This is a genomic window from Streptomyces sp. NPDC059718, from assembly GCF_042733315.1.
Lineage (GTDB): Bacteria > Actinomycetota > Actinomycetes > Streptomycetales > Streptomycetaceae > Actinacidiphila.
This window is the reverse complement of sequence record NZ_JBHWGA010000058.1, coordinates 1-57481: the sequence shown is the minus strand read 5'-3', so window position 1 is coordinate 57481 and position 57481 is coordinate 1. Positions and strand designations below refer to the sequence as shown.

Genomic DNA, 57481 nt, shown 5'->3' with positions numbered 1-57481 from the left:
CATGGCCCGCTCGCACTCGGTCTTGGGCACCGGCAGCTTCTTGCCGCTCGCGTCGGTGATCGACTCGATGGCGACCGGGGTGCAGTACTCGCCCTTGTTGGCGAAGGTCGCGTAGGCGGCGGCCATCTTCAGCGGCGACATCTCGTTGACGCCGAGGGTGAAGGAGGCGCCGAGGCCCAGCTTGGTCCCGCCGGCGCGCTTGGTGATGCCGAGGGAGTTGACCATCCGGGTCACGTCGCACAGGCCGGCGTCGGCCTCCAGGGAGACGAAGTAGGTGTTGATCGACTTCGCCAGCGCCTCCCGCATCCCGTACGGGCCGACCTCGGACTTGCTCTCGTTGGGCACCTTGTCGCTGCTGGTGTAGCGGTTGCCGTCGCAGTCGGTCACGTCCGGGTACGGCATCTCGTACGGCGAGGGGTAGGACTGCGCCGTCGACATGCCCTTCTCCAGGGCGGCCGCGGCGGTGAAGGGCTTGAACGTCGAACCCGGCTGGTAGCCCGCGCCGCCGCCCATGTTCCGGTCGACGGAGTAGTTGATCTGGGTCTGGTTCTTCTTGAAGCCGTACGGGCGGGACTGGCCCATCCCGACGATCTTGCCCGTGCCGGGCTGGACCAGGGTCACGGCGGTGGCGACGTCGTCGCTCTTGTACACGTGCTGGCTGATCGAGTCCTGGACCGCCCGCTGCGCCTTCGGGTCGAGGGTGGTGCGGACGGTGAGGCCGCCCTGGTCCCAGCGCTTGGTGCGCTCGGCCTTGGTCTTGCCGAAGGCCTTGTCGCTGAGGAAGACCTGGCGGACGTAGTCGCAGAAGAACCCGGCGCCGTTGACGGCGGTGATGCAGCCGTTCTTGGGCTGGCTGATCTTGAGGCCGAGCGGCTTCTTCTTCGCGGCGTCGGCCTCGGCCTGCGTGACGTCCTTCAGGTCGGCCATGCGCTGCAGCACCACGTCGCGGCGCTTCTTGGCCTCCTCCGGGTCGTTCACGGGGTCGTAGCGGCTCGGCGACTGGACGAGGCCGGCCAGCAGCGCGGACTCGGTGAGCGACAGGTCCTTGGCGGACTTGCTGAAGTAGCGCCGGGAGGCGGCCTCGACCCCGTAGGCCTGCTCGCCGAAGAAGGTGATGTTGAGGTAGTTCTCGAGGATCTTCTGCTTCCCCAGCTCCTGCTCGAGCTGGATGGCGTACTTCATCTCTTTGATCTTGCGACCGATGGTCTGCTGGGTGGCCTGCTGGACCTTGGTGGGGTCGTCGCCGGCCTCCTCGATGAAGACGTTCTTCACGTACTGCTGCGTCAGGGTGGACGCGCCCTCGGAGACACCGCCCTCCTGGGCGTTCTTGTTGAGCGCGCGCAGGATGCCCTTGACGTCGATCGCGCCGTGCTCGTAGAAGCGGGCGTCCTCGATGGCGACGATGGCCTGCTGCATCGGCTTGCTGATCTTGTCGAGCCCCACGACCGTGCGGTCGCGCGAGTAGACGTTCGCGATCAGGTCGCCCTTGACGTCCAGGATCCGGGTGCTCTGCGAGAGCGGCGGGCGCTTCAGCTCGCCCGGCAGGGAGTCGAAGCCGGCCGCGGTGCCCTTGGCGCTCAGTCCGAGCGCCCCCGCCGCGGGGAGCGCGATGCCGGCCAGCACGACGCCGGCGAGGACGCTGACACCCAGGAACTTGGCGGCCTGCTGAGCGGTACTGGTGCCGCCGCTGCTGGTGGGGCGCGATCGCTTGTGACCCATGGGGTGCAGCTTACGTTGCCATTCTTAAGACGTGGGCATGCTTGTTCGCCTACTCTGTAACAGACAGGCGCGAACACTGCGCACACGTCTGTCTTCCATCCTCACTCTTGTGGGTGATGAGAACTGCCCGAATTCCTGTCATATGCCAGCCATATGACCTGGATCTCAGGCCCCGGAAGTGGCGAGCTGACCGTTTTGCGGCAATTCGCCCGTTCTGCCGTCGGCTCACTCCGTCGGGTGATCTGCCGCGTACCCATAGTCCGTTCGGGCCATTCAAGATTGGGCCTGAAAGGGCTGTTGCGTCGTGCCCACCTTCCGTAACGTCCTCAACTGGCAACGGTGAATATGCCGCTTGCCGCCGTGGGGGAGCCTCGATTCGGGAGAGGACGGCGCCAGCATGAGCAGCTGGGTTACGGACTGGAGTACGCAGGCCGCGTGCCGCACGACGGATCCGGATGAACTTTTCGTCCAGGGAGCGGCCCAGAACAGGGCCAAGGCGGTGTGCACCGGCTGCCCGGTACGCACCGAGTGCCTGGCCGACGCCCTGGACAACCGTGTGGAATTCGGCGTCTGGGGCGGGATGACCGAGCGGGAGCGCAGGGCGCTGCTGCGCCGGCGTCCCACGGTCACCTCGTGGCGCAGGCTCCTGGAGACGGCGCGCACGGAGTACGAGCGCAGCACGGGTGTGCTCCCGCTCGACGACGAGGGCTACGACGGGGACTACGACGACTACGCCGCCGTCGGCTGACCCTGCGCGAGACGTTCGCCGATCGCGCGCAGGCCCTCGAGGTCGTGCACGTCGCCGGGCAGGGCCGCGACGTCCACCATGGGCACGTCCGGGTGCACCGAGACGAAACGCTCACGGGTGCGCCGCTCGCGCGCGACCAGCTGCATCCGTTCGGCGTGCAGGCGCAGCAGGCCGGCGGTGAGGCGGTCGGCGTCCAGCGGGTCCGTGGACCGGCCCGCGGCGGGGTCCTGCGCGGGCACGGAAACGGTCGGGGAGCCGGTGGGCGATTCGGGAGAGCTGGTGTCCGCACTGTCCGTACTGGGGGTCCCTTCGCCGCCGTCGGCCGTACGGAGTCCAGCTTTCCCGCCGGGCTGATCCACAATGCCGACGCTTTGAAGATTTTCTGCGGATTCGTCAAACTCCCCGGTCAGCCGGGGAGTTGACGGATATCCGGCGACGGGGTCGGCGTCGGAGGCGTCAGCGGCATCCAGGTCGGCCAGGTCGTCCAGGTCGTCCAGTGCTTCCGCCGCCGCCAGCGCCCGCTCCGCCGTGAGCTGCGCCGCCCCGCTGCCGTGCACACGGTTCAGCACCAGCCCGGCGAGCGGCATGTCCTCCGCCGCCAGCCGCTCCACGAAGTACGAGGCCTCCCGCAGCGCGTCCCGCTCCGGCGCGGCCACGACCAGGAACGCCGTCCCGTTCGCCTGGAGCAGCTTGTAGGTGGCGTCCGCACGGGAGCGGAAGCCGCCGAACATCGAGTCCATCGCCGCCACGAAGGTCTGCACGTCGCGCAGCAGGTGCGCGCCCATGACCTTGCTGAGCGTGCCGGTCATCATCGACATCCCGACGTTGAGGAACTTCACGCCGGCTCGCCCCCCGACCTTCGCGGGGGCCATCAGCAGCCGGATGAAGCGCCCGTCCAGGAAGGATCCCAGCCGCTTGGGGGCGTCCAGGAAGTCCAGCGCCGACCGGCTCGGCGGGGTGTCGACGATGATCAGGTCCCACGCGTCGAGCGCGCGCAGCTGGCCCAGCTTCTCCATGGCCATGTACTCCTGCGTGCCGGCGAAGCCCGCGGAGAGCGACTGGTAGAAGGGGTTGTCCAGGATCGCCCGGGCCCGTTCCCGGTCCGTGTGCTGGAGCACGACCTCGTCGAAGGTCCGCTTCATGTCGAGCATCATCGCGTGCAGCTCACCGCCCGCGGACTCGTCGATCCCGGCCACCTTGCGCGGGGTGTTGTCGAGTTCCGTGAGGCCCATGGACTGCGCCAGCCGACGCGCCGGGTCGATGGTCAGTACGACGGCCTTGCGGCCGCGTTCGGCGGCACGGACGCCCAGCGCCGCGGCGGTGGTGGTCTTGCCGACCCCGCCCGAGCCGCAGCAGACGACGATCCGGGTCCTCGGATCGTCGATCAGCGGGTCGATGTCCAATACCGGACTCTCCAGGCTCATGCGACCCCCAGCCCCTGCTTCCGCAGATTTTCAGCCAATCTGTACAACCCGCCGAGATCGACCCCGTCGCCCATCAGTTCCAGCTCGTACGCGGGCAGCCCCAGCGCGGCCAGTTCCTCGCGCTGGGACCGTTCCAGGGCCACGCGCTCGGCGTGCTCGTGCGCCTGCGCCAGCAGCGGGTCGACGAGCCGCTCCGCGAGGCCGCCGCGCCGCGCGCCGCCCAGCCCGGCCTGGGAGAGCGCCTTGGCGATCGCCGTGCGCTGCCCGTCGCGCGCCGAGGCCACGGCCGCGCCGTCCATCACCACCGGGCGCACCATGTTGATGACCACGGCCCCGGTCGGCAGCCCGGCCTCGCGCAGCTCGGTCACGCCGTCCACGGTCTCCTGGACCGGCATCTCCTCCAGGAGGGTGACCAGGTGCACCGCCGTCTCCGGGGACTTCATCACCCGCATCACGGCCTGCGCCTGATTGTGTATCGGGCCGAACCGGGCCAGCCCGGCGACCTCGTCGTTGACGTTGAGGAAGCGCGTGATCCGCCCGGTCGGCGGCGCGTCCAGCACCACCGCGTCGTACGACCGCCAGCCCGCCCGGTCCTTGCGGCGCACGGCCTCGCAGACCTTGCCGGTCAGCAGGACGTCGCGCAGTCCCGGCGCCACGGTGGTGGCGAAGTCGATCGCGCCCAGCTTCTTCAGGGCCCGGCCGGCCCGGCCGAGCTTGTAGAACATGTCGAGGTAGTCCAGCAGCGCCTGTTCGGCGTCGATGGCCAGGGCGTACACCTCGCCGCCGCCCGGGGCCACGGCGATCTTGCGCTCCTCGTAGGGGAGGGCCTCGGTCTCGAAGAGCTGTGCGATGCCCTGCCGTCCCTCCACCTCCGTCAGCAGTGTCCGTCGACCCTCGGCGGCGAGGGCGAGTGCCAGCGCGGCGGCGACCGTCGTCTTGCCGGTACCGCCCTTGCCCGTCACGATGTGGAGCCTCACACCTGCGAGCCTAACCAGTCGAGGGCGGGGCTACTCGGGGGCGGGGCTGTGCCAGGCATTACAGTCCCCTCATGACGAAGTGGGAATACGCGACCGTGCCGCTGCTGGTGCACGCGACGAAGCAGATCCTGGACACCTGGGGCGAGGACGGCTGGGAGCTCGTCCAGGTCGTGCCGGGCCCGAACAACCCCGAGCAGCTGGTGGCGTACTTCAAGCGGGAGAAGAACGCGTGAGCGCGGTCGAGCAGCGGCTGGCGGAACTGGGGCTGGAGCTCCCAGCGGTGGCCGCCCCGCTCGCCGCGTACGTCCCGGCCGTCCGGTCCGGTGCGTACGTCTTCACCGCGGGCCAGCTGCCGCTCGTCGAGGGCAAGCTGACCTGCACCGGCAAGGTCGGCGCCGAGGTCACCGCGGACGAGGCCAAGCAACTCGCCCGCACCTGCGCGCTCAACGCCCTGGCCGCGGTCCGCTCCGTCGTGGGTGACCTCGACCGCGTCAAGCGCGTCGTGAAGGTCGTCGGCTTCGTCGCCTCCGCCCCCGACTTCACCGGGCAGCCGGCCGTCGTCAACGGCGCGAGCGAGCTGCTCGGCGAGGTCCTCGGCGAGAAGGGCGTGCACGCCCGCAGCGCCGTCGGCGTGGCCGTCCTGCCGCTCGACGCGCCGGTCGAGGTCGAGATCCAGGTCGAGGTCGAGGACTGACGTCCCGCACCCCTCCGGCGGAGCCGTGCCCCGGCCACCGGAGGGGTACCCCGGGCCCGCCCGGCCCGGGCCCTATCGAACATCCCCGCGGAAGCGCATAGCATCCGCCACATGACCACCACGAACGGCCAGTGGTTCCCGGCGAGCTGGCCCGAGCGCATCCGCGCCCTCACCGCGGGCACCCTGGAGCCCGTCGTGCCGCGCCGTGCGGCGACCGTCCTGCTGCTGCGGGACGCCGACGGCGGCCCCGCCGTGCACATGCTGCGGCGCCGGGCCTCGATGGCCTTCGCCGCGGGCGCGTACGCCTATCCCGGTGGCGGTGTGGACCCGCGCGACGAGCGTCCGGTGGCCTGGGCGGGACCCCCGCCGCCGACCTGGGCCGCCCGGCTGGGCGAGGGCCTGGACCCCGCCGCCGCGCAGGCGATCGTGTGCGCGGCCGTGCGCGAGACCTTCGAGGAGTCAGGCGTGCTGCTGGCCGGGCCCGACGAGGAGTCCGTCGTCGCGGACACCACCGGCGAGGACTGGGAGGCCGACCGGCGCGCCCTGGTCTCGCGGGAGCTGTCCTTCGCCGACTTCCTCGCCCGCCGTTCCCTGGTGCTCCGCTCCGACCTGCTCGGCCCGTGGGCCCGCTGGATCACCCCGGAGTTCGAGGAGCGCCGGTACGACACCTGGTTCTTCGTGACCGCGCTCCCGCCCGGCCAGCGCACCCGCGACGTGTCGGGCGAGGCGGACCGCACGGTGTGGCTGCGGCCCGCCGAGGCCGTGGCCGGTTACGACCGCGGCGAGATGACCATGCTGCCGCCGACGATCGCGACGCTGCGGGAGCTGCTGCCGTACGACTCGGCGTCAGCGGCCCTGGCGGGCGCCGCGGACGGGCGCGACCTCACCCCGGTGCTGGCACGGGCCACGCTGGTGGGCGAGGAGATCGTGCTGACCTGGCCCGGCCACGAGGAGTTCACCAAGCGCATGGGAGCCGCCGAATGACCTCGGCCCTTCAGCCCGGCAAGCCCCGCGCGGAGGTCGGGGGCCGGGCGACCGCCCGCGCGGTGTGCGTGCTCGCGCCGAACCCCTCGCCGATGACGCTGGACGGCACGAACACCTGGCTCGTCTCCGAGCCGGACTCCGAGCTCGCCGTCGTCATCGACCCGGGGCCGCTCGACGAGGGCCACCTGAACAACGTGGTCTCCACCGCGCACTCCCTCGGCAAGCGGATCGCCCTCACCCTGCTCACCCACGGCCACCCCGACCACGCCGAGGGCGCGGGCCGCTTCGCCGAGCTGACGGGGACGGCGGTGCGCGCCCTCGACCCGGCGCTGCGCCTGGGCGACGAGGGCCTGTCCGCGGGCGACGTCGTCACCACCGGCGGCCTGGAGCTGCGCGTCGTGCCCACCCCCGGGCACACCGCGGACTCGCTCTCCTTCCACCTGCCCGCCGACCGGGCCGTGCTCACCGGCGACACCGTCCTCGGCCGTGGCACCACGGTCGTCGCCCACCCCGACGGGCGGCTGGGTGACTACCTGGACTCCCTGCGCCGGCTGCAGGCGCTCACGATGCACGACGGCGTCGCCACCGTCCTGCCCGGCCACGGCCCGGTCCTGGCCGACGCCCGGGGCGCGGTCGAGTTCTACCTCGCCCACCGCGCCCACCGCCTCGCCCAGGTCGAGACGGCCGTCGAGCAGGGCCTCGCGACCCCCTCCGAGGTCGTCGCGCACGTCTACGCGGACGTCGACCGCGCCCTGTGGCCGGCCGCCGAGCTGTCGGTGCGGGCGCAGCTGGACTACCTGCTGGAGCACGGGCTGATCTGACGTCCGGTGTGCCCGCCCGGCGCCCCGCGCCCCGCGGACGCCGCAGGAGACGCCGAAGGGGCGCCCACCTCCGGGTGGGCGCCCCTTCGTACGCGTACGGGCGTCAGCGCGAGCGCTTCGCCAGCCGCTCGACGTCCAGCAAGATGACCGCCCGCGCCTCCAGGCGCAGCCAGCCGCGGCCCGCGAAGTCGGCGAGGGCCTTGTTGACGGTCTCGCGGGAGGCGCCCACCAGCTGGGCGAGCTCCTCCTGCGTGAGGTCGTGGACGACGTGGATGCCCTCCTCGGACTGCACGCCGAAGCGGCGCGACAGGTCCAGCAGCGCCTTGGCGACGCGGCCCGGGACGTCGGAGAAGACCAGGTCGGACATGACGTCGTTGGTGCGGCGCAGGCGCCGGGCGACGGCGCGCAGCAGCGCGGTGGAGACCTCGGGGCGGGCGTTGAGCCACGGCTGCAGGTCGCCGTGGCCGAGGCCGAGCAGCTTGACCTCGGTCAGTGCGGTGGCGGTGGCGGTGCGCGGGCCGGGGTCGAAGAGCGACAGCTCACCGATCAGCTCGCCGGGGCCGACGACGGCGAGCATGTTCTCGCGGCCGTCGGGGGAGGTGCGGTGCAGCTTCACCTTGCCCTCGGTGACGACGTACAGCCGGTCCCCGGGTTCCCCCTCGTGGAACAGCGAGTCGCCACGCGCGAGCGTGACCTCCGTCATGGAGGCGCGCAGTTCAGCGGCCTGCTCATCGTCGAGCGCCGCGAATAGCGGTGCGCGCCGCAGAACGTCGTCCACGAGCTCTCTCCTTGTCGACATCGCTGGGTCGGTCCCCATCATGCCCGACAGCAAAACAGTGCGATCAATCACAAGTCTGTCTTATGTGCTCGTGTGATTGTGCTCCGGGGGTCCGTTTGGGGGCCGGATCACGGCTCTCCAGGGCGATTGTCGGTGGTGAGGCTTAGGCTGGCCGGGTGTCCGATACGCCAAGTGCGCAGAAGAAACGGCAGGGTGGCGGGGCCAGGAGGGCGACCGCCGCCGCGGATTCCGCTGTGAGCGAACAGCCCGCCCGGGCGACCCCCGCAGGCCGCGCGCGGGCGTCCGGCAAGCCCGAGTCGCGGCTCGCGATGGTCCGCAGGGCCCGGCGGATCAACCGCGAGCTCGCCGAGGTGTATCCGTACGCCCACCCCGAGCTCGACTTCGAGAACCCCTTCCAGTTGCTCGTCGCCACGGTGCTCTCGGCCCAGACGACCGACCTGAGGGTCAACCAGACCACCCCCGCGCTGTTCGCGAAGTACCCGACGCCGGAGGACCTTGCGGCCGCCGACCCGGAGGAGCTCGAGCAGATCCTCCGTCCCACCGGCTTCTTCCGCGCCAAGGCGCGGGCGCTGCTCGGCCTGTCGGCGGCGCTCCGTGACACCTTCGGCGGCGAGGTGCCCGGCCGGCTGGAGGACCTGGTCACGCTGCCCGGCGTGGGCCGCAAGACGGCCAACGTGGTGCTCGGCAACGCCTTCGGCGTCCCCGGCCTCACCGTGGACACCCACTTCCAGCGGCTGGTCCACCGTTTCGGCTGGACCGGCGCGAAGGAGCCGGAGAAGATCGAGCAGGACATCATGGCGATCTTCCCGAAGAGCGAGTGGACGATGCTCTCGCACCGTCTGATCTTCCACGGCCGCCGGATGTGCCACGCCCGCCGCCCCGCCTGCGGCGTCTGCCCGATCGCGCCGCTGTGCCCGTCGTACGGCGAGGGCGAGACGGATCCGGAGAAGGCGAAGAAGCTGCTGAAGTACGAGATGGGCGGTGGCCCGGGGCAGCGGCTCAAGCCGCCGCCGGGATTCCCGGGCACGGCGGCGCCGCCGCTGGAGGTGGAGTGACGCAGGCACGACCCGACATCGAGGACGTCACGGTCGACCGCGAGGGGCTGCCGTCCTGGCTCGGCCCGGTGGTCCGCGCGGTCGACGGCGTACGGCCCGAGCAGCTCAGCCGCTTCCTGCCGCCGCCGAGCGGCGGCCGTCCCTCCGCGGTCCTCATCCTCCTCGGCGCGGGGGCCGAGGGGCCCGAGCTGCTCCTGATGGAGCGGGCGGCCTCCCTGCGCTCGCACGCGGGGCAGCCCTCCTTCCCGGGCGGCGCGCTCGACCCGGAGGACGGCGACCCGGAGGGCGAGGGGCCGCTGCGGGCGGCGCTGCGCGAGGCCTGGGAGGAGACCGGCCTCGACCCGTCGGGGGTGCAGGTCTTCGGGGTGCTCCCGCGGCTCTACATCCCGGTGAGCGATTTCGTCGTGACGCCGGTCCTCGGCTGGTGGCGTACGCCGTCCCCGGTGGGAGCGGTCGACCTGGCCGAGACCGCACGGGTGTTCACCGTCCCCGTGGCGGATCTCACCGATCCCGCCAACCGGGCCATGGTGACGCATCCCAGCGGCTTCCAGGGGCCCGCGTTCCTGGTGCAGGACGCCCTGGTGTGGGGTTTCACCGCGGGCCTGATCGACCGGATCCTCCACCACGCGGGCTGGGAACGACCCTGGGATCGTGCAAAGACGGTCCCGCTGGGTTGATCCTCCATGAGACGGTGTCCCGGTGAATGTGCTGGACATCGTGCTGCTGCTGGCCGCCGTGTGGTTCGCGATCGTGGGCTACCGCCAGGGATTCATCGTCGGCGTGATGTCGGTGGTCGGATTCCTCGGCGGTGGTCTCGTCGCGGTCTACGTGCTGCCCGCGATCTGGAACGCGGTCACCGACAACGCGCAGCCCGGCACGGTGGCGGTCGTCGCGGCGGTGGTCCTGATCATCGTGTGCGCGTCGGTGGGCCAGGCCTTCACCACGCACCTCGGCAACAAGGTCCGTACGCACGTCAGCTGGTCACCGGCGCGGGCGATCGACGCCATCGGCGGCGCCCTGGTGAACGTCCTGGCGATGCTGCTGGTCGCCTGGCTCATCGGCTCCGCGCTCGCCACCACGACCACGCTGCCCAGCCTCGGCCGCGAGGTCCGCTCCTCCCGGGTGCTGCTGGGGGTGGCGCAGGTCGTGCCGCGCGAGGCCGACAACTGGTTCGCCGACTTCAGTTCGGTGCTCGCGCAGAACGGACTGCCGCAGGTCTTCTCGCCGTTCGGCAACGAGCCGATCACCGCCGTCCCCGCTCCCGACCCGGCGCTCGCCGACAGCGCGGTCGTCGGCCGCGCGCGGCGCAGCATCGTCAAGGTCGTCGGCACCGCACCGAGCTGCGGCAAGGTGCTGGAGGGCACCGGCTTCGTCTTCGCGCCCCACCGGGTGATGACCAACGCCCACGTCGTCGGCGGCGTCGACAACCCGACCGTGCAGATCGGCGGCGAGGGCCGGGTGTACGACGGCAAGGTCGTGCTCTACGACTGGCAGCGCGACATCGCCGTGATCGACGTACCGTCCCTGGACGCGCCCGCGTTGTCCTTCAGCACCACCGACGCCGGGTCACGGGACGACGCCATCGTCGCCGGCTTCCCGGAGAACGGCGGCTTCGACGTGCGTGCCGCCCGGGTACGCGGCCGCATCCCCGCCTCGGGCCCGGACATCTACCACCAGGGCACCGTCGAGCGCGACGTCTACTCGCTGTACACGCTCGTCCGCCAGGGCAACTCCGGCGGACCGCTGCTCACCCCCGAGGGGCGGGTCTACGGCGTGGTGTTCGCCAAGTCCCTCGACGACGCGGACACCGGCTACGCCCTGACGGCCGACGAGGTCCAGCCGGACGTCCAGGCCGGGCGTACGGCGAACCGGCAGGTCGACACCCAGGGGTGCGCCCTGTAGGGCCTCCGGGGGGAGCGGGCCGGTCGGCGAGGGGCCGGGCGGTCAGTCGCTGCGGGTATGCCTCAGCCGGGCGCCCACCCAGCGGGCGCGGCGCCTGAGGATGTGGGGAATGCCGAGGCGGGAGCCTCCGGACCGATGGTCCGGGGCCTGCGTCCCGGTGGTGACCCGCGCTCCGTTGGCGCGGCGGTCGCGTGACACGTCACGGTAGTCGTGCGTCCAGCCCATACCGAGCTGTCTGCCCGGGGTCCATGGTCGGTAACCGCCTGGCGCTCCATCAGTTGGCCTATGCGCCCGGCATTTGGCCGATCGTCATACTGGATTAACGGTCCGGTTCCGGGTCCTTGAGCCAGTTGACCAGCTCGGCCGAGAACACCGCCGGATCCTCCTCGTGGGGGAAGTGCCCCAGCCCCTCGAAGAGCCGCCAGCGGTACGGCGCCTCCACGTACTCCCCGCTGCCCGCGGCGTGCCGGGACCGCATCGCCGGGTCGAGCGAGCCGTGCAGGTGCAGCGTGGGCACGCGCACCGGACGCTTCATGCGGCGGTTGAACTGGAAGCCGTCCACCCGGGCCAGCGAGCGCACCATCCAGCGGTACGGCTCGATCGAGCAGTGCGCCGTCGACGGGATGAGCATCGCCCGGCGGTAGGCGTCGACCGTCCCGTCCTCCGGCAGCCGGGGCCCCGACCAGTCCCGCAGCAGCCGTCCCACCAGCGCCGCGTCGTCCGCGACCAGCTGCCGCTCCGGGACGAACGGGCGCTGGAACCCCCACACGTAGCCGCCGGCCGCGCTGTGCCGCAGGTCCGTCAGCATCGCCGAGCGCCAGCGCCGCGGGTGCGGCATGGAGCACACCGCGAGCCGCCGGACGAGCTTGGGCCGCATCGCGGCCGCCGTCCAGGCCAGGTATCCGCCGAGGTCGTGCCCGACCAGCGCGGCGTCCGGCTCGCCGAGCGAGCGGATCACGCCGGTGACGTCGAGCGCCAGGTTCGCGGGGTCGTAGCCGCGCGGTGTGCGGTCGCTGCCGCCCACCCCGCGCAGGTCCATCGCGACCGCGCGGAAGCCCGCGTCGGCCAGCGCGGTCAGCTGGTGCCGCCAGGTCCACCAGAACTGCGGGAAGCCGTGCAGCAGCAGCACCAGGGGGCCGTCGCCGAGCTCGGCGATGTGGAAGCGGGCACCGTTCGCGGCGACGTCCCGGTGGGTCCAGGGCCCGTCGATGCGCACCACCGGGGAACTATCAGCGACCGTCATGCCCCGAGCGTGTCACACCTTGGCCTCCACCGTGGCCTCCGTCGTGCCGGAGGGGGCGCTCCGGGGGTGCGGCTTGACGCCCTGCAGCACCGCCGCGGTCTCCTTCGCCGAGGCGATGCTGCGCTCCGGCTTCTTGATCTTCTTGAACTTCGAGCGCGCCATCAGGCCCAGCAGACCGGCCAGCACCAGGTACGCCGCGCCGACGATGAGGAACGACCAGGCGAGGCCGAGCCCCAGGTTGTGGATGCCGTACGCCGCCGCGAAGCTGAGCACCGGCAGCGAGAAGAGGGCCAGGATGCCGGCCGCGCCCACCGCGCCGCCGCCGATGCCGGCGCGCTTCACGTCCTGCCGCAGCTCGGCCTTGGCGAGGGCGATCTCCTCGTGGACCAGCTCGGACAGGTCCGCCGTCGCCGAGGCGAAGAGATGGCCGAGGCTCCGGCTTCCGTTCGGGCTCACGGTCACCCCCACGTTCACGGGCTCGTCCGCTGGGCTCATCGGGTCCTCCGTCGTCGTCATGGTGCGTCAGTCGTCATACGGGGCATTCGGGTTACCCCCCGATCATGCCGGACTCATCCTCGCCGGTGTCCCCGGAGCGCGCCACTTCCGCGAGCCTGCGGTGCTCGGCGGCCTTCGCCTCGTGGATCGCGGCCATGCGCAGGTGGAACTCGGGGTCCGCCCACTCGTAGACGTCCGGTACGCCGTCCCGGTCCTCGTCGCGCTCCTCGTCCTGGCAGATGCGGCGGTACTTGTCGTTGCGGAGCTTGAGCAGCACCGCGGCGAGCACCGCCGAGGTGAACGAGCCGATCAGGACGGCCGCCTTGACCTCCTCGGTCAGCACCTGGTCGCCCTCGAAGGCCAGCTCGCCGATGAGCAGGGAGACCGTGAAGCCGATCCCGGCGAGCGTGGCGACGGCCAGGACGTCGGCCCAGGCCAGGTCGGGGTTGAGCTCCGCGCGGGTGAAGCGCGCCGCCAGCCATGTGCCGCCGAACACCCCGACCGCCTTGCCGACGACCAGTCCCAGCACCACGCCCAGCGTCTCGGGGCGGCCGAACACCTCGGCGAGCGTGCCGCCGGCGATCGGCACCCCGGCGGAGAAGAGCGCGAAGAGCGGCACCGCGATCCCGGCCGAGAGCGGCCGTACGAGGTGCTCGATCCGCTCTCCTGGGGACTGCTCCTCGCCCTCGCGCCGGTGGCAGCGCAGCATCAGGCCCATCGCGACGCCCGCGATCGTGGCGTGCACCCCGCTGGCGTGCATCAGCGCCCAGTTGACCAGGGCGAGCGGCACGTACACGTACCAGCCGTGCACCTCGCAGCGCAGCAGCACCCGGAACAGCACGAGCCCGGCGAGGGCCAGGGCCAGCGCGACGAGGTTGATGCCCGAGGTGAAGAAGACCGCGATGATCAGGATCGCGAAGAGGTCGTCCACGACGGCCAGCGTCAGCAGGAACGCGCGCAGTGCCGACGGCAGTGCGGTGCCGAGCACCGCCAGCACCGCCAGGGCGAACGCGATGTCGGTCGCCATCGGCACCGCCCAGCCCTGCAGGGACCCGCCGCCCGCGGCGTTGACCACCGCGTACACCACCGCGGGCGCGGCCATGCCGCAGATCGCGGCGACGACGGGGAGCGCCGCCGCCGAGGGACGGCGCAGCTCCCCCGCGACCAGTTCCCGCTTGAGTTCGATGCCGGCGACGAAGAAGAAGACCGTCAGCAGCCCGTCCGCGGCCCAGTGCCCCACCGACAGGTCCAGGTGCAGCGCGCCGGGCCCGAAGCTGAAGGCGACGGTGGACCGGTACGAGGCGCTCAGCGGGGTGTTCGCCCAGACCAGCGCGACGACGGCGGCCAGCAGCAGGATCACGCCGCCCACGGTCTCCGTCCGCAGCGCGTCGGCGACGTACTTCCGTTCGGGGAGGGACATCCGGCCCAGGAAGACGGAACGGCGGCGGTTGGTCGCGGTCACGGGGGGTGGACCTCCGGTCGGGCTCGGCATGGCTGATCACCTTGCCGACCAGACTTCCCGGCACGCCCCGATCCACTGTCGCGTTTCTTACGCGCCCGGCAGCTTATCGGGTCGGCGCCGGAGCCTCCGGCGTTTTTCACATTACGGACAATCGCCGGGCGTCGCAGGGCCCCCGCGCCCCTGGGGAACGGCGAAGAGGCCCCCGCAGGGGCCTCTTCGGTGCGGTGACGGAGACCGGTCAGTCCTCGCTCGCGGCGCTCGGGAGCTTCGTCTGGATGAGGTCCATGACCGTGGAGTCCGTCAGGGTGGTGACGTCCCCCAGCTCCCGGTTCTCGGCGACGTCGCGCAGCAGACGCCGCATGATCTTGCCGGAACGGGTCTTCGGCAGCTCGGCCACCGTCAGGATCCGCTTCGGCTTGGCGATCGGGCCGAGCGTCTTGGCGACGTGGTCGCGCAGCTCGGCGATCAGCTCGTCGCCGTCCTCCGCCGCGGCGGTGCCGCGCAGGATCACGAAGGCGACGATGGCCTGGCCGGTGGTGGCGTCGGTGGCGCCGACCACGGCCGCCTCGGCGACCTTCGGGTGCGAGACGAGGGCCGACTCGACCTCGGTGGTGGAGATGTTGTGGCCCGAGACGAGCATGACGTCGTCCACCCGGCCGAGCAGCCAGATGTCGCCGTCCTCGTCCTTCTTGGCGCCGTCGCCGGCGAAGTAGCGGCCCTCGAAGCGGGACCAGTAGGTGTCGAGGTAGCGCTGGTCGTCTCCCCAGATGGTGCGGAGCATCGACGGCCACGGCTCGGTGAGGACGAGGTAGCCGCCGGAGCCGTTGGGCACCTCGTTGGCCTCGTCGTCCACGACGGTGGCGGAGATGCCGGGCAGCGCACGCTGCGCGGACCCGGGCTTGGTCTCCGTCACGCCGGGCAGCGGGGAGATCATCATGGCGCCGGTCTCGGTCTGCCACCAGGTGTCCACGATCGGGCAGCGGCCGCCGCCGATGTGCTCGCGGTACCAGATCCACGCCTCGGGGTTGATCGGCTCGCCGACGCTGCCCAGGACGCGCAGCGAGGACAGGTCGAACTTGGCGGGGATGTCGTCGCCCCACTTCATGAAGGTGCGGATCGCCGTGGGGGCGGTGTAGAGGATCGTGACCCCGTACTTCTGGACGATCTCCCAGAAGCGGCCCTGGTGCGGGGTGTCCGGGGTGCCCTCGTACAGCACCTGGGTGGCGCCGTTGGCCAGCGGGCCGTAGACGATGTACGAGTGGCCGGTGACCCAGCCGACGTCGGCGGTGCACCAGTAGACGTCGGTCTCCGGCTTCAGGTCGAAGACCGCGTGGTGGGTGTAGGCGGCCTGCGTCAGGTAGCCGCCCGAGGTGTGCAGGATGCCCTTGGGCTTACCGGTGGTGCCGGAGGTGTAGAGGATGAAGAGCGGGTGCTCGGCCTCGAAGGCCTCCGGGGTGTGCTCCGCGGACTGCCGCTCGACGATCTCGTGCCACCACACGTCGCGGCCCTCGGTCCAGGCGACCTCCTGGCCGGTGCGGCGCACGACGAGCACCTTCCCCACGCTTGCGGAGCGGGCGACCGCGTCGTCCACGGCGGGCTTCAGCGCGGACGGCTTGCCGCGGCGGTAGCCGCCGTCGGCGGTGATGACCAGCTTGGCGTCGGCGTCGGCGATGCGGGCGGCCAGCGCGTCGGCCGAGAAGCCGCCGAAGACCACCGAGTGCGCGGCGCCGACGCGGGCGCAGGCCAGCATCGCCACGACGGTCTCGGGGATCATGGGCATGTAGATCGCGACCCGGTCGCCGGCCGTCACGCCCAGCTCGGTCAGGGCGTTCGCGGCGCGGCTCACCTCGTCCTTGAGCTCGGCGTAGGTGATGGCCCGGCCGTCACCGGGCTCGCCCTCGAAATGGAGCGCCACCCGGTCGCCGTTTCCGGCCTCGACGTGCCGGTCGACGCAGTTGTAGGCGACGTTCAGGGTGCCGTCGGCGAACCACTTCGCGAACGGCGGGTTGGACCAGTCCAGGGTCTCGGTCGGCTCCTTCGCCCAGGTCAGCCGGCGGGCCTGCGCCGCCCAGAAGCCCAGTCGGTCGTCACCGGCCTGCTGGTAGGCCTCCGCGGTCACATTGGCACCGGCCGCCAGCTCAGCGGGCGGAGCGAACCGGCGCTCCTCCTTCAAAAGGTTGGCCAGGCTCTCGTTGCTCACGCCGTGCTCCTTCGCAGGGTGTCCTTTTGTGTCCCAGGCCATAGCTCACCAGCCGGAGGGGCGGGATGACAAGGGCTCGCGCCAAAAATTGGTTTAGACCTGTCATGGTGGAGCACCCGCACACGGGTCCGGCCCGCCGGCAGGTGCGCGGCGGGCCGGGACGCGCGGGCCGCCCGGTGCGGGCGGCCCGCTCAGACGGTGTCGAGCACCTCCGGCCGTACGGCGGCGAACGTGCCGGTCCCGGGGTCGAGGACGTAGGCCTGGGCCTCGGCGACGTGGAAGTACATGCCGTGCAGCTGGAGCGATCCCTCGGCCACCCGGCGGGCGACGCAGGCATGGGCCATCAGGTGGTCCAGCTGCTGCACCACGTTGACGAGGCAGAGCCGTTCGAGGTCGTCGGCCACCGGGCGGTCGGCGAGGGCGACCTCGCCGCGTCCGGGCCGGCCGGTCCGCTCCATCCGGGCGAGGCTCGGGCGGCCGTGCCGGAGCCAGCGGGCCAGCGGGGTCTGCGCCCCCGGCTCGTGGCCCGCCCCGCCCAGCAGCGCCTGCATGGCACCGCACCCGGAGTGCCCGCACACGGTGATGCTGCCGACCTTCAGCACCTCCACCGCGTACTCGATGGCGGCGCCCACCGAGTCGCAGGAGGCGTCGCCGCCGGGCGGCGGCATCAGGTTGCCCACGTTGCGTACGGTGAACAGGTCACCGGGTCCGCTCGAGGTGATCATGCTGGTGACCAGGCGCGAGTCGGCGCAGGTGAGGAAGAGCTGGGTGGGCCGCTGCCCCTCGCGGGCGAGCCGCGCCAGCTCGTCCCTGACCAGCGGCGCCGTGTTGCGCTGGAAGGCGCTGAGCCCGCCCACCAGCTGCCCGGCGGCACCCGCCTCCGTACCCGGTTTGGTGCAGTGGTGGTTGCGCCACGGCGTCCAGGGGCGGCAGGCGTGCGCGCTCGACGGGACCGTGATCGGCGTGCCCGACCGGCCCGTGAGGGTCGCCCAGCCGCCACGCGCCCGGTGACCCTCGCACCAGTGCTGCAGCGACTCGTACGCCGCGTGGTCCATGAAGGAGCCGTCCAGGGTGATCACGGCGCTGGCGCCGTCCGGCACCTCCGCCAGTGCCCGGGTCAGCCGGGGCACCGCGAGGAAGGTCAACTGCCCGCGTACGTGCACCTGGTGGACGCCGGACTCCTCCGCCACCGTGATCCGGGTGTGCGTCAGCCGGCGCAGCGACAGGAAGACGGCCACGGCGATGCCGGTCAGGACCCCCTCCAGCACGCCGAGCAGCAGCACCGCGCCGAGCGTCGCCGCGTAGACCGGGAACTCCCGGTGCCGCTGCACGTGCTTGATGTGCGCGAAGCTCAGCATCTTCAGCCCGACCACCATGACCAGGGCGGCGAGGGCGGCGAGCGGGATGTGCTCCAGCAGCCCGGCCAGCAGTCCGGCGCACAGCAGCACCCACACCCCGTGCAGTGCCGTGGCCCGGCGCGTCCGTGCGCCCGCGGCCACGTTCGCCGAGCCGCGGATCGCGCCGCCGGCCACCGGCAGTCCGCCGAGCAGGCCCGAGACGACGTTGGACGCGCCCTGCCCGAGCAGCTCGCGGTTGAGACGGGCCGGGACGGTGTCCCCGGGCTTCCCGCGCCCGGAGCGCAGCTTGTCGATCGCCACCGCCGACAGCAGCGACTCCATGCTCGCGACCAGGGTGACGGTCAGGACGGCGGCGGCGATGCCGAGCACCGGCCCGTGCGGCAGCCCGGGGAGGGCCACCGCGTGCCAGGCGGGCAGGTCGACCCGCGGCACCACGATGGGCACGCCGACGGCGGTCGCCGCCGCGATGGCGGCGAGCGGTGCGGGGACCGTGCGCAGCGCCTTGCCGGCCCGCCCGGGCAGGCGCGGCCAGCCGACCAGCACGGTCACCGTCACCGCCGCGATCAGCAGCGCTCCCGGATGCGGGGACGACAACTGCTGCGGCAGGGCGGCCAGGTTGGTGAGCGCCGAGCTGTCCGGGCGTGCGCCGAGCACGACATGGAGCTGGGCGAGCGCGATGGCGGCGCCGATGCCCGCCAGCATGCCGTGCACGATCGCGGGGCTGACGGCGAGTGCGGCCCGGGCCACCCGCAGGGCGCCCAGGGCGAGTTGGGTGAGCCCGGCCAGCGCCGTGATGGCGCACGTGGTGCGCCAGCCGTAGCGCTGGACGAGTTCGGCGGTGACCACCACCAGGCTGGTGGCGGCTCCGCTGACCTGGAGCGGCGCACCGCCCATCAGTCCCGCGACGATGCCGCCGGCCGCGGCGGCGATCAGCCCCGACTGCAGCGGGGCGCCGGTGGCCAGGGCGATGCCCAGCGACAGCGGGACGGCGATCAGGAAGACGGTGATCGAGGCCGACAGATCGTGCCGCCAGGCGGCGGTCCCGTCGTCGGCGCGGGGCGGTGGCGGTGGCAGGTCCTGCGGTGGGACCTGCGACTGCTGCATCTGTGGTTCTGGCGTGGGCTGCATGTTCCCGTCTCCTCCGGGGCGGCGCGGCTGCGTCCGGCTGGTGCGCGTACGCGGTCGTGGTCACGGCTGGTGCGGCGGGTGCTCTCGGCCTTGAAAGTCACGGAATGTGATTGCTTGATTACTCTCAAGAGTCGGTAAATGGAGAGTAATGCAGACAAAGGGCCCGTGGATGAGGATTCGCCCGAACGGGCGAACGATTACCCGGTGAGGGTGAACCGTTCGCCCAGGACGAAGCCCGGATCGACCTGGGAGGCGAGGTCCGCGCCCGTCCGCGCGTTGCCCCAGCTCTCCGCGTTCTTGAGGTGGAAGTGGACCATCTGGCGGGTGTAGCGCTCCCAGTCCCGCCGCTCGTACGTGGCGTCCACGGCGTCGCGCATCGACCGCAACGCGGCGCGGTTGGACTCCTCCAGCTCCCCGAAGCGCGGTGGGCGGCCCTTCTCCATGGCGCGGACCCAGTCCGAGTGCTGGGCGGTGACCAGCAGGTCGTCGCCCACCTGCGAGCGCAGGAAGTCCACGTCGTCCGGGCCCTGCACCTTGTTGCCGACGACGTGCAGGGTGACCCCGAAGTCCCGGGCGTACTCCTTGTACTGGCGGTAGACCGCCACGCCCTTCCGGGTCGGCTCGGCGACCAGGAAGGTCATGTCGAAGCGGGTGAACATGCCGGAGGCGAAGGAGTCGCTGCCGGCCGTCATGTCGACGACGACGTACTCGCCGCGGCCGTCGACCAGATGGTTGAGGAACAGCTCCACCGCCCCGACCTTCGAGTGGTAGCAGGCCACCCCCAGGTCGGACTCGGCGAAGGGGCCGGTGACCATCAGCCGCGCCTCGCCGCCGTCGAGGGCGACGGGCCGGGCGCAGGCGGCGTAGACCGGGTTGTCCTCGCCGATCCGCAGCAGGCGCGAGCCCTCGCCGGGCGGTGTGGTCTTGATCATCGTCTCGGCGGACGCGATCCGCGGGTTGGCGCCGCGCAGGTACTCCTTGATCTCCGGGAGGTGGGCGCCCATCGCCGGAAGGGCGGCGGCCTCCTCCTCGTCGAGGCCGAGCGCCGGGCCGAGGTGCTGGTTGATGTCGGCGTCGACGGCGACGACGGGGACGCGGGCGGCGGCCAAGTGGCGGATGAAGAGGGAGGACAGCGTGGTCTTGCCGCTGCCGCCCTTTCCGACGAAAGCGATCTTCATGTTCGTTAAGCGTAGTGACGGGACGCGTCTCCCGCGGTTTCCGCCGCGGGAGTTCACCCGTCGGTGGAGATCCCGGTCCCGCGCGGCCCCTCCGTCCGGCACGGCGCGGGGGTGCCGGCCCGCGTGACGATGCCCACTCGCCCACCGGGGCGCGGCCGGGGGTGCGTAGGGTCGTGGCTATGGGTACGACAGCTGATCCGCTCGCCGTCCTCGGTTCGCTCCCCGGTGTCGCCGAGTCGGTGGACTCCGTACGGAAGGCCGTGGACCAGGTCTACGGCCACCGGGTGATGCGCCGCCGCTCCGACGAGGTGTCCTCGGAGGCGGCGCTGCGCGGCGCCCGCGGTTCCGCGGCGCTCGCCGGTGCCGACTGGGCGCTGGAAGAGGTGCGCAGGCGCAGCGACTTCTCCTCCGACGACGAGTCGCGCGCGGTGGGCGCCGCGCTGCGGCTCACCGCCGAGTCCGGCCAGTTGCTCTCCGTCTGGCGGCAGTCGCCGCTGCAGGCGCTGGCAAGGCTGCACCTGGTCGCGGCCGGTGGCACCTCACCGGACGAGACGGTCGGCCGGCCGCGGCAGGCCGGCGAGAAGGTCGAGGAGCCGCTCCTGGACGTCGCCGAGTTCCCGCTGCCCGAACCCGCGGAGGTCGTCGCGCGGCTCGACGGACTCGCCGACCTCCTGCTGTCCGGCAGCGAGGCGCCGGCGCTGGTCGTCGCCGCGGTCGTGCACGGCGAGCTGCTGTGCCTGCGGCCGTTCGGCTCGTACAACGGCATCGTGGCGCGGGCCGCGCAGCGCGTCGTCCTCGTCGGGAGCGGTCTGGACCCCAAGTCCATCTGCCCGGCCGAGGTCGGCCACGCCGAACTCGGGCGCGCGGAGTACCTGAAGGCGCTGCGGGGCTACGTCTCCGGCACGCCCGAGGGCATGGCGGCCTGGATCTCGCACTGCGGGAAGGCCGTGGGCCTGGGCGTACGGGAGAGCGTGGCGGTCTGCGAGGCCCTGCAGCGCGGCGCCGCGTAGGGACGCCCGGGGCGCGGGCCACGAGGTCCACGCGTACGAGGTCCACGCGCACGAGGTTGCGGCGGCACCGCGTGGGTGCCGCCGCTGGCACGACCGTCGGGTTACCAGGCGTGCACGGTATTCGCCCATCAGGTCGGGAGCTTTGCCCGTCACCTGGTGCGGCCGGCCCGGTCAGCGGGTCTGCGTCGCGTGGGTTCCCAGCTGTCGTGCTCGGTCCGTGGGGCCTGATTCGACGGGGTTCCTCGCGGAAGTCCGTGGTCACGCGGGCCGTACAACCTTTCTACTGCACCTTCGGGAGAACTGGAACCCCTCGCCGCAGTTCTTTGCATACGGGGTCTGATCAGCAGGATCTCCCCGAAGGGCGCGCACAGGTGCGTATCAGGACAGTGCGGGCCTGCGCCGGCGGGCCGCGTACCAGACGAGTCCCGCCGTGGCGGCGGCCGCGCCGACCGCGGCCAGTGCGAGGACGGGCCCCGAGGGCATCGTCAGCGCGGGCACGCGCTGGTGCAGCCGGACCGGACGGCTGAAGGTGAGCACCGGCCATTCGCGTGACGCCGCCTCCCGGCGCAGCCCGCGGTCGGGGTTGACCGCGTACGGGTGGCCCACCGACTCGAGCATCGGGACGTCGGTCACCGAGTCGCTGTAGGCGAAGCAGCGCTTGAGGTCGTAGCCCTCGACGGCGGCGAGCTCGGTGATGGCCCGCGCCTTGGCCGGTCCGTAGACGTAGTGCTCGATCCGGCCGGTGTAGCAGCCGTCCCGGACCGCCATGCGGGTGGCGATGACGTGGTCGGCGCCGAGCATCTCGCCGATGGGCTCCACGACCTCGGCGCCCGAGGCGCTGACGATGACGACGTCGCGGCCGGCCAGGTGGTGCTCCTCGATGAGGGAGGCGGCCTCGTCGTAGATGATCGGGTCGATGAGGTCGTGGAGGGTCTCGGCCACGATCTCCCGCACCTGCTGCACATTCCAGCCACGGCACATGTCGGAGAGGTACTTTCGCATCCCCTCCATCTGGTCGTGGTCGGCGCCGCCGAGCAGATACACGAACTGGGCGTACGCGGTCCGCAGCACGGCGCGGCGGTTGATGAGGCCGCCTTGGTAGAACGGCCTGCTGAACGCCAAGGTGCTCGACTTGGCGATCACCGTCTTGTCGAGATCGAAGAACGCGGCGGTGCGCGGCGGCAGGTGGTTTTCCACGAGGATGAGCATAGGGACCCACCATTCGGCGTAAGCTCCTGCGCGTGGGTTTGCCTGAGAAGGCCTTCGGGTACACCATGGAAGTCACGGATCGTTCGCGACCGTGCTAACCCGGTCTGGCTCCTCCCCCCCCGAGTCGGACCGTGGGGACGACCCCCGCTCTCCCCCCCGGCGGGGGTCGTCGCATGTCCGGGGGCATATTCAGGCCATGAGTCCGGACGCGCCCGGCATGCGATCGGCCCCCCGCGGCTTCCGCGGGGGGCCGGTCTTTTTCTTCATTTGATTACGGTGAGTGACGGATCGCATTCGTTGTGCTGCTCGGGGAAGCCACTCGCGCGGGTGGTGGAGATATCCACAACGGACTGGTTATCCACGGATTACCACCAAGATCATCAAGTTTCGGCGACTCGCGAGACTCTGGCGGCAAATGCCGCGCCGGAGATGTGTGCGGTGCATGTGCCCGATACCGACGGGACGGGCCGGAGCGAGCGAGGGGGACGCCGAGGTGGCCGAATCATTCAACGGTGAAACAAAAGGAGCGCGTGACGGGCGGGTGCCCGGGCGGGCACCCGCATGGCCGCGCGGAAAGGACGATCCTGGCGGCGGCCCGCTCATCGTCACCGAGGACGGGGCCCTCCTGGACGATCTGCTGCGCCTGTGTGCGGCTGCGGGTGCGGAGCCGGAGGTCGCCTTCGGGGTCCCGCCGGCGCCGGGCAGCTGGGAGGGGGCGCCGCTGGTGCTGGTCGGCGCCGCGGACACCCGCCGCGTGCCCGGTACGGCGCGCCGCCGCCGGGGCGTGCTCCTGGTCGGACGGGATCTGGACGATCCGGACGTGTGGCGCCGCGCCGTGGATGTCGGCGCCGAGCACGTCGCCTTCCTGCCCGACGCCGAGACCTGGCTGGTCGACCGGATCGCCGACGTGGCGGAGGGCGCAGGCGACCCGGCCCTGACGATCGGCGTCGTGGGCGGCCGCGGCGGCGCGGGGGCCAGCACCCTGGCCTGCGCGATGGCCGTCACGGCCGCCCGCTCCGGGCGCCGCACGCTGCTCGTCGACGCCGATCCGCTCGGCGGCGGCCTGGACGTACTGCTCGGGGCCGAACGGGTGGGCGGGCTGCGCTGGCCCGACCTCGCCGAGTCGCGGGGCCGCGTCAACAGCGGGGCGCTGGAGGAGTCGCTGCCCCGCACGCACGCCCTGAGCGTCCTCAGCTGGGACCGTGGCGACACCGTCGTCATCCCGCCGCAGGCCATGCGGTCGGTGATGGGTGCCGCCCGGCGGCGCGGCGGGGTGGTGGTCGTCGACCTGCCGCGCCGCATGGACGAGGCGGTGGCCGAGGCGCTCGCCCAGATCGACGTCGGGCTGCTGGTCGTCCCCGCCGAGCTGCGCGCGGTCGCGGCCGCCGGCCGGGTCGCGTCCCGGATGGCCATGGTGCTTCGGGACCTGCGCGTCGTCGCCCGCGGCCCCTTCGGCTCGGGGCTCACCGACGAGGCGCTCGCCGAACTGGTCGGGCTCCCGCTCGCCGGCGAGCTGCCGTCGGAGCCCGGCCTGCCCGCCGCCCTGGACGGCGGCGAGGCACCGGGCGGCAGCGGCCGGGGCCCACTGGCCGGGTTCTGCTCGGCCTTCCTCGCGGCGGCGCTGCCCGGCGGGAGCGTGGCCGCATGAGCGCCGACGTCATGACGCCCGCCCTGCTCGACGCCGTGCGGCTGCGGCTGGCCGCCTCCGGTGACGAGCCCACCCCGGCCGGCGTGGCCGCCGCGCTGCGGGCACAGGGCCGGCTGCTGGGCGACACCGAAGTGCTCGACGTGGTGGCCGCGCTGCGCTCGGAGATGGTCGGCGCCGGACCCCTGGAGGGGCTGCTCGCCGAACCGGACGTCACCGATGTCCTGGTGAACGGGCCGGACGAGGTGTGGGCCGACCGGGGCGCCGGACTGGAGCGCACCGAGGTGCGGTTCGCGGACGCGGCGGCCGTGCGCAGGCTCGCCCAGCGGCTCGCCTCCGCGGCCGGGCGACGGCTGGACGACGCCCGGCCCTGGGTCGACGCCCGGCTGCCGGACGGCACCCGGCTGCACGCGGTGCTGCCACCGGTGGTGGTCGGTGCCCCGTGCCTGTCCCTGCGGGTCGTCCGCACCCGGGCCTTCACCCTGGACGAACTGGTGGCCGCGGGCAGCATGGACGGCGGCACGGCCGCCCTCCTGCGGGCGGTGCTGGACGCCCGCCTGTCGTACGTGGTCTCCGGCGGCACGGGCTCCGGCAAGACCACGCTGCTGAGCTGCCTGCTCGGCCTCGTCCCGCCGGGCGAGCGCATCGTCCTCGCCGAGGACTCCGCCGAGCTGCGGCCGCGCCATCCGCACGTCGTCCGGCTGGAGACCCGGCCCGCCAACCAGGAGGGCGCCGGGCTGGTCACCCTGCGGGACCTCGTACGGCAGGCGCTGCGCATGCGGCCGGACCGGCTGGTGGTCGGCGAGGTGCGCGGGCCCGAGGTCCTGGATCTGCTGGGCGCCCTCAACACCGGCCACGAGGGCGGGTGCGGGACGGTCCACGCCAATGCCGCGGGCGATGTGCCCGCCCGGCTGGAGGCTCTGGGCGCCGTTGCGGGCCTGGACCGGGCCGCGCTGCACAGCCAGTTGGCGGCCGCCCTGTCGGTGGTGGTGCATCTGGTGCGGGACCGCTCGGGGCGGCGCCGGGTCGCCGAGATCCACGTCCTGGAGCGCGGGCCGGACGGGATCGTCGGCACGGTGCCGGCCCTGTGCGGTGGCGAACGCGGCCCGGGATGGGACCGGTTGGCCGCGCTCTGCGCAAGGGGGCGGTCATGAGCGCCGCGGTGCTCCTCGCCACCCTGTGCGCGGGCACCGCCGCCTGGGTGGCATGCGCGGGGGATGAAGTCCTGCGTAGGGCAAGGACGTTGCTCAGTGGCGCCTGTGGGGCTCGCGGGGTGGCCGGTGGGCTCCTGGGGCCGGGCGGCCTCGAAACCCGCCTCAGTGGGCTGCTGGAGCCGTTCCGGGTGCGGTACGGCTGGCGCCTCGGCCGCGAAGTGCTCTTCCTGCCGGGCGGGTTGGTCGTGGGACTGGCCGCCGGGTCGGTGCTGCCGGTCCTGCTCGGGGCGGCCGCGGTGCCGCTCGCCGGGCGGTGGCTGCGCGGGCGGGAGCGGCGCGCCGAAGCGGAACGGCGGGCCCTGGCGGTGGGCGCGCTGTGCGCGGCGGTCGCCGGCGATCTGCGGGCAGGACTGGCACCGCCCGCCGCGCTGGCCGGTGCGCTGGGCCGCGAGGGGTGGCCGGAGCACCCCGGCCTGTCGGACGCGGCGCTGCCGTTGCTGGCGGCCGCCCGTTTCGGCGGTGACGTGCCCGCGGCGCTGCGGTCGGCCGCCCGGCTGGAGGGCACCGAGGGGCTGTCCGGTGTCGCCGCCTGCTGGCAGGTGGCGGTGGACGGTGGCGCGGGGCTCGCCGACGGCCTGGACCGGATCGCGGCCGCCCTGCGTGCCGAAGGCGACCAGCGGGAGGACCTGAGGGCCCAGCTGGCGGCACCCCGCTCCACCGTCGCGCTGCTGGCCCTGCTGCCCGTCTTCGGGCTGGTCCTGGGCACCGGGCTGGGCGCCGATCCGCTGGGCATCTTGCTGCGCACACCCGCGGGGCTGGGCTGCCTGGTCGCCGGCGGGCTTCTGGAGTGGGCCGGGCTCGCCTGGACCGCGCGCATCGTCCGGACCGCGGAGGGAGGGTCATGAGTGGCGACGCCGTCCACAGGCTGGGGATCGTCGTGGCCGTCGCCGCCACCGCCCTGTGCGTCGCGGGCGTCCTCGCCGCCACCCGGAGGGAGCGCGCCGCGCGGCGCAGGCTGCGGCTGCTCATGGGCACAGCGCCACCGGCCCGGCGCGGCCGCAGATGGCCGGGCACGGCCTCCGTCCGGGAATGGGCGCCGGTCGCCGGGGTCGCCCTGGGTGCGTTCGCCCTGGTCGGCGGAGTCCCCGGCGCGGCGGCCGGGCTCGGCGCCGCGTACGCGCTGCGCCGACGGCAGCGGCGGCCCCGGCCCGCCGGGCCCGCGGACCAGGCCCGGGCCGCGCGGCAGCTGCCGCTGGCGGCCGATCTGATGGCCGCCTGTGTCGCGGCCGGAGCCGGGCCCCGCGAGGCAGCCGAGGCCGTCGGGCCGTCCCTGGGAGGGCCGCTCGGCGAGGCGCTCACCCGCGCCGCCGCCGAGCTCCGCCTGGGCGGCGACCCCGCGCAGTGCTGGGGCCGGCTGGACCGGCTCGGCTGCCGGGAGCTCGCCCGGTGCATGGAGCGCGCCACCACGACGGGAGTGCCGCCGGTCGAGGAGATCGCGCGGCTCGCCGCCGGCTGCCGCGCCGAGCACGCCCGTTTCGGGGCGGCGCGGGCCCGCCGCGCCGGAGTGCTGATCACCGCCCCGCTGGGGCTGTGCTTCCTGCCGGCCTTCCTCCTCGTGGGGGTCGCGCCGGTGGTGATGGGGCTGGCGGGGGCGATCCTCGCCGGCACGACGATCTGAAGGGGGATCCCATGCGAGTCATGCGTTGTCTGAGGAAGCTGAGCCGCCGGTGCCGCACCGGCGAGGGCGGGATGACCACGGCCGAGTACGCCGTGGGCACGCTGGCTGCCTGCGGTTTCGCGGCCGTGCTCTACAAGGTGGTCACCTCGGGCGCGGTCAGCTCCGCGCTCAGCGGGCTCATCAAGCGGGCCCTCGATGTGGCGTTCTGAGCGCCGCTGTGACGCCGGCTACGTCACGGCGGAAGCGGCGGTGGTCATCCCGTCGCTGGTGTTCCTCACGGCGCTGCTGCTGTGGGGGCTGGCCGCGGCTGCCGCGCAGATCCGCTGCGTCGACGCCGCACGGGCCGGAGCCCGTGCGGCGGCCCGCGAGGAGCCGGACGGCGCGGTGCTGCGGGCGGCCCGCACGGCGGCTCCCGCCGGGGCCGCCGTCTCGGTCCGCCGGGGCGGCGACCTGGTCCGGGTCACGGTCGAGGCCCGTTCCCTGTCCTTCACCCTCCACGGTGAGGCGGTCGCCGCCGTGGAGGGAACGGGGGAGGAGCCGTGAGCCGCCGGCGAGGGGGCGACCGGGGCTCCGCGACGGTCTGGACGGCCCTCCTGGGAGTGCTGCTGGCGATGGCCGCCTGCGCCGTGCTGACCTTCGGCGCCGCCGTCGCGGCACGGCATCGCGCGGGGGCCGCCGCGGACCTCGCGGCGCTCGCCGCCGCAGACCACGCCCTGCGGGGCGGCGTGGAGGCCTGCGCCGTGGCCGGACGGGTGGCCGCCGCCCAGCACGCCCGGCTGGTCCGCTGTGCCGTCAGCGGTGAGATCGCCGACGTCACGGCCGCGGTCGGGCCCGCCCGGGTCCGCTCCCGGGCAGGGCCTCAGGACTCCGGATCCGGGGCGGGCGCGGGTACGGCGGGGGCGGGTTCCGACGGGCCCTCCGTCGCGAGGAGCACGTCGAGCAGGCGTACCGCGGCCTGTTTGTCCAGCGGGTCGTTGCCGTTGCCGCACTTGGGCGACTGCACGCAGGAGGGGCAGCCGAACTCGCACTCGCAGGAGGCGATCGCCTCGCGCGTGGCGGTGAGCCAGCCGCGGGCGGTGCGGAAGGCCCGCTCCGCGAAGCCGGCGCCACCGGGATGGCCGTCGTACACGAAGACGGTCGGCAGCCCGGTGTCCTGGTGGAGCGGCACGGAGACCCCGCCGATGTCCCAGCGGTCGCAGGTGGCGAAGAGCGGGAGGAGGCCGATGGAGGCGTGCTCGGCGGCGTGGAGGGCGCCGGGCAGCTCCTCGGGGTGGATACGCGCCGCGTCGAGCTGATCGTCGGTGACCGTCCACCACACGGCACGGGTGCGCAGGGTGCGGGGCGGCAGGTCCAGCTTGGTCTCGCCCATCACCTCGTTGGTGATCAGCCGTCGACGGAGGAAGGAGACGACCTGATGGGTGACCTCGACGGAGCCGAAGTGGAGGCGGGCCTCGCCCCACTCCTCCACCAGGTCCTCGTCGAGCACGGAGATCGCCGTGGTGTCGCGGGCCATCGTCGAGTACGGCGGGTCGGCCTGCTCCACCAGCGCGACGGAGTCCTCCAGGTCCAGGTGCCGGACGAGATAGGTGCGGCCCTGGTGCAGGTGGACCGCGCCCTCGTGGACGGTGGTGTGCGCGGCGCCCGCGTCGACGGTGCCGAGCAGGCGCCCGGTCCCGGCCTCGACGACCTGGACGGGCTTGCCGCCCTCGCCGCGGATGTCGGTGAGGTCGGCGGCCCGCTCACGCCGCGTCCAGTACCAGCCGCCGGTGCGGCGCCGCAGCAGTCCGCGGCGCTCCAGCTGGGGCAGCAGCGCGGCGGTCTCGGGCCCGAAGAGCGCCAGGTCCTCCTCGCCCAGCGGCAGCTCGGCCGCGGCGGCGCACAGGTGCGGGGCGAGGACGTACGGGTTGTCCGGGTCCAGCACGGTCGACTCGACCGGGCGGCGGAAGAGCGCGTCCGGGTGGTGCACGAGGTAGGTGTCCAGCGGGTCGTCGCGGGCGATCAGCACCGCCAGCGCCCCCTGGCCCGAGCGTCCCGCACGGCCCGCCTGCTGCCACAGGGAGGCCCTCGTGCCCGGGTACCCGGCCAGGAGCACGGCGTCGAGCCCGGAGACGTCCACACCCAGCTCCAGGGCCGTCGTGGAGGCCAGTCCGAGGAGCCGCCCGGTGTGCAGGTCCCGTTCGATGGCCCTGCGCTCCTGAGGCAGGTAGCCGCCCCGGTAGGCGGCGACCCGCCGGGTCAGCCGGCGGTCGATCTCGGCGAGGCGTTCCTGGGCGATGACGGCGATCAGCTCGGCGGCCCGCCGGGAGCGCACGAAGGCGACCGTGCGGGTGCCGTCGAGCACCAGGTCCGTCAGCAGGTCGGCGGCCTCGGCGGTGGCCGTGCGGCGCACCGGGGCGCCGTGCTCCCCGCTGAGCTCGGTGAGCGGGGGCTCCCACAGGGCGAAGGCGACCTCGCCGCGCGGCGAGGCGTCCTCGGTGACCTCGGCGACGGGCACGCCCGTCAGCCGGGTGGCCGTGGCGCCGGGGTCGGCGGCGGTCGCGGAGGCGAGGAGGAAGACGGGATCCGCCCCGTAGCGGGCGCAGACACGCCGAAGCCTGCGTATGACCTGGGCGACGTGCGAGCCGAAGACGCCCCGGTAGGTGTGGCACTCGTCGATCACGACGTAGCGCAGCTGCCGGAGGAAGGAGGACCACCGGGAATGACCCGGGAGGACACCCAGATGGAGCATGTCGGGGTTGGTGAGCACATAGGTCGCGTACTGGCGGACCCACTCGCGCTCCTCGAAGGGCGTGTCGCCGTCGTAGACGGCGGCGCGCACCGCCTTGCCCAGCGGGGCGGAGAGTTCGGCCACGGCACGCCGCTGGTCGGCCGCCAGGGCCTTGGTGGGCGCCAGGTAGAGCGCGGTGGCGCCCCGGCCGTTCGGCGCCTCGGAGCCCTCCACGAGGGCGCTGAGGACCGGCACGAGGTACGCCAGGGACTTGCCGGAGGCCGTTCCCGTGGCGACCACCGCGGAGGTGCCGGCGAGGGCGTGGGCGGCCACCTGTGCCTGGTGCTCCCACGGCCGCTCGATGCCGGACGCGCGGACCGCGTCGATCACCTCCGGGCGGATCTGATCAGGCCAATCGGCATGGCGACCCGCCCGTGGGGGCAAGTGCTCCGTATGGGTGATGCGCGCGGCCCTGCCCGCCCCCGCGGCAAGCCGCTCCAGGAGGGCGACGGGGGAGGTGCGGCCGTGCGCCGACTGCGGAAGATGATCCTGAGCCATCGGCACTCAGTGTGTCACTGGCATGACGGACAATCGCCGTAAGGCGTCGTGCATGCCCGCTGGTAAGTGATTGAATGCCATCGCGGCTGCCGATCCATGGGGGGCGACCGCTCGATGCAAGGTGCTGGAGGATCCGTGGACCTGTCCCTGTCGACTCGAACCGTCGGCGACCGTACGGTCGTCGAGGTCGGCGGCGAGATTGATGTGTACACCGCACCCAAGCTGCGCGAGCAGCTGGTGGAACTCGTGAACGACGGTAGCTACCACCTGGTCGTGGACATGGAAGGCGTGGACTTCCTGGACTCGACGGGGCTGGGCGTGCTGGTCGGCGGGCTCAAGCGGGTTCGCGCGCATGAAGGCTCGCTGCGCCTGGTGTGCAACCAGGAGCGCATTCTCAAGATTTTCCGTATCATCGGCCTGACCAAGGTGTTCCCCATCCACACCTCGGTCGACGAGGCCGTCGCGGCGACCGACTGACGTTCGGCGCCGGACCGAGGGGCTCCGGGCGACGCCGACGCCCGGGCCCCTGTGTTGCCCGCCCACAGGCACGAGGGGGAGGCCATGCCCACCGTAGAACTGCTCTTCAGCGCACTGCCGGAGCACGTCCGCACCGCACGACTGGTGGCGGCTGCGGTAGCCCGCAGGGCAGGGGTGGACGAGGCCGTCCTCGACGAGGTCCGGCTCGCCGTCGGTGAGGCGTGCAGCCGGGCCGTCGGGCTGTACCGCAGCAGTGGTGCGGACCGTCCGGTGCGGGTGGTGCTGACCGAGGAGGAGAAGAAGTTCTCCATCGAGGTCGGCGACAAGTCCCCCGAGGCGGACGAACGCCCCGCCGACGCCGCCAGTGTGCCCTCGGCGCGTGGTGACAGCCCCGCCGAGCACTCCGAGCCGCTTCCCGACGGCTCACCCTCCTCGTCCGACTCCTCCGAGGCGGAGGACGAGGGCCAGATGGGTCTGGCCGTCATCAGCGGCCTCGTCGACGACGTCGAGGTCTTCTCGGGAGAGTACGGCGATGTCATCCGGATGAGCTGGCCGCTGAACCCGGCCGCGCTCTCCTAGCCGCCCAGCCCCCCTTCACGCACTCCTGCCGAGCTGCCTGCGCGCTTCTGCCGCAGGTCAGCTCGGCGTGCGCGGATTCACCCGGTGGTTGATCCACTTACACGGTGACTGTTCACCTTTTCCGGTGATATCTGCGGGCGATCTCCTTTGCTATATCCCCGGCCGCGGCGAATTTCGCTTCCTGCGCCCTGTTTTGATCTAGTTCGGCTCCCTACAATCCGTCCATCTTTGCTCAGCTCACAAGCCTGAGCGTCGTGGCTGCTAAGTCGCCGGAGCCGCGCGCCCACGTGCCAAACGTCAAGGAGGACGAATGGCGGGGCCACTTACCCCTCACCTGCAGGACATCGCCCAACCGCTTGCCGCATCACCCGTACTGACCGACGGCAACCGCAATCTCGTGCTCGTCATCGTCGTGGTGGCACTGGCCGCCCTGGTGCTCGCCGTGGTGCTGGTACGTCAAGTGCTCAGTGCGGACGAGGGCACCGACAGCATGAAGAAGATCGCGGCTGCCGTGCAGGAAGGCGCAAACGCCTACCTCGCACGGCAGTTCCGCACTCTGGGAGTTTTCGCGGTCGTCGCGTTCTTCCTGCTCATGCTGCTGCCCGCGGACACCACGGCGCAGCGCATCGGCCGAAGCGTGTTCTTCCTGGTGGGCGCCGGCTTCTCGGCGGTCACCGGCTACATCGGCATGTGGCTGGCGGTGCGCAGCAACGTCCGCGTGGCCGCAGCCGCACGAGCCGCGACCCCGGCGCCGGGTGAGCCCTCGGCGGACCTGACGACCGTCTCGCACCGCGCGATGAAGATCGCCTTCCGCACCGGCGGCGTGGTCGGCATGTGCACCGTGGGCCTGGGGCTGCTGGGCGCCTCCGTCGTCGTGCTGGTCTACAAGGCCGACGCGCCCAAGGTGCTGGAGGGCTTCGGCTTCGGCGCCGCGCTGCTCGCGATGTTCATGCGTGTCGGCGGCGGCATCTTCACCAAGGCCGCGGACGTCGGCGCCGACCTGGTCGGCAAGGTCGAGCAGGGCATCCCGGAGGACGACCCGCGCAACGCCGCCACCATCGCGGACAACGTCGGCGACAACGTCGGCGACTGCGCCGGCATGGCGGCCGACCTGTTCGAGTCGTACGCCGTCACCCTGGTGGCCGCGCTCATCCTCGGCAAGGTCGCCTTCGGCGACTCCGGCCTGGCCTTCCCGCTGCTGATCCCGGCGATCGGCGTGCTCACCGCCATGGTCGGCATCTTCGCGGTGGCCCCCCGCCGCAAGGACCGCAGCGGCATGACCGCCATCAACCGCGGCTTCTTCATCTCCGCGGTGATCTCGCTGGCGATGGTGGCCGTCGCGGCGTTCGCGTACCTGCCCTCGACGTACGCGGGGCTGGCCAACGTGCCCGGCGACATCGCCTCGCACGGTGGTGACCCGCGCATCCTCGCACTGGTCGCGGTCGCCATCGGCATCGTGCTGGCGGCGCTCATCCAGCAGCTCACCGGCTACTTCACCGAGACCACCCGGCGCCCGGTGCGGGACATCGGCAAGACGTCGCTGACCGGGCCCGCCACCGTCGTCCTGTCCGGCATCTCCGTCGGCCTGGAGTCCGCGGTGTACTCGGCCGTCCTCATCGGCCTCTCGGTGTACGGCGCCTTCCTGCTGGGCGGTGCCTCGATCTGGCTCGCCCTGTTCGCGGTGGCGCTGGCCGGCACCGGTCTGCTCACCACCGTCGGCGTGATCGTGGCCATGGACACCTTCGGCCCGGTCTCCGACAACGCCCAGGGCATCGCCGAGATGTCCGGCGACGTCCACGGCGAGGGTGCCCAGGTGCTCACCGACCTCGACGCGGTCGGCAACACCACCAAGGCGATCACCAAGGGCATCGCCATCGCGACCGCCGTGCTCGCGGCGACCGCGCTGTTCGGGTCCTTCAAGGAGGCCGTCGACACCGCGGTGCGGGAGGCGAACATCTCCGCCGCCGACCTCAGGTGGCTGGACCTGGACATCTCCCAGCCGAACAACCTGTTCGGCCTGCTGCTCGGCGCGGCCGTCGTCTTCCTCTTCTCCGGACTGGCCATCAACGCCGTGTCCCGGTCGGCGGGTGCGGTGGTCTTCGAGGTGCGCCGGCAGTTCCGCGAGCACCCCGGGATCATGGACTACACCGAGAAGCCCGAGTACGGGCGCGTCGTGGACATCTGCACCAAGGACGCGCTGCGCGAGCTGGCCACCCCCGGTCTGCTCGCCGTACTCGCCCCCATCGCCGTCGGCTTCTCCCTCGGCATCGGAGCGCTGGGCTCGTACCTCGCCGGAGCCATCGGCGCGGGCACGCTCATGGCGGTCTTCCTCGCCAACTCCGGTGGTGCCTGGGACAACGCCAAGAAGCTCGTCGAGGACGGCCACCACGGCGGCAAGGGCAGCGAGGCCCACGCCGCGACCGTCATCGGCGACACCGTGGGCGACCCGTTCAAGGACACCGCGGGCCCGGCCATCAACCCGCTGCTGAAGGTCATGAACCTGGTGGCGCTGCTGGTCGCCCCGGCGGTGGTCCAGTTCTCCTACGGCGACGACGCCAACCTCGGCGTGCGGATCGGCGTCGCCGCGGTGTCCCTGGTGGTCATCGTGGGTGCCGTCTACATCTCCAAGCGTCGCGGCATCGCGGTCGGGGACGACGAGGGCGCCGACGCCGGCCACGACGACGCCGAGACCACGAAGCGATCAGCCGACCCGAACGCGACGGCCACGGTCTGACGTAGTGTGAGCTCATCTTGATACGGCGGCGGGCGTCATCCTCCGGGGTGGCGCCCGCCGCCTGCGTGCACGTCAGATGCATCACCCTCTTCTTGGTTCATAAGGGGCAATAGTGGGCGCATCGAGTGGAAGCGATGTGGCCCGCGGACAGGAGCCGTGTAGGTTCCGGGGCCGTGAACACCAAACTCGCGGCTGCGCTGTCCGTCACGGCTGTGATCCTCGCGACGGGGTCGCTGTCGGGATGCGGCGACGGCGGTAACGAAAAGCTCGACGCCTGGGCGAAGACGGTCTGCGACCAGGCCTCCGCCCAGGTCAAGAAGATCAACGACGCGAACACCCACATCAGCAACACCCCGAGCAACGCCAAGCCGCAGGAAGTCCGGAGTGCCGACTCCACGGCGTTCGGGCAGATCTCGGAGGCCTACAAGGCGCTCGCCGGGATCGTCGGCAAGGCCGGCGACCCGCCGGTCGACGACGGCACGAAGCTCAAGCAGGACGCGGTCAACGACCTCAACTCGCTGTCCACCGCCTACGCGAACCTGCGCAAGCAGGTCGACGCGCTGCCCGTCTCCGACCAGGCGAAGTTCGCCGACGGGCTGAAGAGCGTCTCCGACAACCTGGCCAAGGTGAGCAAGAGCGGCGAGCAGGCGCTCGACACGCTGCGCCAGGGCGAGGTCGGCCAGGCCATGGCGAAGCAGCCCGGCTGCCAGGACTCCGGCGCGAAGCCCTCGAAGTCCTGACCGTCCGAGGGCGGGTGGGGCCCGCCGGGCGCCCCGTCACGGGTGACAATGGCAGCGTGAGTACGCAGCCGCCCCCGCAGCCCCTGCCCGCCCCCGACCGCGCCGACCGCCTCCGCGACGCGCTGCGCGCCGCGGCCTTCACGGCCGACGGCTGCCTCGATCTGCTCGGGGCGACCGCCTACGCCGCGCTCTCGCGGGCGGAGACCGTACCCGCCCTGCGCGCCACCCGCGGCGGCAGCCCGCTGGAGAGCCTGGTGCGGCTCTTCCTGCTGCAGCAGCCGGTCCCGTACGCCCGGCTGCGCGACGTGCTGCCCCTCGACGCGGCCCTCGAGGACGGCTGGCTCGTCCGGGACGGCGACGAGGTGCGCGCCACGGTGGACGTCCGCCCCTACGGGGGCGACGGCGGCGAGGACTGGTACATCGTCTCCGACCTCGGCTGCGCGGTGGGCGGCGCCAACGGCATCCGCACGACGCCCGGCGTGGACCGCGCGGACCTGGTGCTCGGCGTCGGCGGTGCGTCGACCACGCTCGCCGGGATCACCGTCCGCACGCCCGTGGCCCGGGCGCTGGACCTCGGCACCGGCTCCGGCATCCAGGCGCTGCACGCCTCCCGGCACGCCACCCGGGTCACCGCGACCGACCTCAACCCCCGCGCCCTGCACTTCACGCGGCTCACCCTCGCCCTGTCGGGCGCGCCCGATCCGGACGTCCGGCAGGGCAGCCTCTTCGAGCCGGTCGGCGACGAGCGCTACGACCTGATCGTGTCCAACCCGCCGTTCGTCATCTCCCCGGGCAGCCGCTTCACCTACCGCGACGGCGGCATGGCCGGCGACGACCTGTGCCGGACCGTCGTCCGGCAGGCCGCCGACCACCTCACCGAGGGCGGGCACCTCCAATTGCTCGCCAACTGGGAGCACACCGAGGGCGAGGACTGGCGGGACCGCGTCTCCGCCTGGGTGCCCGCCGGCTGCGACGCGTGGATCGTGCAGCGCGAGGTGCAGGACATCACGCAGTACGCGGAGCTGTGGCTGCGCGACGGCGGTGACCACCTGGCGGGGCCCGAGGCGTACGCCGCCCGCTACGACGCGTGGCTGGACGCCTTCGAACAGCGCAAGACCAAGGCGGTGGGCTTCGGCTGGATCACCGTGCGCAGGACCGGCTCGGACCGTCCCGTCGTCACCGCCGAGGAGTGGCCGCATCCCGTCGAGCAGCCGCTCGGGCCGCACATCGCGGCCTGGTTCGGCCGCCAGGACTTCCTGCGCGCCCACGACGACGCGGCGCTGCTCGACGAGCGCTTCAGGCTGGCGGACGAGGTGGTGCAGGAGCAGGTGGGACTGCCCGGCGCCGAGGACCCGGAGCACGTCGTCCTGCGGGCGAACCGCGGCATGCGGCGCGCGACGAGGGTGGACACGGTCGGTGCGGGCTTCGCGGGCGTCTGCGACGGGACGCTGACGGCCGGTCGGATCCTGGACGCCATCGCCCAGTTGCTGGGCGAGGACCCGGTGGTGCTGCGGGACCGTACGCCGGAGGCGATCCGGCTGCTGGTGGAGCAGGGCTTCATCGAGCCGGTGTGAGCCCGAACGCGGCGGCCCGCCTCCGCAGCGGAGAGCGGAGGCGGGCCGTCGGGGTGCGTCGCGGGGATCAGCCCTGCAGGACGCGGCCCTTGGAGTCCGTGCGGTCCTTGCTGGTGAAGAAGAGGATCGCGTCGATCAGGGACCAGAAGCCGAGGCCGCCGCAGGTCAGGAGCTGGGCGATGGCCATGCCGGTGTGGCCGGTGTAGAAGCGCCCGATGCCCAGGCCGCCCAGGAAGAGCTGCAGAAGACCAGCGGTGATCTTCGACTTGTCGGACAGCGGACGGCCGGCCGCGTCGTAGCCGTGCGGGGCGTCAGTGGTGGGCGTGGCCATGAAGGTCGCTCCTTGCGCAAATGGGGACGAACAGGCAGGAGCGCACGTTTCCTCAGGATCCGGCCCCCCGCCTCGGATGGCCACATACTTGCATCAGAAAATTGACATCCGTCCCGATGATGAACAGCCGTCACGGAACCGTGATCACCGCGTTGTCAAACCGCGTTGCGTACGACGGCCCAGGCCACGGCGATCCCCAGGACCGCCAGCTGCGCACGGCGTCCGAGCGTGGGGCGGTAGGAACGGCCGCGCAGCCCCTCCGTCACCCACCGCGCGTACAGATAGAGGGGAAAGGGGCTCGCCAGGAGCAGCAGCGCGTTGTCGTGGAAGGCGGCCGACAGGTCGCCGTGCATCAGGTCGTAGACCATGCGGGTCGCGCCGCAGGCGGGACAGAGCAGCCCCGTCAGGAAGTTGAAGGGGCATCGGGGCAGCCAGTGCCCCTCCTGGTGCGGGTCGGTGCCCCACAGGTAGGCGGCGCCCGCCGCGCCCGCGACGAGCGACGCCACGGGGGCCGTGGCCGGTCGTCCGGCCACGGCCCTGAGGCGGTTCCAGGTCAGGGAGGTCATCGTCCTCAGCTGCGCAGGATCCGGCCCTGGGAGTCGGTGCGGTCGTTGCTCGTCAGGAAGAGGATGCCGTCGATCAGCGCCCAGATGCCGAAGCCGCCGCAGGTGAGGAGCTGCGCGACGCCGATGCCGATGTCGCCCACGTAGAAGCGCCCGATGCCCAGGCCGCCCACCAGCAGCTGCAGCACGCCGGCCACGACCTTGGACTTGTCCGACAGCGGGCGGCCGTACATGTCGTAGCCGTACGGGGCGTTGGGGTCGCCAGTGTAGGCGCCCTGCGGGTATCCCTGCTGGGGGTAACCCTGCTGCGGGTAGCCGTAGCCGGGCTGCTGGCCGTAGCCGCCGGGGCCGGCCGGGGGCTGCTGCGGGTAGCCGTAACCGTCCGGCTCGGGCTGGCCGTACGGGTTGTTCGGGTCGGACATCGTGGGACTCCCCCTGAGAGAACGTTCGGTGTATCCGGACATCTTGTCAGGTGAGTCAAGGCGGCCAGGGGCGCGAGGAGTGCGGCCAGGGGGAGGGGGGACGGCGAGCGGGGAGGGGCCGCGGCCGGGCCCGGTGGAACCGGGCGGGAGCGAAAGGATCCGGCCACGCCCTTTCGGGCGGAGTTCACCGTGGGTTCTTCCGGTCGTCGCCCCGGCGTGCCACTCTCCGTGGCTGCGGGGGCGTCGGTCGTGGAGCACGAGAGGGACCTGGGGGGCATGTACATGGAAACCGCGCCAGGGATCTTCGCCGGGACGGTGTTCGCGGTATTCGGGGCAGCCCTCCTGGCCTGGACCGTCACCCGGTCGCTGCGGCACCTGCCGGTGGTCCAGGGAGGGGGCCCGGCGTCCGCCGCCGTGGCAGGTTTCTTCGGGGTTGTTTCGCTTCTTGTCGGCGTCTGGCTGTTCCCGATCCTCTGAGCTGGGCAAATCGGACATGGACGGCAGTCCGTGCGGCAGACAGGACGCTTGTCGGGTTACCGTTCGAGTGGCGTTGCGGACTTTTCCCGTTTGACACGGGACCGGGATGTACGGTCACACTCCGCAGCGAGACCACCTTCGACCCGGAGAGAAGAGCGAAGTTGTCCCCGACCCGCGAGACCGCACAGGGCAGCGGCCGCCGACTCGTGATCGTCGAGTCGCCTGCCAAGGCGAAGACGATCAAGGGCTACCTCGGCCCCGGCTATGTCGTCGAGGCCAGCGTCGGGCACATCCGCGACCTCCCGAACGGGGCCGCCGAAGTGCCGGCGGAGTACAAGGGCCAGCCGTGGGCGCGGCTCGGCGTCAACGTCGACAGCGAGTTCCAGCCGATCTACGTCGTCAACGCGGACAAGAAGGCCCAGGTCAAGAAGCTGAAGGACCTGCTCAAGGAGTCCGACGAGCTCCTGCTCGCCACCGATGAGGACCGCGAGGGCGAGGCCATCGCCTGGCACCTGCAGGAGGTCCTCAAGCCCAAGGTCCCGGTCCGCCGGATGGTCTTCCACGAGATCACCAAGGACGCCATCCAGGAAGCCGTCCGCAACCCGCGCGAGCTGAACCAGCCCCTCGTCGACGCCCAGGAGACCCGCCGCATCCTCGACCGCCTCTACGGCTACGAGGTCTCGCCGGTCCTGTGGAAGAAGGTCATGCCGCGCCTGTCGGCCGGCCGTGTCCAGTCCGTCGCCACCCGGCTCGTCGTCCAGCGCGAGCGCGAGCGCATCGCCTTCCGCTCCGCCGAGTACTGGGACCTGTCCGGGACCTTCGCCACCGGCCGGGCCGGTGACGCCACCGACCCGGGCACCTTCGGCGCCAAGCTCAGCGCCGTCGACGGCAAGCGCGTCGCGCAGGGCCGTGACTTCGGCGCGAACGGCCAGCTCAGGGACGGTGCCAACGTCCTCCACCTGGACGAGGCCGCCGCCCGCGCGCTCGCCGCCGCCCTGGAGGGCGCCGCCTTCTCCGTCCGCTCGGTCGAGTCCAAGCCGTACCGCCGCTCGCCGTACGCGCCCTTCCGGACCACGACCCTGCAGCAGGAGGCCAGCCGCAAGCTCGGCTTCGGCGCCAAGGCCACCATGCAGGTCGCCCAGAAGCTGTACGAGAACGGCTTCATCACCTACATGCGTACGGACTCCACCACGCTGTCGGAGACCGCGATCACCGCCGCCCGGGCCCAGGTCACCCAGCTCTACGGCGCCGACTACCTGCCGGACAAGCCCCGCGTCTACGCGGGCAAGGTCAAGAACGCCCAGGAGGCGCACGAGGCGATCCGCCCCTCGGGTGATCGTTTCCGCACCCCGGCCGAGACCGGCCTGACCGGCGACCAGTACCGCCTGTACGAGCTGATCTGGATGCGCACCGTCGCCTCCCAGATGAAGGACGCGGTCGGCCAGTCCGTCACCGTCAAGGTCGGCGGTCGCGCGGCCGACGGCCGGGACGCCGAGTTCTCCGCCTCCGGCAAGATCATCACCTTCCACGGCTTCATGAAGGCCTACGTCGAGGGCGCCGACGATCCCAACGCCGAGCTCGACAGCAGCGAGCGCCGGCTGCCCGCCGTCACCGAGGGCGACGCCCTCACCGCGCGGGACGTCACCGCCGACGGCCACGCCACCAAGCCGCCCGCCCGCTACACCGAGGCCTCGCTGGTCAAGGAACTGGAAGAGCGCGAGATCGGACGTCCGTCGACGTACGCCTCGATCATCGGCACCATCCTCGACCGCGGCTACGTCTTCAAGAAGGGCACGGCCCTGGTGCCGTCCTTCCTCTCCTTCGCCGTCGTCGGCCTGCTGGAGAAGCACTTCGGCCGGCTCGTCGACTACGACTTCACCGCGCGGATGGAGGACGACCTCGACCGCATCGCCCGCGGCGAGGCCCAGGCGGTGCCGTGGCTGCGCCGCTTCTACTTCGGCGAGGGCGACACCCCCGTCGGCGGTGCCGCGGACGCGGGCAACGGCGACGGCGACCACCTCGGCGGCCTGAAGGAACTCGTCGAGGACCTCGGCGCCATCGACGCCCGCGAGGTCTCCTCGTTCCCCGTCGGCAACGGCATCGTGCTGCGCGTCGGCCGCTACGGCCCGTACGTGGAGAAGGCCGCCGAGACCGAGGGCGAGACCGGGCAGCGCGCCGACGTCCCCGACGACATGCCGCCGGACGAGCTGACCGTCGAGCTCGCCGAGGAGCTGCTGGCCAAGCCCAGCGGCGACTTCGAGCTGGGCGCCGACCCGGAGACCGGCCGCCAGATCGTGGCCAAGGACGGCCGCTACGGCCCGTACGTCACCGAGATCCTGCCCGAGGGCACCCCGAAGACCGGCAAGAACGCGGTCAAGCCGCGCACCGCCTCCCTCTTCAAGTCGATGTCCCTCGACACGGTGACGCTGGGGGACGCGCTCAAGCTGATGTCGCTGCCGCGCGTCGTCGGCGCCGACGCCGAGGGCGTCGAGATCACCGCGCAGAACGGCCGCTACGGCCCGTACCTGAAGAAGGGCACCGACTCGCGCTCCCTGGAGACCGAGGACCAGCTCTTCACGATCACCCTCGACCAGGCCCTGGCGATCTACGCCCAGCCGAAGGTGCGCGGCCGCGCCGCGGCCAAGCCCCCGCTGAAGGAACTGGGCACCGACCCGGTCAGCGAGCGCCCCGTCGTCGTCAAGGACGGCCGCTTCGGTCCGTACGTCACCGACGGCGAGACCAACGCCACACTGCGCCGTGACGACGACGTCGAGACGATCACGCCCGAGCGCGGCTACGAGCTGCTCGCCGAGAAGCGGGCCAAGGCCCCCGCCAAGAAGACGGCGAAGAAGACGGCGGCCAAGAAGGCCCCGGCCAAGAAGGCGACCGCGACCAAGACGGCGGCGAAGAAGACGGCCGCCAAGACCACCGCGGCGAAGAAGACCGCGGCGGCCAAGACGACCGCCAAGAAGACCGTCGCCAAGGCCACGACCACGGCGAAGAAGGCCACTTCCTCGGCCGCCGAGCCCGCCGAGTAGTCCCCGCGGGGGCCGCACGGCAGGTGCGGTCCCGGCAGGCGCCCTCCGGGACGGCACCGTGTCCCGATAGGCTGGCGGAATGACGCGATCCGAGCAGCCAACGGACACGTTCGCCGACGAACTCGAGGCCGACTCGCGGCAACGCGCCGTGGGTGCCCTGCTGAAGATCCCTCCCCTGCGCAAACTGTGGGGCGCTCAGCTGACCGGCACCGTCGGCGACCGGCTCGCCCTGCTGGTCCTGGTCGTCCTGACGGCGCAGGCCGCCGTCGGCGCCCAGGCCTTCGGCGGCGGATACCGCGGCGCGGCCTTCGCGGTCGCGGCCGTCTTCGCGGCGCGCGTCCTCGCCGCCCTGCTCTTCGGGGCCGTACTGCTCGGCCCGCTGGGCTCCCTCACCGGGCCCGGCGGCGTGCTGGACCGCCGGTGGACGATGATCGGCTCCGACGTCGTACGCCTCGCGCTGCTGATCGTCGCCCCGCTGTGGATCGACTGGGTGCCGGCCGACGCCGTCGCCTGGCTGCTGGTCACCGTCTTCGTCACCGGGGTGGCCGAGCGGCTGTGGACCGTCGCCAAGGACGGCGCCGCCCCCGGGCTGCTGCCCCCGCCCGCGCCGGGCGCAGGAACGGTACGTCCGCTGCCCGACCGCCTCGACGCGCTGCGCCGCCTCGACCAGCGCACCGGCTTCGTCGCCTTCCCGATCGCCGCCGCGGGCCTCGTCGTCGTGACGCTCGTCGGCAACCTGATCGGCCTCGGCGTCGACTGGTTCGGCCTGCACCAGGCCGCCCTCGCCTCCTACGTCGCCGCCGGGCTGTTCGCCGCCTCCGGCGCCGTCCTCTACCTGCTGGAGCTGCCGGGCGACCAGGCGACCCCGCTCCGCTCCCCGCTGCAGGGGCTGCGCAGCAACGACCGCGGGCGCACTGGCGCCGTACCGCTGCTCGTGCTCGGTACCACCACCGTCGCCGGCGCCATCGCCGCCGCCGTGGCGCTCGCCGTGCTGCACGCCGCCGACCTCGGCGGGGGCCCGGTCGGCTACGGGCTCCTGGTGCTGGCGCTCACCGCGGGCCCCGTGCTCGGCATCCGGATTGCCCCGCACACCTTCCCGGGACTGTCCCGGCGCCGCCTGCTCGCCATCGCCATCGCCGTCACCGGTCTGGCCCTGCTGCTGACCGGCATCGTGCCCGACCCGACGACGGTGCTGCTGCTGGCGCTGCTCGCCGGCACCGCGGCCGGGATCACCGCCAACACCGGGCACGTCCTCATCGACCAGGAGACCGAGGAGTCCCGCAGGGCCCGCGCCACCGACCACCTGCACGCGGTCACGCACCTGCTCATGGCGGTCGGCGCCGTCGGCGCCCCCCTGCTGGCCGGAGGCATCGGCCCGCACCGCGTCGTCAACGGGCACTTCACCTTCGACCACGGCGGCGCCGCCTACGCCCTCATGCTGATCGGCGCCCTGCTGCTGCCCGTCGCCGCGCTCGTCCTCGGCAAGACCGACGACCGCCAGGGCGTGCCCCTGCGCCGCGACCTGCGCGAGGCGCTGCGCGGCGGCGACCCCGAGCAGGCGCCCGCCCCCACCGGCTTCTTCATCGCCGTTGAGGGCGGCGACGGGGCCGGCAAGTCCACCCAGGTCGAGGCCCTCGCCGAGTGGATCCGCGGCAAGGGCCACGAGGTCGTCGTCACCCGCGAACCGGGCGCCACGGCGGTCGGCAAGCGGCTCCGCTCGATCCTGCTCGACGTCTCCAGCGGCGGGCTCTCCCACCGCGCCGAGGCCCTGCTGTACGCCGCCGACCGCGCCGAGCACGTCGACACCGTCGTACGCCCCGCGCTGGAGCGCGGCGCGGTCGTCATCTCCGACCGCTACATCGACTCCTCCGTCGCCTACCAGGGCGCCGGGCGCGACCTCGCGCCGACCGAGATCGCCCGCATCTCGCGCTGGGCGACGGACGGTCTCGTCCCGCACCTGACCGTCCTGCTCGACGTCACCCCCGAGGCCGCCCGCGAGCGCTTCACCGAGGCGCCCGACCGGCTCGAGTCCGAGCCCGCGGAGTTCCACGACCGCGTGCGCTCCGGCTTCCTCACGCTCGCTGCGGCCGACCCCGCGCGCTACCTGGTCGTCGACGCGGCCCAGGAGCCGGAGGCCGTCACGACGGTGATACGGCACCGTCTCGACGAGATCCTCCCCCTGTCGGAGAAGGAGGTCGAGGCCCGCGAGGAGGCCCGCCGCCAGGCCGAGGAGGACGCCCGCAGGCGTGCCGAGGAGGAGGCGGCCCGCAAGGCGGAGGAGGAGCGGCTCGAACGCGAGCGACAGGCCCAGCTGGAGAAGCTCCGCGCGGAGGAGGAGGAACGCCGCCGCCTCGCCGAGGAGGCCGCCCGCCTCGCGGCCGAGGAGGCCGCCGCGGAGGAGGCCCGGCGCCGTGCCGAGGAGACCCGCAGGCAGGCCGAGGAGGAGCGCGCCCGCCGCGAGGCCGAGGAGCGGGTCCGCCGCGAGGAACAGGAACGGCTGCGCCGCCAGGCCGAGGAGGAGGCCCGTCTCCGCGCCGAGGCCGAGGAACGCCGCCTGGAGCGCCAGCGCAAGGCCGAGGAAGCCCTGATGCGGGCCGAGCAGGCCCGCGTCGAGGCGGAGGACACGACGAGGACCGTGGAGACCCCGCGGCCGCCGGCCCCCTCGACCGGGGCGGCCGGGGACGCGGAGACCGCCGTGCTGCGCGCGGTGCCCGTCGACGACGCGACGGCGGTCCTGCCGCCGGTCAAGCCGGCCTTCCCGGACTTCACGAAGACCGCCGAGACGCCGCGGCCGCCGCGGCCCGCGGCGCCCACCGACGCGGAGGAGACGGCCGTTCTGCCCGCGGTCACCCCCGGCGCGGCGGACGACACGGCCGTCCTGCCGCCCGTCCCCTCCGCCGACCGTGTGCCGCCCGGCATCTTCCGTCCCGAGGCGCCGGCCACGGCGCCGCGTGACCCGGAGAACGAGCGCACGCGCGAGATGCCGTCCGTCCCCGCGGAGGGGCGCCGCCCCCGCCCCCGCCCCTCGTGGGCCGAGGAGACCCCCCTCGACGACCTCCCCTCCCTCGCGGACGAGCTCCTCGGCCCGCGCGACGAGGACGACGACCGGGACTAGCCCCTCCGGGGGCACCGTTCCGCATGCGGTGCCCCTTGCGGCCGTTTGTTGTCTGCGGGTTGTTCGCGCCTGCGGGCGGCTGCGCCGGGCTGCCCGTGTGTTTGTGCGCGGGTGCGTTGCGCCTGCGGCGGGCGGTTTCCCCGCCGCCCGCCCTCCCCCAGCCTTCGGCCGGGGGGACCCCCACAGCGCTCGCGGTTTACCCCCACGTCATTGGGCGCCGGGTTCGCCGCTCGTCTCCCCCAGCCTTCGGCCGGGGGGACCCCCATGGGCGCACCCCGCCACACCCCCTCCGGCTGTGTGGGCGCATGACGGCCGGTGGGGGTGAGTGGGGCACTTGCGGCGACCCCGAACCGCCTCGTGACCCCCACCCCCACGGACGTCAGTGCGCGAGACAACTGGAGGGGGTGTGGCGGGGTGCCCCCGCAGGCGACGAGCGGTGGGCGCGGTGCCGGATGATGTGGGGCAGCGCCGCGAGCGCCGAGGTGGGGGTCCCCCCGGCCGAAGGCTGGGGGCGTGCCCCGGCGCGGCACCGACCTCACAACGACCGCGCGAGGCGGTCACTGACCGCGCCGGGCAATCGGGAGGGTGGGTGGGGGACAGCCCGCCGCAGGCGCAACGGACCCGCACACAGCCACCGGGCCGCACCACGACCCCCGGTCCGCGAAGCACAACGCACCCGCACAGGGAAACGGCTTCGCCTCGCAGAGCCCGCACCGTAAGAATGGCCCCGTGCGGTACCTGATCCTCGGCGCCACGGAGGCGCGCAGCCCCACCGGCGCGCCCGTGCCCCTGGGCAGCGGCAAGCGGCTGCGGGCCCTGCTCGCCGCACTCGCGCTGCACGCCCCGCACGCGGTGTCCACGGACGCCCTGATCGCCGAGGTGTGGGGCGGTGAGGGCGACGAGCCGCCCCAGGACGCCTCCGGCGCACTGCAGGCGCTCGTGTCGAGGCTGCGCCGCGCCCTCGGGTCCCAGGACAACACGATCGCCTCGGGCCCCGCCGGCTACCGCCTGGTCACGGCCACCCCGGACGACGTCGACTTGCACCTCTTCGAGCGCCTGGTACGCGAAGGCAGTGCCGCCCTCGACGCCGGTGACCCCGACGCCGCCGCGGAGACCCTGGAGGCCGCGCTCGCGCTGTGGCGCGGTCCCGCGCTGGCGGACCTGCCCGACCGGGGTTCCGCCGCCGCCCGGGCGGAGGACCTGCGGCTGACCGCGACGTACCGCCGCATCGAGGCGTGCCTGGCGCTCGGCCGCGGCGGCGAACTGCTGCCGCAGTTGCGCGGGCTGGTCGCCGAGCACCCGCTGCACGAGCCGTTCCGGGCGCAGTTGATACGGGCGCTGCATGCGACGGGCCGCTCCGCCGACGCCCTGGCAGCGTACGAGGACACCCGCCTGGCCCTCGCCGATCGCCTCGGCACCGACCCGGGCACCGAACTCAAGTCCCTGCACGCCCGATTGCTCGCCGCCGAACCGCAACCGCCGACCCCGACGGCCGCCCCTACCGGCCCGCCCCGTACCGGAAACCTGCGGGCCCGCCTCACCAGCTTCGTCGGCCGCGAGGCCGAACTGGGCGTGCTGCGCGCGAGCCTGACCGACGGCAGGCACCGCCTGGTGACGCTGACCGGCCCCGGGGGTTCCGGCAAGACGCGGCTGTCGCAGGAGGCCGCGGCCGCGGTGGCCGGGGCCTCCGCGTACCCGGACGGGGTGTGGCTGGCGGAGTTCGCCCCGCTGGACCGCCCCGCCGCCGTGCCGGACGCCGTGCTGAGCGCGATCGGACGCCGTGACACGGCCGTGCTGGCCGCCGCCCGCGAGGTGCGCAGCGCGGGCCAGGAGGCCGACCCGGCAGCCCGGCTCCTGGAGCACTGCGCGCAGCGCCGCATGCTGCTGGTGCTCGACAACTGCGAGCACGTCATCGATGCCGCGGCCGCCCTCACCGACCAGTTGCTCGCCGCCTGCCCCGGTGTGACCGTGCTCGCCACGAGCCGCGAGCCGCTGGGTCTGCAGGGCGAGACGGTGCGCCCGGTCGAGCCGCTGCCGTTGCCGACCGCGCACCGGCTGTTCGTGGAGCGGGCGGCGGCCGTGCGCCCCGGGTTCGACGCGGACCACGACCACGCGGCGGCGGTGGACGAGATCTGCCGCCGCCTGGATGGGCTGCCGCTGGCCATCGAGCTGGCCGCCGCGCGGCTGCGGGTGCTCACGCCGCGGCAGATCGCGGCCCGCCTCGACGACCGCTTCCGGCTGCTGACCGGCGGCAGCCGCACCGCGCTGCCCCGCCAGCAGACGCTGCGCGCGGTCGTCGACTGGAGCTGGGACCTGCTCGGCGAGGCGGAACGCACGACGCTGCGCCGGCTGAGCGTCTTCGCCGGCGGCTGCACGCTGCAGGCGGCGGAGGCCGTTTGCGGGGAGGAGGCGCTGGAGCTGGTCGGCCAGCTCGTGGACAAGTCCCTGGTCGTGGTCGACCACGGCGCGGAGGAGGTGCGCTACCGGCTGCTGGAGACGATCCACGAGTACGCCGCCGAGCGCGCCGCCGGTGATCCCGCCGACCTGGCGGAGGCGGCCCGCCGGCACACCGCGTACTTCGCGGACTTCGCCCGCACCGCGGACTCCGGCCTGCGCGGCCCCGAGCAGTTGGTCTGGGCGGCCCGTGTGGAGGCGGACCTGGACAACGTACGGGCCGTGCTGCGCCGGACGATCGACGCTGGGGACGAGGCCGAGGGGATCGAACTGGCCCTGGCCATGGGCTGGTTCTGGTGGCTGCGCAACTTCCGCGACGAGGCGCGGGAGTGGCTCGCCCGGCTCATCGGGCTCGCCGAACTCCCCGACGATCCCGGCGCCCCGGGCTTCTGGTCGCGCATGAACCTGCGGCTGCTCCACCTCTTCGTGGTCAGCGACACCATGCCCCGCGAGGAGATGCAGAGCCAGGAGATGCTGGCGCTGGCCTCGCGGATCGTCGAGGTGTACAGCGTTCCGGGCCCGCACTCGGCGCGCTTCCCCGGCATGCTGTGGCCGTTCTGCGACTACGTCGTGGGCCGCCACGAGGCGATCCGGGAGCACGCGGACACGATGGTGACCACCTGCCGCGCGTACGGCGGCACATGGGAACTGGCGGCGGCACTGATGTTCCGTACGCACATCACGATCGACCTCCCCGGCGGGCTCCCCCGGGCCGACGCGGACTGGCCGGAGCTGCTGGAACTCAGCGAACGGCTCGGCGACCGCTGGATGCGCGCCCAGGTCTGCGAGGCGGGGGCCGAGATGGCGCTGGCGTACGGCGACTACGCGGCGGCGCGGGCGGACCTGGAGGAGGCCCTGCGGCTCGGCGGTGAACTGGGCGCGCACGTGGAGGGCATCTTCGTCCGGTCCCGCATGGGTGAGGTGGCCCACCGGGAGGGCGACGACGCCCGCGCCGAGGAGCTGCTGCGCCGGGCCGCCGAGGAGGCCGAGCAGTACGGGGTGTGGGACGCCCGCGCCTACATCCGTGCGCTGCTGGCGACGATCGTGCTGCGCCGGGGCGAGCTCCGGGAGGCCCGGGAGCTGGTCGACCTCGCGCACGGCGAGGGCCGTATGGGCACGCCCCCACCGGACTTCGAGCTGCTCGTTGCGAGCCTTTCCGCCCGGGTGGCCGCCGCCGAGGGCGACACGGCGGGCGCCCTGGCCGGGCTCGCGGAGGCACTGCGCGCGGGACTCGACGGCTTCTGCGCCGAACCGCGTCTGGCGGCGGTGGCCGAGTACGCCGCCGAGGTGCTGGTGACCCTCGGCGATCCCGTACGGGCCGCCCGGCTGCACGGTGCGGCGGACGGCCTGCGCGCGGGCCTGCCGCGCCCCGTCCCGGAGGAGGCGGGGGTGCGCGCGGCGGAGGCGGCGGCCCGCGCGGCCCTGGGGGACGGGCCGTACGAGCGGGCCCGCACCGCGGGCCACGGGCTGGGCGGCGAGGGCGCCTACGCGCTGCTGGCCGAGGCGATCGCCTAGGGGAATGGCCGGGGACGGGCTCTTCGTTGCAGGCTTGAGGATTCAACTGACGGTTTCGGTGACGGAGAGAGCATGAAGGTCGAGATCTACAGCGACATCGCCTGTCCCTGGTGCTACGTCGGCAAGCGCCGCTTCGAGCGGGCGCTGGCCGCCTTCCCGCAGGCCGACCAGGTCGAGGTGGTCTACCGCCCCTTCCAGCTCGCCCCCGACAAGTCGGACACCCCCGAGCCCCACCGCGCCTACCTCGACGAGCGCTACGGCCCGCAGTCCGCGGCGATGGACGCCCGGGTGGCGGAGCTCGGCCGTGCCGAGGGCCTGGCCTTCGACTTCGACCGCGCCATCGAGAACAACACCCTGCTCGCCCACCGCCTGCTGTGGCACGCCCTGAACGCGTACGGCGCCAAGGAGCAGGCCGCGCTCAAGGACCGGCTGCTCGTGGCGCACTTCGCCGAGGGCGCCGACGTCGGCGACCGCGACGCCCTGGCCGCCCTCGCCGCCGAGGCCGGGCTGGACCGCGACCGCGCGGCCGCCTTCCTCGTCTCCGACGAGGGCCTCGCGGAGGTGCTCGCCGAGATCGACGACGCCCGCAGCATCGGTGTGAACGCCGTCCCGACCTTCGTCTTCGAGGGCAAGTGGGCCGTCCAGGGCGGCCAGGAGACCTCGACGTTCCTGCGTGTGCTGGAGCAGGTCGCCCAGGAGACCGGCGCCGTACCCGCCGCCCCCGCGGCGGACGCCTGCGCCGACGGCGCGTGCGAGGCCCCCGCCGGCTGAACCGGCGGGGACCGGCGGCACGCCTCAGTCGCAGGTGATCCGCGACACCGCCCAGTCCGCGACGTTCACCAGGTGGAACCTGCGCGTCGGCTCGACCGTCAGCCGGATGCCGGCGTTGCCGGCGATCGGCACGTGCACCGGCACCCCCGGGTCACCGCCGCGCAGCACCTCGGAGCGCCACAGCCGCCCGTGGTCGCCGTAGACCGAGAAGCGCGCCGCACCGAAGCCCAGTGCGACGTCGTCGATGCCGACGACGGCGTCGAAGGCGGTGCAGGAGCGGTTGAGGTCGATGGTGACGGTGGACGGCGCGCCGACCGTGACGCCGTCGGGGTAGCGCGTGCCGCCGATGCCGAGGCCCCAGCGCTGCCAGACCCAGTCGCCGAGGCGGATCGTGGGCCGGTCCGACCGGCCGAGGACGCCGTGCTCGAGCGCGCTCAGCCGGTAGACCGCCGGCTCGGGCGCCCGGGTCGGTGTCGGTGTGGGCGTGGGCGTGGGCTCGGGGGTACGGCTGGGGGACGGCGCCGGCGGCTCGCTGGGTGTGGGCGCCGGCTCCTCGGCGGGGCGCGCCGGAGGCGTCGGGGCCGGGGTGACGGCCCGTACGGGAGCCCGGACGGACGGCGTCGGGCTCGGCGCCGGGGAGCGCCGTGACGGCGAAGGGGTCGGTGTGGGGGACGGCGCCGGTACGACCGGCGCGGCCGAGGGCTTGCTCTCCGCCTGCGGCGGGGGTGTGCTGTCGTTCCCGGTCAGGGCGATCGCCACCACGGCACCGGCCGCCGCGAGCGCCAGCCCCGCGGCAACGGTGATCTTCACCGGTGCGGCGGCCCCTTCGGCGGCCGCCGCACCACCGGCACCCGCCGCCGCGCCACCGCCCGAAGCGCCGCCCGACGCTGCGGCGGCCGCGGCACCCGCGCCGGCACCGGCCACCGCACCGCCCGCGGCGATGCCCGCCGCCTTCGCCGCGTACGCCGCGCCGAACCAGCCGACGACCGCGACCGGCAGCAGCCCCTTGAGCGCCGCGTTCACGTCCGCCAGCTCCGCCGCCGCGAGGCGGCACTTGGCGCATTCCTCCAGGTGCTTGCGCAGCTCCCGGTCGGCCCGCATCCGCAGACCGCCGCGGGCGTGCGCGCCGAGCCGGTCCGCGTAGCGGGCACAGGCCCCCTCGGCGGTCAGCGAGGACGAGACGTGCGCCTGCAGGTAAGCCTGGCGCAGTCCCTCGCGGGCGCGGTGCGCGAGGACGGCCGTCGCGTTGGCCGTCAGGCCGAGCAACGGAGCGACCTTGCTGGGTGACTCCTCCTCGACCGCGGTGTGCCACAGCACCGCCTGCCAGCGCTCGGGGAGCGTACGGAAGGCCTGGATGGCCAGCGACCGTTCGGCCTCGTGCATGGCGCGCACGTCCGCACCCAGCTCCTGGGCACCCTCGCCCGCCGCGGCACCGGCCGACGTGACCGCGAACACGGCGAAGTCGTCGACCAGCTGCTCCCGTTTGGCGGTGCTGCCCCACGACGCGGCCACCCGCCGCACCGTGGTGAGCAGGTAGGCCCGCACCGCGGCGTCCGGGCCGCTGCCGCCGCGGATCGCCTGCAGCGTGCGGGCGAAGACCTCGCCGGTCAGGTCCTCCGCGGTGTGCCGGTCACGGCAGCAGCCCCGTGCGTAGCGCCGCACGGCCGCCACGTGCCGCCGGTACAGCTCCTCGTACGCGCTGTCGTCGCCGCCGCGCACACGGGCGACCAGGTCGGCGTCGGACAGCTGCGCCCCGGGGGTGTCCGTGGCCTCGGGGAGGCGCTCCGCGAGCGGATCCCGCTGCCCGGGTACGCGGCCGGACGGCGGGTCCCCACCGGAGTCCGCCCCCGCCTCCGCGGGCGGACCGGACTCCCCGTTTCCTTCATCCACGGGCGTAAGAGTGGCACACCCGTACCGTCCGACGAGCTGTCAAGCACCAGAACCACCCGTCCGGGGAGTTTCACCCCCCGGACGCGGGTCATCACCTGAACGGGTCAGCCTCACGCTCCCGGACGGGACCGCAGCCCCTCCAGCAGGATGTCCAGCAACCGGCCCGAGGCCGCCGCCTGTTGGGCGGGGTCCGGCAGTGACGGCGCCGAGGTGGCGATGACCAGCAGCACATCGGCCACCGACACGTCCGCGCGCAGTTCACCCGCCGCCCGCGCCCGCTCCACCAGCTGCCCGACGACGTCCAGCAGCGTGGCGACACCGGCGCCCGAGGCGACGTCCTCCCCCGCCCCGCGCTGCTGCGGCACGCGCGCCCCGTCCGGGGCGCCGGCCGGCTCCACGTGGAGCACCTGCGGCGGCAGCAGCCGCCCGGCGCCGGAGGCCACCGACGTCCGCAGGAAGCGGGACAGCGCCGACCAGGCCTCCTCCTCCTGGCCCAGGGCCGCGCGCGCCTGCTCCGTCAGGCGTGCCGTCTCCTCCTCGGCTATGCGCCGCACCAGCACGTCCTTGCTGGGGAAGCGCCGGTAGACGGTGCCGACGCCCACCCGGGCCCGCCGTGCCACGTCCTCCATCGGCGCGCCGTACCCCAGCTCGCCGAAGACCTCGCGGGCGGCGCGCAGGACGTGCTCGAGGTTGCGCTGCGCGTCCACGCGCAGCGGCGAGGTACGACTCCCGCCGACACCCCGTACGACCGTGTCCGGATGACCGCTGACGGTCGCGGTCATCGCCCATTGAGGGTCCTGGATATGCATATGTGTATCCCCCGGTTAATCGCGTCTCCCCCCGGAGACTCCCCACCCCATGATCGCCGGGAGACGGCGGACGACGCCGCACGGGCACCCCGGCCGGATACGAACATAGTTGAGCCCCGGTCAAGAATGAAGGGGGAGTCCACCCACGATCGGAGTACCGGCGCCGCCGATTCTCCGTTCCGGCACTTCACACCGGTCGGGAACCCGCCCGTGACCTGCCGGAGAACAGGATTCGGCCATTCATTGCCGTACGCCCTGTGGACAAACCCCGATGGCCCATTGCCTCATGGGACGATGGCAGCACTCAAGGGGCCGTCCGGTGCGGCAGAAGAATCCGGGATCCCACGCATCCTGGTCGTCGGCGGCGGTTATGTGGGCATGTACACCGCTTTGCGGCTGCAGCGCAGGCTGAAGGCCGACGAAGCGGAAATCGTCGTGGTCGAACCGCAGCCTTATATGACCTATCAGCCCTTCCTGCCCGAGGCGGCGGCCGGCTCCATCTCGCCGCGCCACGTCGTGGTGCCCCTGCGCCGGGTCCTGGACCGCTGCACGCTGGTCATCGGCGAGGCCCGCCGCATCGACCACGGCAAACGGGTCGCCACCCTCACCACCCTCGCCACCGAGGAGGAGGGCTCCGCCGCGCTGGAGCTGCCGTACGACCACCTGGTGCTGGCACCCGGCTCGGTCTCCCGCACCCTGCCGATCCCCGGCCTCGCCGAGCACGGCATCGGCTTCAAGACCGTCGAGGAGGCCATCGGGCTGCGCAACCACGTCCTGGAGCAGCTCGACATCGCCTCCTCCACGCGGGACGTCGAGGTCCGCGAGGCCGCCCTGACCTTCGTCTTCGTCGGCGCCGGCTACGCCGGCGTGGAGGCCCTCGGCGAGCTGGAGGACATGGCCCGCTACGCGGTGCGCTACTACCACAACGTCGAGGCCGACGACCTGAGGTGGATCCTGGTGGAGGCCACCGACCGCATCCTCCCCGAGGTCGGCGAGGAGATGGGCAGGTACGCCGTCCGCGAGCTGCGCGGCCGCAACGTCGACATCCGCCTGAACACCCGGCTGGAGTCCTGCGAGAACCGCATCGCCGCCCTCGACGACGGTTCCCGCCTCCCCACCCGCACCCTGGTGTGGACGGCCGGGGTCAAGCCGCACCCCGTGCTCTCCCGCACCGACCTGCCGCTCAACGGGCGTGGCCGGATCAAGTGCACCGCGGCCCTGCGGATCGCCGGCACCGAGGGCGCCTGGGCCGCGGGCGACGCCGCCGCCGTCCCGGACGTCACCTCCGACGACCCCGAGGCGCTCTGCGCGCCCAACGCCCAGCACGCCCTGCGCCAGGCCCGTGTCCTGGCCGACAACATCGTCGCGACCCTGCGCGGCGAGCCCTTGACCGACTACCGTCACGAGTACGCGGGCTCGGTCGCCTCACTCGGCCTCCACAAGGGCGTGGCACAGGTCTACGGGCGCAAACTCAAGGGCTACCCCGCCTGGTTCATGCACCGCGCGTACCACCTCAGCCGGATGCCCACCTTCAACCGCAAGGCGCGCATCCTGGCCGAATGGGTCCTGTCCGGGCTCTTCAAACGGGAGATCGTCTCGCTCGGCTCGCTGGAGAACCCCCGCGCCGAGTTCGAGCTCGCCGCGGAGACCGGCCGCAAGCCCGACGCGCCCTGACCGCCAGTGCGGATGCGGTGGCCGATTCCCCCGGAGCGGTGGGTCGGCCACACTGGACCCGTGACCAAGCGTGCGCCAGCACCTGCAAAGAGTGACAAATACGAGGAATCGGACGTTTGAACCTCACGCGTTGGAGCGCCCGGCTCCCCGGAACACAACGACGCAATGCCCAGGCGGCGGCCGCCGGTGCCGAACCCCCGTCCGGCGGAGCGGTCCCCGCGGCGCGCGGCGAGGCCGCCGAGCACCCCGACACGCCGGCGCACACCCTCGACGCGCTCCCCGTACGCGAGGTGCTGGGCCGGCTGCCCGCCCTCATCGCGGTTACGCACGGGCCCACGCACCACCTCGGGTACGTCAACGAGGCCTGGACCGAGGTCTTCGGACCCCGCACCGCAGGGGAACCCGCCCGCGAGTCCCTCCCCGAGCTCGCCGAGCTCGGTCTGCTCCCCCTGATGGACCAGGTCTTCCGCAGCGGCAAGCCCCGCACCGTCAAGGCCCGCAAGGTCGCCACCGCCACCCGGCAGGGCTACTTCACCCTCACCTGCAGCCCCGTCCCGGTGAAGGACGGCGGCGACACCGGCGGCGTCCTGGTCTTCGCCAACGACGTCACCGACCAGGTCCAGGCCGCCGAACGCCTCCGCGAGAGCGAGCGCCGCCTGCACGCGACCGCCGTCACCCTCCAGCGCAGCCTGCTCCCCCAGGAGCTCGAACAGCCCGACGACCTGCGCGTCGCCGCCACCTACCAGCCCGGCGGCACCGACGCCGCCGTCGGCGGCGACTGGTACGACGTCATCACCCTCGGCGCCGGCCGCACCGCCCTCGTCATCGGCGACGTCATGGGCCGCGGCGTGCGCGCCGCCGCCGTCATGGGGCAGCTGCGCACCGCCGTCCGCGCCTACGCCCGCCTCGACCTGCCCCCGCACGAGGTCATCCAGCTCCTCGACGGCCTCGCCGCCGAGATCGACGCCACCCAGATCGCCACCTGCGTCTACGCCGTCCACGACCCCAGCGAGGGACGGCTGTCGTACGCCTCCGCCGGCCACCTGCCGATCGTCGTCCGCGACGCCGACGGAACCGTCCGCCGCGCCGACGAACCCACCGGCCCGCCGCTGGGCACCGGCGGCTGGGTCCACACCTCCGGCTCCGTCCCCCTCGGGCCCGGTGCCACCGCCGTGCTCTACACCGACGGCCTCATCGAGCGCCGCGGCGAGGACATCGACGAGGGAGTCTCCGCCCTGATGAACGCCCTCGCCGGCGCCACCGGCAGCCCCCAGGTCATCTGCGACCGCCTGCTGCGCGCCCTCGGGGTCACCTCCGAGCACGCCGACGACGTCGCCGTGCTCGTCATGCAGTACCCGCAGCACGAGGGCAACGACTCCGAGCTGTTCCGCAACGCCTCCCTGGAACTGCTGGGCGGCATCGAGGCGGCCCCCCGCGCCCGCGCCTTCGCCCAGGGCGTGCTGACCTCGTGGCGCTTCCCCGTCGAACTCGTCGACCTCGGCGTCCTCGCCGCCAGCGAACTGGTCGCCAACTCGCTCCAGCACGGCGTCCCGCCCATGCGGCTGCGGCTGCGGCGCACCGACCGGCGACTGATCATCGAGGTCACCGACGGCGACGACCACCTGCCGCGCCGCCGCCGCGCCGAACCGGCCGACGAAGCCGGCCGGGGCATCTCCATCATCGCCACCATCGCCTCCGCCTGGGGATCCCGGCGGACCCCCGGCGGCGGCAAGGCGGTGTGGTGCGAGTTCGCGCTCCCCAGCTGAGGGAGGATCACGCCGCCAGCACGGGCTCGCGCAGCGGCGCGTCCTGCCCGACCGTGAGACGCCGGCCCAGCCGCACCGAGAGCACGCTGACCCCCAGCGAGCACGCGACCAGCATCACGATGTACTCGGCGTACATCCCGCCGCCCGCCATGAGCCCGCCGACCGCCGGCCCCACGGCCAGCGCCAACTGCTTCACCAGCGCGAACGCCGAGTTGTACTGGCCGACCATCCGCTCCGGCGCCATGTCCGCCACCAGCGGCGCGACCGTCGGCGACAGCATCGCCTCGCCGAGCCCGAACAGCGCGTACGTGCCGATCAGCATGGCCGTCGCGATCCCGTGCGCGGAGCCCGTGAGCCCCGCGAGACCGGCGACCACCCACGCCAGGGCCCACAGCAGACCGACCGCCGCGATCACCCGGCTGCGCCGCCGCCGCTCCACCGGGCGCAGGACGAGGAACTGCGCCACCACGATCGCCGCGGTGTTCGCCGCGAGGGCGACCCCCAGCGTCGCCGGCGACACCTTGGTCACCTCGACCGCGTACGCCGACAACCCCGACTCGAACTGCCCGTAGCAGGCGAAGAACAGCACCCCGCCCAGCACGCACAGCTGCACCATCGCCCGGTCGGCGAACAGCGCCCGCCAACCGCCGGCCGCCTTGTCCGTCGGCGCCGCCTCCATGCGCGCCGCCTTGGGGAGCCGCACGGAGGCCGCGACGACACCGAGGACCACGAACATCGCGGCCTCGATCGAGAACAGCAGCGTGAAGGAGCCCGGCCGCGAGGTGTCGACCAGCAGCCCGCCCAGCAGGCCGCCGACACCCAGTCCGAGGTTGTTCAGGAAGAACTGCGTCGCGAAGGCCCGCGACCGCGTCTTCGGCGTGGAGCACCACACGATGAGCGTGGCCAGCGCCGGCTGCATCACGGCGATGCCCGCGCCCATCACCGCGGACGCGGCGATCACCAGGGGCGCGCTCGAGGCGAGCCCGAAGCCCATCGAGCCCACCGCCGCCGCGAACGCACCGGCCAGCAGTACGGGCAGCGGGCCGCTCCGGTCGATCGCCCGACCGGTGAACGGCAGCACGGCGAGCGCGGCGACGGCGAACGCGGACAGCACGACACCCGCCGTGCCCGCTCCCAGTTCCCTCACCTGCGCCACGTAGACGAACAGGAACGGGACGGTGAAGCCGTTGCCGAACGCGCTCAGCGCGTTGCCCAGCTGGATCCGGCGCAGCGCGGCGCCCATCGCGGTGGTCACACTCACCCCTTAGGTCAGTAGTCCTCGAACTTGAAGACTTCAACTTTAAACTTCGAAGCTAAACAGTACATGCTGTAAGTCTTTAGGGCCAACGAGTTTCGTGGGACACTCCTGCCATGACGAGTGCAGCCGACGGCCCTGCCGGCACCCCGCAGGAGCTGGACCTCGATGAGCAGATCGCGATCTACCAGCGCGAATACCCCGAGGTGGACCCCCAGGTCGAGAAGATCGTCACGGCCCTGGGCAGGCTCAACCGCCGTATGAACGTGGGCTACAGCCGGCACCTGTCGGCCGTCGGCATCACCAGCGCCGAGTGGGAGGTCCTCAAGGCCCTTGTGGTCGTGGGCCGTCCGTACCGCCTCGGCCCCGGCGACCTGGCCAAGCGACTCGGACTCACCCCGGCCGCCATGACCCACCGCATCGACCGCATGGTGGCGGAGGGTCTGGTCACCCGGGAGCGTGACGAGAGCAACCGCGTCCGCGTCATCGTGGAGCTCACCGACCTCGGCCGCAGCAAGTGGCTGGAGACGATGCGCATGGCCTCCGTCTTCGAGGCGGACCTCCTCCAGGACCTCGCCCCCGACGAACGCAACGTCCTGGGCGACCTCCTGACCCGTCTCCTCCGCCGCGTCGAGACCGACCAGCCGGACGCCGGCGGCCGTCTGAGGGACCTGGACTGACCCGGCTGCCCCGGTTTGACAGACGTACGGGGGATCCGTAATGTTCTCCGAGTTGCCCGCCGGTGAACACCGACTCCGGTCGGTCCCCGGGCAGCCATTCCGCAGGATCCACCTCGATGAACGGCTTCGTGTCGTCTCGTTCGCGTGTGCGTTTTTCGGAATGAGGATCAACGGAATTGCTCGATTGGCATCGGGCGCCACTGATCCGCTAACGTTTCACCAGTCGGAACGGCCCAACAGCCGCGAGGACAAGCCCCGCTGACCGGGGATCAGGCCGGAAGCGGTCTGATAGAGTCGGAAAAGCCGAAAAGCGAAAGCCGGACGGCGAAACCCCCTCCAGAGGGTGGCAGAGAAGGAAATCGGATCTGCTAAGCTGGAGACAACGAAGGGAAAGCCCGGAGGGGCCGGTGAAACGGTCTCGAAGGAAGCTTCCGTTCCTTGAGAACTCAACAGCGTGCCAAAAGTCAAC

At 73.0% G+C, this 57481-nt stretch carries 48 protein-coding genes and 1 pseudogene (1 of these 49 cut by a window edge); 29 read left to right on the top strand and 20 right to left on the bottom strand.

Features of this window, described 5'->3' with window-relative positions; translation table 11 throughout:
- Positions 1–1719, bottom strand: the 5' portion of a protein-coding gene (locus tag ACFV3E_RS40225) for a transglycosylase domain-containing protein (RefSeq protein ID WP_500540519.1). 576 nt of this gene lie to the left of the window's left edge; the window shows 1719 of its 2295 coding nt (coding positions 1–1719); its start codon is at positions 1717–1719; its stop codon lies beyond the left edge, outside the window.
- A 397-nt stretch (positions 1720–2116) separates the two neighbouring features.
- Between ACFV3E_RS40225 and ACFV3E_RS40220 the strand changes: the two genes are divergently transcribed.
- Positions 2117–2467 (top strand): WhiB family transcriptional regulator, encoded by a 351-nt coding sequence (locus tag ACFV3E_RS40220; RefSeq protein ID WP_499604943.1) that lies wholly within the window; start codon positions 2117–2119, stop codon positions 2465–2467.
- Here ACFV3E_RS40220 and bagB read toward each other — a convergent pair.
- Entirely contained in the window at positions 2449–3891 is a 1443-nt protein-coding gene (gene bagB, locus ACFV3E_RS40215) for an ATPase BagB (protein ID WP_500540517.1), read from the bottom strand. The two genes, ACFV3E_RS40220 and bagB, sit on opposite strands and share 19 nt — an antisense overlap.
- On the bottom strand, positions 3888–4868 hold the full coding sequence (gene bagA, locus ACFV3E_RS40210; RefSeq protein ID WP_500540515.1) for an ATPase BagA: 981 nt from the start codon (positions 4866–4868) through the stop codon (positions 3888–3890). Before bagA ends, bagB begins: the two co-directional genes overlap by 4 nt.
- A gap of 71 nt (positions 4869–4939) precedes the next feature.
- On the opposite strand from bagA, the gene sp36 reads away from it, so the two are divergent.
- The 4 genes from sp36 to ACFV3E_RS40190 all read left to right on the top strand — a co-directional run bounded on the left by sp36 (position 4940) and on the right by ACFV3E_RS40190 (position 7367).
- Entirely contained in the window at positions 4940–5101 is a 162-nt protein-coding gene (sp36, locus tag ACFV3E_RS40205) for a Sp36 family protein (RefSeq protein ID WP_450400653.1), read from the top strand.
- Entirely contained in the window at positions 5098–5562 is a 465-nt protein-coding gene (locus ACFV3E_RS40200; RefSeq protein WP_500367733.1) for a RidA family protein, read from the top strand. Before sp36 ends, ACFV3E_RS40200 begins: the two co-directional genes overlap by 4 nt.
- A gap of 111 nt (positions 5563–5673) precedes the next feature.
- Positions 5674–6546, top strand: a complete 873-nt coding sequence (locus tag ACFV3E_RS40195; protein WP_500540513.1) for an NUDIX hydrolase — start codon at positions 5674–5676, stop codon at positions 6544–6546.
- On the top strand, positions 6543–7367 hold the full coding sequence (locus ACFV3E_RS40190; protein ID WP_500367729.1) for an MBL fold metallo-hydrolase: 825 nt from the start codon (positions 6543–6545) through the stop codon (positions 7365–7367). Before ACFV3E_RS40195 ends, ACFV3E_RS40190 begins: the two co-directional genes overlap by 4 nt.
- Before the next feature lie 103 nt (positions 7368–7470).
- Here the strand turns inward: ACFV3E_RS40190 and ACFV3E_RS40185 are convergent, their stop codons facing one another.
- Entirely contained in the window at positions 7471–8145 is a 675-nt protein-coding gene (locus ACFV3E_RS40185; RefSeq protein WP_431950174.1) for a Crp/Fnr family transcriptional regulator, read from the bottom strand.
- A 254-nt stretch (positions 8146–8399) separates the two neighbouring features.
- Here ACFV3E_RS40185 and nth point away from each other — a divergent pair, with 254 nt between their 5' ends.
- From nth to ACFV3E_RS40170, 3 genes are read left to right on the top strand one after another with little or no spacing between them, the layout of a single operon-like run.
- Positions 8400–9221, top strand: a complete 822-nt coding sequence (gene nth / locus ACFV3E_RS40180; RefSeq protein WP_500540511.1) for an endonuclease III — start codon at positions 8400–8402, stop codon at positions 9219–9221.
- Positions 9218–9898, top strand: coding sequence for an NUDIX hydrolase (locus ACFV3E_RS40175; protein ID WP_500540509.1), 681 nt, complete (start codon positions 9218–9220; stop codon positions 9896–9898). Before nth ends, ACFV3E_RS40175 begins: the two co-directional genes overlap by 4 nt.
- A gap of 22 nt (positions 9899–9920) precedes the next feature.
- Complete coding sequence (locus tag ACFV3E_RS40170; protein WP_500540507.1) at positions 9921–11123, top strand: MarP family serine protease; 1203 nt, start codon at positions 9921–9923, stop codon at positions 11121–11123.
- 42 nt (positions 11124–11165) lie between these two features.
- On the opposite strand, the gene ACFV3E_RS40165 is transcribed toward ACFV3E_RS40170, so the two are convergent.
- The 7 genes from ACFV3E_RS40165 to ACFV3E_RS40135 all read right to left on the bottom strand — a co-directional run bounded on the left by ACFV3E_RS40165 (position 11166) and on the right by ACFV3E_RS40135 (position 20187).
- Positions 11166–11348 carry a hypothetical protein gene (locus ACFV3E_RS40165; RefSeq protein WP_499513058.1) on the bottom strand — a complete coding sequence of 61 codons (183 nt, stop codon included), beginning with the start codon at positions 11346–11348 and terminating at the stop codon, positions 11166–11168.
- Between the two features lie 94 nt (positions 11349–11442).
- The gene (locus ACFV3E_RS40160) at positions 11443–12366 is read right to left on the bottom strand and encodes an alpha/beta fold hydrolase (RefSeq protein WP_499513059.1); all 924 of its coding nucleotides are present in this window, start codon (positions 12364–12366) and stop codon (positions 11443–11445) included.
- Positions 12367–12378: 12 nt separating this feature from the next.
- Positions 12379–12861 (bottom strand): phage holin family protein, encoded by a 483-nt coding sequence (locus tag ACFV3E_RS40155; protein WP_500540505.1) that lies wholly within the window; start codon positions 12859–12861, stop codon positions 12379–12381.
- Between the two features lie 52 nt (positions 12862–12913).
- Positions 12914–14353, bottom strand: a complete 1440-nt coding sequence (gene nhaA / locus ACFV3E_RS40150) for a Na+/H+ antiporter NhaA (protein ID WP_500540503.1) — start codon at positions 14351–14353, stop codon at positions 12914–12916.
- Between the two features lie 208 nt (positions 14354–14561).
- Positions 14562–16565, bottom strand: coding sequence for an acetate--CoA ligase (gene acs, locus ACFV3E_RS40145; RefSeq protein WP_500540501.1), 2004 nt, complete (start codon positions 16563–16565; stop codon positions 14562–14564).
- Positions 16566–16714: 149 nt separating this feature from the next.
- On the bottom strand, positions 16715–19009 hold the full coding sequence (locus ACFV3E_RS40140; protein WP_500540499.1) for a SulP family inorganic anion transporter: 2295 nt from the start codon (positions 19007–19009) through the stop codon (positions 16715–16717).
- A gap of 197 nt (positions 19010–19206) precedes the next feature.
- Positions 19207–20187 (bottom strand): ATP-binding protein, encoded by a 981-nt coding sequence (locus ACFV3E_RS40135; RefSeq protein ID WP_500540497.1) that lies wholly within the window; start codon positions 20185–20187, stop codon positions 19207–19209.
- 179 nt (positions 20188–20366) lie between these two features.
- Here ACFV3E_RS40135 and ACFV3E_RS40130 point away from each other — a divergent pair, with 179 nt between their 5' ends.
- On the top strand, positions 20367–21197 hold the full coding sequence (locus ACFV3E_RS40130; RefSeq protein ID WP_500367709.1) for a Fic family protein: 831 nt from the start codon (positions 20367–20369) through the stop codon (positions 21195–21197).
- Positions 21198–21575: 378 nt separating this feature from the next.
- On the opposite strand, the gene ACFV3E_RS40125 is transcribed toward ACFV3E_RS40130, so the two are convergent.
- Entirely contained in the window at positions 21576–22406 is an 831-nt protein-coding gene (locus ACFV3E_RS40125) for an HAD family hydrolase (protein WP_500540495.1), read from the bottom strand.
- A 541-nt stretch (positions 22407–22947) separates the two neighbouring features.
- On the opposite strand from ACFV3E_RS40125, the gene ssd reads away from it, so the two are divergent.
- From ssd to ACFV3E_RS40090, 7 genes and pseudogenes are all read left to right on the top strand, one after another.
- A complete protein-coding gene (ssd, locus tag ACFV3E_RS40120; RefSeq protein WP_500540493.1) occupies positions 22948–24054 on the top strand; it encodes a septum site-determining protein Ssd in 1107 nt (368 codons plus the stop codon).
- Positions 24051–25205: a TadA family conjugal transfer-associated ATPase gene (locus tag ACFV3E_RS40115; protein ID WP_500367704.1), complete on the top strand. Its 1155-nt coding sequence runs from the start codon at positions 24051–24053 to the stop codon at positions 25203–25205. The genes ssd and ACFV3E_RS40115 overlap by 4 nt, the downstream gene beginning before the upstream one ends.
- The gene (locus ACFV3E_RS40110; protein WP_500540491.1) at positions 25202–26110 is read left to right on the top strand and encodes a type II secretion system F family protein; all 909 of its coding nucleotides are present in this window, start codon (positions 25202–25204) and stop codon (positions 26108–26110) included. The genes ACFV3E_RS40115 and ACFV3E_RS40110 overlap by 4 nt, the downstream gene beginning before the upstream one ends.
- A complete protein-coding gene (locus ACFV3E_RS40105) occupies positions 26107–26883 on the top strand; it encodes a type II secretion system F family protein (RefSeq protein WP_500540489.1) in 777 nt (258 codons plus the stop codon). Before ACFV3E_RS40110 ends, ACFV3E_RS40105 begins: the two co-directional genes overlap by 4 nt.
- A 20-nt stretch (positions 26884–26903) precedes the next feature.
- Positions 26904–27092 carry a DUF4244 domain-containing protein gene (locus ACFV3E_RS40100; RefSeq protein WP_499513071.1) on the top strand — a complete coding sequence of 63 codons (189 nt, stop codon included), beginning with the start codon at positions 26904–26906 and terminating at the stop codon, positions 27090–27092.
- Complete coding sequence (locus ACFV3E_RS40095; protein ID WP_500540487.1) at positions 27079–27426, top strand: TadE family type IV pilus minor pilin; 348 nt, start codon at positions 27079–27081, stop codon at positions 27424–27426. The genes ACFV3E_RS40100 and ACFV3E_RS40095 overlap by 14 nt, the downstream gene beginning before the upstream one ends.
- A 68-nt stretch (positions 27427–27494) precedes the next feature.
- Positions 27495–27707: pseudogene (locus ACFV3E_RS40090) on the top strand (Rv3654c family TadE-like protein); the annotation flags it as partial.
- Positions 27708–27742: 35 nt separating this feature from the next.
- On the opposite strand, the gene ACFV3E_RS40085 reads toward ACFV3E_RS40090, so the two are convergent.
- The gene (locus tag ACFV3E_RS40085; RefSeq protein WP_500540485.1) at positions 27743–30148 is read right to left on the bottom strand and encodes a DEAD/DEAH box helicase; all 2406 of its coding nucleotides are present in this window, start codon (positions 30146–30148) and stop codon (positions 27743–27745) included.
- Between the two features lie 135 nt (positions 30149–30283).
- On the opposite strand from ACFV3E_RS40085, the gene bldG reads away from it, so the two are divergent.
- The 5 genes from bldG to ACFV3E_RS40060 all read left to right on the top strand — a co-directional run bounded on the left by bldG (position 30284) and on the right by ACFV3E_RS40060 (position 36252).
- On the top strand, positions 30284–30625 hold the full coding sequence (bldG, locus tag ACFV3E_RS40080) for an anti-sigma factor antagonist BldG (protein WP_500540483.1): 342 nt from the start codon (positions 30284–30286) through the stop codon (positions 30623–30625).
- 84 nt (positions 30626–30709) lie between these two features.
- On the top strand, positions 30710–31204 hold the full coding sequence (locus tag ACFV3E_RS40075) for an ATP-binding protein (RefSeq protein ID WP_500540481.1): 495 nt from the start codon (positions 30710–30712) through the stop codon (positions 31202–31204).
- Between the two features lie 310 nt (positions 31205–31514).
- Positions 31515–33938, top strand: coding sequence for a sodium-translocating pyrophosphatase (locus ACFV3E_RS40070; protein ID WP_500540479.1), 2424 nt, complete (start codon positions 31515–31517; stop codon positions 33936–33938).
- A gap of 173 nt (positions 33939–34111) precedes the next feature.
- Complete coding sequence (locus ACFV3E_RS40065) at positions 34112–34678, top strand: small secreted protein (protein ID WP_500540477.1); 567 nt, start codon at positions 34112–34114, stop codon at positions 34676–34678.
- A gap of 56 nt (positions 34679–34734) precedes the next feature.
- Positions 34735–36252, top strand: a complete 1518-nt coding sequence (locus tag ACFV3E_RS40060) for a DUF7059 domain-containing protein (protein WP_500540475.1) — start codon at positions 34735–34737, stop codon at positions 36250–36252.
- Positions 36253–36319: 67 nt separating this feature from the next.
- On the opposite strand, the gene ACFV3E_RS40055 is transcribed toward ACFV3E_RS40060, so the two are convergent.
- The 3 genes from ACFV3E_RS40055 to ACFV3E_RS40045 all read right to left on the bottom strand — a co-directional run bounded on the left by ACFV3E_RS40055 (position 36320) and on the right by ACFV3E_RS40045 (position 37568).
- Positions 36320–36583, bottom strand: a complete 264-nt coding sequence (locus tag ACFV3E_RS40055) for a TM2 domain-containing protein (protein ID WP_500507505.1) — start codon at positions 36581–36583, stop codon at positions 36320–36322.
- A 155-nt stretch (positions 36584–36738) separates the two neighbouring features.
- Positions 36739–37149 carry a DUF2752 domain-containing protein gene (locus ACFV3E_RS40050; protein ID WP_500367687.1) on the bottom strand — a complete coding sequence of 137 codons (411 nt, stop codon included), beginning with the start codon at positions 37147–37149 and terminating at the stop codon, positions 36739–36741.
- Between the two features lie 5 nt (positions 37150–37154).
- Entirely contained in the window at positions 37155–37568 is a 414-nt protein-coding gene (locus ACFV3E_RS40045; RefSeq protein WP_500367685.1) for a TM2 domain-containing protein, read from the bottom strand.
- Positions 37569–37844: 276 nt separating this feature from the next.
- Between ACFV3E_RS40045 and ACFV3E_RS40040 the strand changes: the two genes are divergently transcribed.
- The 5 genes from ACFV3E_RS40040 to ACFV3E_RS40020 all read left to right on the top strand — a co-directional run bounded on the left by ACFV3E_RS40040 (position 37845) and on the right by ACFV3E_RS40020 (position 48938).
- The gene (locus ACFV3E_RS40040; protein WP_500540473.1) at positions 37845–38045 is read left to right on the top strand and encodes a hypothetical protein; all 201 of its coding nucleotides are present in this window, start codon (positions 37845–37847) and stop codon (positions 38043–38045) included.
- Positions 38046–38206: 161 nt separating this feature from the next.
- Positions 38207–41083 (top strand): type I DNA topoisomerase, encoded by a 2877-nt coding sequence (gene topA, locus ACFV3E_RS40035; protein WP_500540471.1) that lies wholly within the window; start codon positions 38207–38209, stop codon positions 41081–41083.
- A gap of 79 nt (positions 41084–41162) precedes the next feature.
- On the top strand, positions 41163–44198 hold the full coding sequence (gene tmk, locus ACFV3E_RS40030; RefSeq protein ID WP_500540469.1) for a dTMP kinase: 3036 nt from the start codon (positions 41163–41165) through the stop codon (positions 44196–44198).
- A gap of 729 nt (positions 44199–44927) precedes the next feature.
- Positions 44928–48167, top strand: coding sequence for an AfsR/SARP family transcriptional regulator (locus ACFV3E_RS40025; protein ID WP_500540467.1), 3240 nt, complete (start codon positions 44928–44930; stop codon positions 48165–48167).
- A gap of 72 nt (positions 48168–48239) precedes the next feature.
- Entirely contained in the window at positions 48240–48938 is a 699-nt protein-coding gene (locus tag ACFV3E_RS40020; RefSeq protein ID WP_500540465.1) for a DsbA family oxidoreductase, read from the top strand.
- A 24-nt stretch (positions 48939–48962) separates the two neighbouring features.
- On the opposite strand, the gene ACFV3E_RS40015 is transcribed toward ACFV3E_RS40020, so the two are convergent.
- Both ACFV3E_RS40015 and ACFV3E_RS40010 read right to left on the bottom strand, forming a co-directional pair.
- On the bottom strand, positions 48963–50828 hold the full coding sequence (locus tag ACFV3E_RS40015) for a sigma-70 family RNA polymerase sigma factor (RefSeq protein ID WP_500540463.1): 1866 nt from the start codon (positions 50826–50828) through the stop codon (positions 48963–48965).
- Positions 50829–50938: 110 nt separating this feature from the next.
- A complete protein-coding gene (locus ACFV3E_RS40010) occupies positions 50939–51637 on the bottom strand; it encodes a TetR/AcrR family transcriptional regulator (protein WP_500540461.1) in 699 nt (232 codons plus the stop codon).
- Between the two features lie 294 nt (positions 51638–51931).
- Here ACFV3E_RS40010 and ACFV3E_RS40005 point away from each other — a divergent pair, with 294 nt between their 5' ends.
- Together ACFV3E_RS40005 and ACFV3E_RS40000 are read left to right on the top strand one after the other, a co-directional pair.
- A complete protein-coding gene (locus ACFV3E_RS40005; RefSeq protein ID WP_500540459.1) occupies positions 51932–53311 on the top strand; it encodes an NAD(P)/FAD-dependent oxidoreductase in 1380 nt (459 codons plus the stop codon).
- A 116-nt stretch (positions 53312–53427) separates the two neighbouring features.
- Complete coding sequence (locus ACFV3E_RS40000; RefSeq protein WP_500540457.1) at positions 53428–55077, top strand: ATP-binding SpoIIE family protein phosphatase; 1650 nt, start codon at positions 53428–53430, stop codon at positions 55075–55077.
- Between the two features lie 7 nt (positions 55078–55084).
- Here the strand turns inward: ACFV3E_RS40000 and ACFV3E_RS39995 are convergent, their stop codons facing one another.
- Entirely contained in the window at positions 55085–56332 is a 1248-nt protein-coding gene (locus ACFV3E_RS39995; RefSeq protein ID WP_500540455.1) for an MFS transporter, read from the bottom strand.
- A 116-nt stretch (positions 56333–56448) separates the two neighbouring features.
- On the opposite strand from ACFV3E_RS39995, the gene ACFV3E_RS39990 reads away from it, so the two are divergent.
- Positions 56449–57012 (top strand): MarR family winged helix-turn-helix transcriptional regulator, encoded by a 564-nt coding sequence (locus ACFV3E_RS39990; RefSeq protein WP_500540453.1) that lies wholly within the window; start codon positions 56449–56451, stop codon positions 57010–57012.
- A 216-nt stretch (positions 57013–57228) separates the two neighbouring features.
- Here ACFV3E_RS39990 and ACFV3E_RS39985 read toward each other — a convergent pair.
- Positions 57229–57481 (bottom strand): hypothetical protein (locus ACFV3E_RS39985; protein WP_500540451.1); only part of this gene is annotated, 253 nt, incomplete at its 5' end.

Bases quoted from the DNA above. Each gene is read 5' to 3' on its own strand.
- ACFV3E_RS40220 (WP_499604943.1), top strand. From the start codon at position 2,117: ATGAGCAGCTGGGTTACGGACTGGAGTACGCAGGCCGCGTGCCGCACG.
- bagB (WP_500540517.1), bottom strand. From the start codon at position 3,891: ATGAGCCTGGAGAGTCCGGTATTGGACATCGACCCGCTGATCGACGAT.
- sp36 (WP_450400653.1), top strand. From the start codon at position 4,940: ATGACGAAGTGGGAATACGCGACCGTGCCGCTGCTGGTGCACGCGACG.
- ACFV3E_RS40195 (WP_500540513.1), top strand. From the start codon at position 5,674: ATGACCACCACGAACGGCCAGTGGTTCCCGGCGAGCTGGCCCGAGCGC.
- ACFV3E_RS40190 (WP_500367729.1), top strand. From the start codon at position 6,543: ATGACCTCGGCCCTTCAGCCCGGCAAGCCCCGCGCGGAGGTCGGGGGC.
- ACFV3E_RS40165 (WP_499513058.1), bottom strand. From the start codon at position 11,348: ATGGGCTGGACGCACGACTACCGTGACGTGTCACGCGACCGCCGCGCC.
- ACFV3E_RS40160 (WP_499513059.1), bottom strand. From the start codon at position 12,366: ATGACGGTCGCTGATAGTTCCCCGGTGGTGCGCATCGACGGGCCCTGG.
- ACFV3E_RS40155 (WP_500540505.1), bottom strand. From the start codon at position 12,861: ATGAGCCCAGCGGACGAGCCCGTGAACGTGGGGGTGACCGTGAGCCCG.
- nhaA (WP_500540503.1), bottom strand. From the start codon at position 14,353: ATGCCGAGCCCGACCGGAGGTCCACCCCCCGTGACCGCGACCAACCGC.
- acs (WP_500540501.1), bottom strand. From the start codon at position 16,565: ATGGCCTGGGACACAAAAGGACACCCTGCGAAGGAGCACGGCGTGAGC.
- ACFV3E_RS40140 (WP_500540499.1), bottom strand. From the start codon at position 19,009: ATGCAGCCCACGCCAGAACCACAGATGCAGCAGTCGCAGGTCCCACCG.
- ACFV3E_RS40135 (WP_500540497.1), bottom strand. From the start codon at position 20,187: ATGAAGATCGCTTTCGTCGGAAAGGGCGGCAGCGGCAAGACCACGCTG.
- ACFV3E_RS40130 (WP_500367709.1), top strand. From the start codon at position 20,367: ATGGGTACGACAGCTGATCCGCTCGCCGTCCTCGGTTCGCTCCCCGGT.
- ACFV3E_RS40125 (WP_500540495.1), bottom strand. From the start codon at position 22,406: ATGCTCATCCTCGTGGAAAACCACCTGCCGCCGCGCACCGCCGCGTTC.
- ACFV3E_RS40115 (WP_500367704.1), top strand. From the start codon at position 24,051: ATGAGCGCCGACGTCATGACGCCCGCCCTGCTCGACGCCGTGCGGCTG.
- ACFV3E_RS40110 (WP_500540491.1), top strand. From the start codon at position 25,202: ATGAGCGCCGCGGTGCTCCTCGCCACCCTGTGCGCGGGCACCGCCGCC.
- ACFV3E_RS40105 (WP_500540489.1), top strand. From the start codon at position 26,107: ATGAGTGGCGACGCCGTCCACAGGCTGGGGATCGTCGTGGCCGTCGCC.
- ACFV3E_RS40100 (WP_499513071.1), top strand. From the start codon at position 26,904: ATGCGTTGTCTGAGGAAGCTGAGCCGCCGGTGCCGCACCGGCGAGGGC.
- ACFV3E_RS40095 (WP_500540487.1), top strand. From the start codon at position 27,079: ATGTGGCGTTCTGAGCGCCGCTGTGACGCCGGCTACGTCACGGCGGAA.
- ACFV3E_RS40085 (WP_500540485.1), bottom strand. From the start codon at position 30,148: ATGGCTCAGGATCATCTTCCGCAGTCGGCGCACGGCCGCACCTCCCCC.
- ACFV3E_RS40075 (WP_500540481.1), top strand. From the start codon at position 30,710: ATGCCCACCGTAGAACTGCTCTTCAGCGCACTGCCGGAGCACGTCCGC.
- ACFV3E_RS40070 (WP_500540479.1), top strand. From the start codon at position 31,515: ATGGCGGGGCCACTTACCCCTCACCTGCAGGACATCGCCCAACCGCTT.
- ACFV3E_RS40055 (WP_500507505.1), bottom strand. From the start codon at position 36,583: ATGGCCACGCCCACCACTGACGCCCCGCACGGCTACGACGCGGCCGGC.
- ACFV3E_RS40050 (WP_500367687.1), bottom strand. From the start codon at position 37,149: ATGACCTCCCTGACCTGGAACCGCCTCAGGGCCGTGGCCGGACGACCG.
- ACFV3E_RS40045 (WP_500367685.1), bottom strand. From the start codon at position 37,568: ATGTCCGACCCGAACAACCCGTACGGCCAGCCCGAGCCGGACGGTTAC.
- ACFV3E_RS40040 (WP_500540473.1), top strand. From the start codon at position 37,845: ATGTACATGGAAACCGCGCCAGGGATCTTCGCCGGGACGGTGTTCGCG.
- tmk (WP_500540469.1), top strand. From the start codon at position 41,163: ATGACGCGATCCGAGCAGCCAACGGACACGTTCGCCGACGAACTCGAG.
- ACFV3E_RS40020 (WP_500540465.1), top strand. From the start codon at position 48,240: ATGAAGGTCGAGATCTACAGCGACATCGCCTGTCCCTGGTGCTACGTC.
- ACFV3E_RS40010 (WP_500540461.1), bottom strand. From the start codon at position 51,637: ATGCATATCCAGGACCCTCAATGGGCGATGACCGCGACCGTCAGCGGT.
- ACFV3E_RS40005 (WP_500540459.1), top strand. From the start codon at position 51,932: ATGGCAGCACTCAAGGGGCCGTCCGGTGCGGCAGAAGAATCCGGGATC.
- ACFV3E_RS39990 (WP_500540453.1), top strand. From the start codon at position 56,449: ATGACGAGTGCAGCCGACGGCCCTGCCGGCACCCCGCAGGAGCTGGAC.